We start from the raw sequence: 47,110 nt of genomic DNA, 5'->3' as shown, positions 1-47,110 counted from the left end.
TACTCATACCCATAAACTTTTCCTTACCTTGATGACTTAGCTTTTGAGGCATTATAGAACCGTTAATGACGAGCGGGTTCCCCTGTGTATTTTGTTTGTTTTGTCAAGTACAATTTATACCAAATTAGATGAGCTTACCCTGAGGTTGAATTAAGTTGATTTACTTAATAGCCGATCGCCCCATCAAAAATTAATCTAAAAAATAAAAAGGTGAAAAATTAATTTTTCACCTTTTAACTCTCGACTTTCTAATTGCCCGTTACTGAACAAACTTCTTGAATGCCAGAGTCACGTTGTGGCCGCCAAATCCAAAAGAATTCGACAGCGCCACATCAACTTTTAGATCGCGGCTTGTATGAGGAACATAGTCCAAATCGCACTCAGGATCGGGATTTTCCAGATTGATTGTCGGCGGGATTTTGTCATTGGCGATCGACATTACCGTCGCCACCGCCTCAATGCCCCCAGAACCGCCCAAAAGATGACCGGTCATCGACTTGGTAGAACTAATTGCTACTTTGTAAGCGTGGTCTCCCAAAGTATTTTTAATCGCTTTTGTTTCCGTAGAATCGTTGGGAAGCGTGCTCGTGCCGTGAGCGTTGATATAGCTCACTTGATCCGGCGTCAAACCCCCATCCTTGAGCGCTAAAGCCATCGCGCGCGACGCACCGTTCCCCCCCGGTACCGGAGAAGTCATGTGATACGCATCGCAAGTTAAACCGTAGCCGACGATTTCTGCGTAAATCTTCGCGCCACGCGCCAGAGCGTGTTCCATTTCTTCTAGAATCAGAATGCCAGCACCTTCGCCGACGACAAAACCATCCCGATCGCGATCGAACGGACGAGAAGCATGAGTCGGGTCATCGTTGCGAGTCGAAAGCGCCCTCGCCGCAGCAAAACCTGCCACGCACAAAGGTGTCACCGCAGCTTCTGTACCGCCGCAAATCATTGCTTGGGCGTAACCCGCCTGAACTAAGCGAAACGCATCGCCCACGGCATTTGACCCGGCAGCGCAAGCCGTCACCGTGCAAGAGTTTGGCCCTTTAGCGCCCGTGTGAATCGCCGTCAGGCCCGCGGCCATATTCGCAATCATCATGGGAATCATAAACGGGCTGCATCGATCGGGGCCGCGAGTCAGATATATCTCTTGCTGGTCTTCTAAAACCTTCAGCCCGCCAATGCCAGTGCCAAGAATGACACCCACCTGTTCTGCGTTCAGGTCGTTAATCTCAAACTTCGCATCAGCAAGAGCTTGCTTGCTGGCTGACACCCCAAATTGAGCAAAGCGATCCATCCGCTTTGCTTCCTTGCGCTCTAAATAGTCGTGTGGGTCGTAACCCTTCACCTCTGCGGCAAAGCGGCAGTCGTGCCGCGACGGGTCGAATAAGGTGATCGGGCCTATACCATTCTTCCCGGCAAGCAACCCGTCCCAATATTCAGACAAGGTATTGCCGATCGGTGTAATCGCGCCGAGACCCGTGATAACAACGCGCTTACGCTCTAAATTTGTCATGATTTCAGTTTCAAAAAATTAAACACCCAGAACGCAGAACAAAAGAGGAGTTTCCAGTTTTCTAACTTCTCTCCTCTTAGGGGAAAAGACAGGTATTTTATGCTTTTGGAGCTGCAAGTTGGCTGCTGATGAAATCTACAGAAGCTTGAACCGTAGTAATTCCTTCGGCTGCTTCGTCGGGAATTTCAATATCAAACTCTTCTTCCAAGGCCATGACCAGCTCTACTGTATCTAAGGAATCTGCTCCTAAATCGTTAGCAAAGTTGGCTTCGGGCTTGACTTCGCTTGGATCGACTTCCAATTGATCAGCCACAATTTTCTTGACTCTAGCAAAAATGTCGTCTTGACTCATAACCTCGTGTCCTCATTGGTTGCTGCGTATCTAATCTTATCCGAAAGGGGGATCGGCAAGAGAAAGGCTGGCCGCTTTTCTAAGTGACACGGGCCAGCGACAATTGGGACACGGACGATCGCAGCAACCCTACGACTAAGGAAAAAACCCATAGCCCACAATCAATCATCTCGTTTAGCAACCTGATAACGTTGAGGAACCGGAATTTTGGGTCGATGGTGCGTCAATCCATTTTAGATTTTAGATTTTAGATTTTAGATTGAAGCATTGACTCCACGGATAAATACGTTCGGCAAGTTTCTCGGATACAGGTTTTTTATTTCTGGGTCCTGAGTCTGCTTTCGGAATGAATCACGTGGCGGGTATCCTGGATGCTTGATTGTCAGTCATCAACTCAAAATGCTTGAGAAAAGCTGACAATTGGCTCCTAGCTAGGCGGTGATACGTTAATTATAAAGAGGGAAAACTAAGCAGGAAGCCTCCCGACTTCGATCGCTCAAGTTTCTTGTCCCGAACCTTGTGTCCCCTGCAGAAACAATTATGCCATCCCCAAATCTCAAATATGCTTACTTTCCCGGTTGCGTTCCCCAAGGGGCGGCCCGTGAACTTTACCTGTCTACCCAAGCGCTGACTCAAGCGTTGGGGATTGAACTGGTGGAACTCAAAAAAGCTTCCTGCTGCGGTTCTGGCACTTTCAAGGAAGATTCGCAGTTACTCGAAGATACTGTCAACGCTCGCAATATTGCTTTGGCTGAGGAACTGAATCTGCCTTTGTTGACACATTGCAGCACTTGTCAAGGGGTGATCGGTCATGTGGACGATCGCCTCAAGGAATCTCAGAAAACCGATCCTCACTACATAGAAAAAGTCAACGGTTTACTTGAAAAACAAGGCTGTTCGCCTTATCAAGGCAGTACGGAGGTGAAGCATCTGTTGTGGGCGATCGTTGCAGATTACGGGCTCGACGAGGTGCAGAAGCGAGTCACCCGCAAGCTTTCAGGTTTGAAGTGCGCGTCTTTTTACGGGTGCTACCTGCTGCGAGCTCAGGATAAGCTGCTTTACGATGACCCGCACCAACCGGAATCAATGGAAAATGTGTTTCGGGCGATCGGGGCAACTCCGGTTTACTATCGAGGGCGGACGCAGTGCTGTGGCTGGCCGTTGGCGAGTTATGCCACTAACCAATCTTTTCAGATGGCAGGCAAACATATTCAAGATGCTCTTGACAATGGCGCTGATTGTATGGTAACTCCTTGCCCGCTTTGTCATTTAAATTTGGATGCGCGGCAGCCGGAGGTGGAAAAAGTAATCGGGCGCAAGTTGGGTTTGCCCGTGTTGCATTTGTCGCAATTGGTGGCTTTGGCTTTGGGTGTGGAGCCAAAAAAACTAGGACTTGATCGACATATTGTTTCAACTAAGCCCGTGTTAGAAAAATTAGGCTTTTAGTCGATCGATTTGCGCGGGTTTGGAGTAAGAGCTTTAGTCCTTTCTCATCTTCAATCCAGGTTGGTAGTAAAGACTTTAGTCTTTTCTCAAATCAAATCCGGTTAGAGCGGAATTATAGGCGAGTGCTAGCGGGACGATCGATCGCGCTTATACACTCTTGAGTTGATAGAAGATACCGTCCACAATTTCAGTCCTGGACGCACACATACCAAAGAAACCGGGTTTTTTACCGAATCTGCGGGTCACAACCTTTGTTTTTTCGTAAAAAAACCCGGTTTCTGAGCCCCGGTGGGTAAGTCCTAAATTTGTCCTTTTGTCCCCAGAGGTGGTCTAGTCTTCTTCTTGTGGGGCAGCAATGGCGTTGCGGAGTTATCACTCGTTGTCGGTGAAGTTGCTCGACAATGCCATTTATTTCTGATCTTAGCTCGTCATCAGAGAGCCCAAATGGGTTCTTTAAGCTATTGACACCACCAAAATATGAAGCGGTCTAACGACGGGGGCTTCAGCGAACGGCGTTGCACGGTGGCTACACCACTGATAACCGATGCCTCAGTTCCGTTGCCAGCCCTTGTTAGACTGCGATCGCTAGACCGCATACCGTAGCCCGGATCTAGACTCAAAAGCAAGTGTGGGGCTGGTAGGTTAATATGCAAATCACAGAAATTGTATACAATTACACAAAATAGTTTTTTAAGACTTCCTAACTGCCTAGCTATTGACAAGGAGTAAACAATGAAACGAAACCCAGTAAATCTCACACGTTCGGTATTCCTATGGGCAATGCTAGGAATCATTTGTGGTTTGTTTGGTGCAAGTTATTGGATATTTTTGTCTTACATGATGGTGGGATTTGAATATTTTAGTGGACATTCTCTACTAATCATCATGCCGCTTGCGGGTTTACTCATCGGTTTGCTCATTCATTGGCTGGGAAATCCTGGCGAAATAGGGTTGATTATTGACAATATTCATCTCAATGGTGGGCGGTTACCAATGAACGAGAATCCTTCGATGATTCTGTCGTCGCTAATCAGTATTGCAAGTGGAGGCAGTGCGGGTCCAGAAGCACCAATGGTGCAAGTCACAGGTTCAATTGGTACGTGGTTAGCCGATCGCTTTCAATTGCGCGGAGAGGCACTACGAACTTTGAGTATTGCTGGCATGGCATCTGGTTTTACAGTTTTGTTCGGTGCTCCTTTGGGTGGTACTTTTTTTGCTTTAGAAATTCTGCATCATCAGAATGTTGTGGAGTATTTTGAAGCAATATTGCCTGCGGTAGTGGCAAGTTGTGCAAGTTACACCATTTTTGTAGCAATTACCCAGCTTGGAATAGGCCCTACCTGGCATTTTCCTCAATACAATGTGGACAGCCTTTATGACTTTGGCGCAGCGATTGCTTATGGAATCGTAGGTGCGCTCATGGGGTGGCTTTTTATCGCTATATTTCGCGGTGTAGGTCGCTTGTTTGATGCCATACCCAGTCCAATCTATGTGCGGACTACTTTAGCTGGGCTAGGACTTGGTGTTTTATCAGCTTTATTTCCGCTCACTCGTTTCTTTGGTGAACATCAAATTGAAAAAATTGTTGAGGGAAACTTTCCTTTGGAATTTCTCTTGATTTTAGTTATTGCTAAAGTGTTTGCCATTAGTACGACCGTAAATGGAGGCTGGCGGGGAGGGATTATCATCCCACTGTTTTTTATAGGATCCTGTTTAGGAAAGGCAATCGCTATCATTAATCCCGCATCCAACGAGACTTTGGCAATGATTTGTGTAATGGCTGCTCTGAATTCAACAGTTACTCGAACTCCAATTAGTACAACTCTGCTACTGGCCAAATTGACAGGATTTAGCACTTTTACACCGATTCTCTTCGCTAGTCTCGTGGGCTTCTTCTTGGCTCCCCGATCTCCCTTCATTAGCTCACAGCGTAAAGTGGATTAACCAAACGGCTAGAATTCCTCTAATAGCTCGGTGTAGCGGTGAAAAATACGTGCAATTTGCGAGTGTCGAGTCTAAAGGCTTCTGCCATTACAAATGCACCAATGGCATCAAACAACATCTAGCCGTTGATACCAGTCAGCTTGCCGTTTTTGAGCCATTGCACAACAGCCAGTGTGTCCGATGAATATGGCTTGATTGAAATGTTGAGTCACAACCTCGATTATTTTCACACTCTGACCCGTCAATATTCCGAAGATTACCATTCTGCAAGGGCAAGGGGTATCACCCGGATAAGATCATCAGAAAAATGGGTGAGAAACCCCGTCCTTCTAGGAGGGTTTTACTTGAATTTTGCTAAGACCTTCTACTATTTCAGATGGGAGGTGCTAGACTGTGAAAGTAACGCCAAAGGTGAGCATGACACTAAAAGCCTTCAGTTACCGATTCTACCCCACGCCGGAACAAGAAAGTTTGTTGCGACGCACACTGGGTTGTACTCGTTTGGTTTACAACCGTGCATTAGCTGCAAGAACTGAAGCCTGGTACAAAGACCAGAAACGGGTAGGGTACGCTGAAACCTCTTCAATGCTAACCGAATGGAAGAAAACGGAAGAACTTGATTTTCTTAATGAAGTTAGCTGTGTACCATTGCAGCAATGCTTGCGCCACCTGCAAACTGCCCTGAGCAACTTCTTTGACGGGCGGGCAAAATACCCCAACTTCAAAAAGAAACGCAATGGCGGCAGTGCTGAGTTCACCAAATCTGCTTTTAAGTTAAAAAACGGACAGGTCTACCTAGCAAAATGCACTCAAGCGTTGCCTATTCGCTGGAGTCGGATGCTGCCTGTCGGTGCGACACCATCAACGATTACGGTGAAGCTTTCACCATCTGGTAGATGGTCAGTCTCTCTGTTGGTAGATGTTGAAATTGAAGCACTACCTGTGTCAGACAGTCAAGTCGGCATCGACTTGGGAATTGCGAGTTTACTCACTCTGGGCACGGGTGAAAAGATTGCTAATCCCAAAGGATTTAAGGCAAAGTATCGAAAGCTCAGGAGAGCGCAGAAATCTTTAAGTCGAAAGCAGAAAGGGTCTAACAACCGTCACAAAGCACGGCTTAAAGTAGCGAGAGTGCATCAAGAAATTACTGATGCAAGAAAAGATAACCTTCACAAGTTAACGACTCGATTGGTGCGCGAAAACCAAAGGATTGCCATTGAGGATTTAGCTGTGAAGAACATGGTTAAAAATCGGAAACTAGCTCTTGCCATAAGTGACGCAAGTTGGGGTGAATTGGTCAGGCAACTTGAATACAAGTGCAACTGATACGGTCGCACTTTAATCAAAATTGACCGATGGTTTCCGAGTTCAAAACGGTGTGGCAATTGCGGTCACATCGTTGAAAAGATGGCGTTAAATATCCGGGAATGGGATTGTCCTAAGTGCCGGACTCACCATGACCGAGACATCAATGCGGCAAGGAATATTTTGGCGGCAGGGCTTGCCGTGTCAGTCTGTGGAGCGACCGTAAGACCCGAACAGAGTAAATCTGTTAAGGCTGGTGCGAAACCCCGTCAGGGACAGAAGCAGAAACCCAAGCAGTGATGTTTGGGAATCCCCGCACTTTTAGGGCGGGGAGGATGTCAACAGGCTGATGCTCAAACGGTTGGCGAATGATATAGAGCCCAAATGGGTTCTATCAGAGTCCCACCGTGAATAACTGTGAAGTTTTGTCGCTTTTTCGCGAAGTGCTTCCAGGCACTGCGGTAGACTAACCTTTAATTCTCTGTGCAGGCTATAGCGGTGGCACCTCGCCGTCAAATCTGTTCACTCGCAGAGGCAGCAAATTTTTAGTGACTCGTTGGGAGCCTTTATTCAATGTCTCATTCAGTCAAAATTTACGATACTTGCATCGGCTGCACTCAATGCGTCCGCGCTTGTCCGACTGACGTTTTGGAGATGGTGCCCTGGGATGGCTGCAAAGCAGCTCAGATTGCCTCATCTCCCCGCACCGAAGACTGTGTAGGCTGCAAGCGGTGCGAAACTGCTTGTCCCACCGATTTTCTGAGCATCCGGGTTTACCTGGGAGCAGAAACCACTCGCAGTATGGGTCTAGCCTACTAAATATCGATCGACACATCGATCGAATTACGGGCACAAAAGAGGGGGCGATTAAATTGCCCCCTCTTTTTTTGTCGCGGAATCTGCATTCTGGGGCCGGAAGAAGGTAAAAATGATAAAACTTAAGTTTTATTGCGATCGCTAAGCAGGAGTAGTACGTTAAATGTGCGGAATCGTTGGCTATATCGGCACGCAAGCAGCAAGCGAGATTTTGCTAGCAGGATTGGAGAAACTAGAATACCGGGGCTACGATTCAGCGGGCCTCGCTACCATCTCCGAAGGAGAAATTACCTGCATCCGAGCAAAGGGCAAATTGCACAGCCTCCGGGAAAAGCTAGCAGAGATAGACTCTCTGGCTCCCATCGGCATCGGACACACCCGCTGGGCCACTCACGGCAAGCCTGAAGAATATAACGCTCACCCTCACCTAGATAATAGCGGGCGAATTGCGGTAGTTCAAAATGGAATTGTCGAAAATTATCGCGAGTTGCGGAAAGAATTGAAAGCGAAGGGACATAAATTTGTCTCGGATACCGATACAGAAGTTATCCCTCATTTAATAGCTGAATTTTTGAAAGAAGCAAGAAGGGAGAAGGAAGAAGAAAAAGATAAAAAAACCGAGAAAATTGCGGATTTATCGTTTTTGGAAACTGTTTTAAAGGCGGTAAATAAATTAGAAGGAGCTTTTGCGATCGCCGTTATCTGTGCAGATTTTCCAGAGGAAATAATTGTCGCCAGACAGCAAGCTCCTTTGGTAATTGGCTTGGGTGCTGGCGAATTTTTCTGCGCTTCCGACACGCCGGCCTTAGTATCTCACACCCGCACTGTTTTGTCCTTGGAAAATGGCGAATTGGCAAGGCTAACTCCGATGGGAGTCGAAGTTTACAGCTTTGCAGGAGAAAGGCTGAAAAAAAGCCCGCGCATCCTTGGTTGGAGTCCGGTTTTAGTCGAAAAACAAGGCTTCAAACACTTCATGCACAAGGAGATTTATGAACAGCCAGCCGTAGTCCGAGCTTGTTTGGAGGCTTATTTAGACAGCGATTGGCAGCCAGGCAATCCGCGCTCTCCCATCAATCTCAACTTGCCCAAAGAACTTTGCGCTGATGTCGAACAAATTTCCATTCTCGCCTGCGGAACGAGCTGGCACGCCTCGCTAATCGGCAAATATTTGTTGGAACAATTAGCTAATATTCCGACAGCGGTGCAGTACGCTTCTGAGTACCGCTACGCACCGGCACCGCTGACAGCAAATACTTTAACTATTGGGGTAACTCAGTCGGGAGAAACGGCGGACACGCTGGCTGCTTTGGGGATGGAACAGCAGCGCCGCGCGGGTTTTACTGATAAATTCCGGGCGAGAATGTTAGGCATTACTAATAGGACGGAAAGTTCGATCGCCCACATGATGCCGCAGGTAATCAACACCCACGCTGGTATAGAAATCGGCGTTGCTGCGACTAAAACTTTTGTCACTCAGTTGATGGCATTCTATTTCTTAGCTTTGGATTTGGCGCACCAGCGGCAAACAATCAGCACTGAGAGATTGGCAGAAATTATTACTGGTTTGCGCCAGTTGCCAGCGGAAATTGAGAAGTTTTTGGAGATTCAAGAACAGTATGTGGAGGAATTGTCTCACCAGTTTACAGACACCCAAGATTTTATCTTTTTGGGGCGGGGAATTAATTTTCCGATTGCTTTGGAAGGGGCGCTGAAACTGAAGGAAATTAGCTACATTCACGCCGAAGGATATCCGGCGGGAGAGATGAAACACGGCCCGATCGCCCTTTTGGATGCGAAAGTGCCTGTAGTGGCGATCGCCATGCCCGGAAGCGTCTACGAAAAAGTGCTTTCCAACGCTCAAGAAGCCAAGGCCCGCGACGCCCGTTTAATTGGCGTTACGCCGAAGCAAGGTGTGGCGGAAGCCGAGATTTTTGACCACATTTTGCCCGTGCCTTTGGTGGATGAATTGTTGTCACCGATTGTGACAGTGATTCCGTTGCAATTGTTGGCTTATCACATTGCGGCGCGTCGAGGTTTGGATGTGGATCAGCCACGAAATTTGGCAAAATCGGTGACGGTAGAATAAAGGAATTCAGTTGGCAGTTGGCAGTTGGCTGTTGACTGTTGACTGTTGACTGTTGACTGTTGACTGTTGACTGTTAGCAGTTGTTATTGGTTATTGGTTATTTGTTATCAATAACCTTCCAGGCTCTGCCTCCGGGAGCCCGATGCCCGATGCCCGATGCCCGATGCCCGATGCCCGATGCCCGATGCCCGATGCCCGATGCCCGATGCCCGATGCCCCATGCCCGATGCCCCATGCCCCATGCCCGATGCCCGATGCCCGATGCCCGATGCCCGATGCCCGATGCCCGATGCCCGATGCCCCATGCCCGATGCCCCATGCCCGATGCCCGATGCCCCATGCCCGATGCCCGATGCCCTATTCCCGATGCCCTATTCCCGATGCCCTATTCCCGATGCCCTATTCCCTCTGGCTGACTCCGCAAATTGCGGCTAACAGCAACCAGCTTGTAGTATTGAGTCGGAAATCAAACAGCGTCACATCTACAGTGTTAAAAAGCGTACAGGCGGCGAAGGCTAATAAATAACTGAAAAAAATTAGGCGATCGGTCGCTCTTACATCTTGACAAACTACCTGATTTTTGCTATTAATTATTGATTTTTGATTGAGCACTAAAGCATTTTCCGCTACCTCCTGTGTTGCTATTTGCTCGTGTTTAATATCCCCAGGGAAAAGCGGCCAATTCGCCAGCAGCAAAACACCCCTAGCCAAAACCCAGCCAACTAAACCAAACAAAAAAAGCGTTGCGGGTATCCCCGTTTCCGCAGTCAACATCAGCATCAAACTGTGAGGATGACCAAGCCATTCTTGCATCTGAGCTTGATATAGAGGCGTAAAATTTCGCAATCCCCAACCAGTCCAAGGACGCTGCTGAGTCATTGACCAAGCAAATTCCCACTGAGTTTTTCTCAAAGTAGCTGTCGGCCGATTTGGGAACATCTCGTCGGTGAGTCTAGCCCAGAAAAAAGCCGGAACAATTCTTCGTAAATATTGCCGCAGTGGTTCCGGCCCAAAGGCCGACAAAAAAACTGTGCTAGCTACACTAAAAACCGCAGCTAATAATTTTTTATAACCCGCATAAAATGCAAAAGCCAAAACTGCCAAAACTGCTAGCCCCCAAGCATTGCGAGAATTAGTAAAAATCAAAGCAACAGCATTTCCGATCACTGCCAAACTTAAAAATAGGAATCGGGCATTGGGCATCGGGCATTGGGCATTGGGCATTGGTAAGTGGTGACAACTGACAACTGACAACTGACAACTGACAACTGACAACTGACAACTGCCAACTGACAACTGACAACTGACTTCTTCCATCCACAGTCCCAGTGCTAAAGTAAAAGCAATTGTCAGATAGCAAGCTAAAATATTAGCGTACATAAATACAGAAGCCATGCGGCCGGGGGGATTGCCTTTGGGTTCGAGTACCCAGCCAAAAACAGGCTGCAATTGATCGATGCCGCTCCAGCCTAAAAATTGCTGTCCCAGACCTAAAATTATCACTGGAATTGAACTAATTACAATCACCCAAGACAATTGCCGCAATTGAGGCAGAGTTTGAATTAAACTGCTAAAAGCGGCAAACAATATAAAGAACGGCAAGAAATTGTACAACCCTATAAAAGCCTCGATGCGGTTGTGGGCAAAAACCGCTGTGATGACTAGCAACGCGCTCAGAATTGCAAATCCTCGATTCAACGGGCGGCGACTAATTTGACGGAACTTTTGCTTCCAAGTGCCGGCCAATCCCAGGAATAAACCTAAAGCTCCCAAAATGGGAATTAAGGGAAAAATTAGCATCCCCACTTGGGCGAAATTCCAAGGAATTTGCAGGCGGGGATCGGGATGTTTTTGGAGGCGAGACTTGAGATTTTCGGCTGTCTGTTTGGCAGCTAATTTCAACCGATTTTTGATATTCACCCACACTCCCAATCTCAAATCTAAAATCTACAATCTACCATCGTTAAGCTAGTTCCCAAACGCATTCCGATCGCGTCAGGCGTATTTGAGCTAAGGCAAAAATGGTCGGGATAATGCGGCCGTAGTTCGTGGAAATCGATCGCCAACCCAAATCCGCTAAAAACCAAGTCCACATCACCGGGCCGACTAACGAAAATACGCTCCGCGTTGCACCGTAACGAGCCGCACTCACCGCCATACCGCGCCGCGCCGTCTGAATTGCGACATAATTTTGAAACTGGGTTGCTGCAGTTGCAGTGCCTGCAAGCACTCCTTGTTTTGCCATTTGATAGGTGGCAAAATGCAGCGCAAATTGATTGGCCATTAGTTTGAGCAGCATTGGTTTTAAGATGGAACTAACAGCTAAAGCGCTGCCGCCTTTGAACAGTAAACCCAGCGGGTCTTTTTCAGCAGAAATTGGCAGGGGTTCTGAGAGTTTAGAATCAACGATCGCTCGCTGTACGCGCAGTGTCAGCGCTTGCTGTTCATCTGCAGGTAAACGCTTCCACGCGCGGCCCATTAAGTGCAGAAATACTTCTGCCTCTAAGTCGGTGGTTGACAACTGTCTGGGATAAGGGATTTTGAGATAGCGACAAACTTGAATTAGTGCTTGTCTGTAAGTTACTTGTTGGGTTCGCCCTCTGAGTACCGTCAAGCCGTCGGCTGCAAGATAGCGAAACCGCTGTTCTACGGCGTCGAGCCATGCTTGGCGATCGCGACTTTGTACATCTATCGGTGCGGGGGTTTGCACGTAATCTAAAGGGTTAAACTTGCGGCTGAACAGAAGTTCTGTTAGTTGCTGCAATTCTTCTTCTGTTGTCAATTCGAGTGCTGCTCTGAGTTCGTCCAAAATTTTGCCCTCCCCTATGCGATTTTAGATTTTAGATTTTAGATTTTAGATGACGGCTGGTTGACAACCATTAGGATTTAGGATTTACCTACAGTGGCATTTTTTGATCTGGTCTTAATCATGGAGTCGTGCTGTCCTTTATTCTACTACTTGGTGCAGGGCGATGGCGTCGGGTCATCGCCCGTGCTACGGCTCTTTTGAGTCATCGGTAAGGTACAAATTCAGCTCGCAGCCTTTAAGCTGATGTTTAGATTCACAAGGCTGACCGAAAGCATCCAGGATACAAGCCCCCGGATTCATCCGTCCAGAAATAAAAAACCTGTATCCGATGAAACTTGCCCCCCAATTTATCCGTGGGGTCAATGCTTCAATCTAAAATCTAAAATCTAAAATCTAAAATCGATTGACTGATTGATTATGTTCGATGTTGCGGTGATTGGTGCGGGTATGGCGGGGCTGAGTTGCGCTCAACGGTTGCGTCAAGCTGGTTATTCTGTGGCGGTTGTTGAGAAATCTCGCGGCGCGGGGGGACGAGTCGCTACCCGCCGCGTACAGGGTACTAGGGCCGATCACGGGGTGCGGTATCTGGAACCGCAGGGGGATGCGGTGCAGGGGTTAATTGAGGTTTTGGTCGATCGCCACATCCTCAAACTCTGGACTGATACTGTCTGGGAATTCAGACAGGGGAAACTTTCTGCTATTGCTAGTTCTTGCTATGTCGCACCTGCGGGTATGAATGCGATCGGTAAGTATCTGGCGGAGGGGGTAGAAATTTGGTTTGGCCGCCGCGTACAAGCTATTTCGACTACAGATAACCAAATGTGGCATCTTTCCCTAGAACTCACTGACAGCAATTTAGAGATACCTCAAGAATTGATTGCTAAGGCTGTGGTTGTGGCAATTCCTGCACCTCAAGCTTTAATGTTTTTGAATTCGGAAATTGGTTTGAAATCGGATTTTCTTGACAAATTGCTTTCTGTGGAGTACGAGCCTTGCATTACGGTTATGGCTGGCTATTCTGCGGCAAAACAGCAAGATTTAAGCAATCTAAATCCGCCGTGGAAAGCTGTTTCTTTTCCCGATAATTCTGATTTAGCTTGGGTTGGTTTGGACAGCAGCAAACGGCTCGATCCGCAGCAGCCGGTGTTTGTGGTTCACAGCAGCGCAAATTTTGCAGAACGCCATCTAGAATCGGTTGATTTGCCAACAGTCGGTCAAGAATTGCTTGATCGAGCTTCTGAATATTTAATTTCTTGGCTGAAGGAGCCGGAATGGTTGCAGGTTCACCGCTGGCGCTATGCTTTTTGTCGAAATCCTTTGCCTGTTTCTTGTTTGCCTGCTGGGGGGAATTTGCCGCTGGTTTGTGCGGGGGATTTGTGCGGGGAAGGTCAAATAGAGGGTGCTTTGCGATCGGGTTTAGCGGCGGCTAATTGGGTGAATTCTCAATTGCAAAATTTGCCGTTAGATTCAAGCCTAAATTGGTAATATGGCTACAATTAAGGTATCGAAAAAGACCAAAGTCCTTGCTAGGAAATGGTCAGCTCGACCGCCCTTTATCCCAATCGCTGCACCTCTTCCACCGACAGAGAAAGCGCCTGGGCAACTTGTTCGATAGTCAAACCCATTGCCAGTAGTTGGGGGATAGCATCTCGTTGTGTTTGCTCCACGCGATCGGCCCGTTGACGCTCAGCTTCGGCCCGTTGACGCTCAGCTTCAGCTCGTTGACGCTCAGCTTCAGCCCGCTGGCGTTCCTGTTCGGTGTGGAGGCGTTCGAGTCGAGCTTGCTCGCTCCCCGTCAGCAACAAATTCCCCTGATTATCCCACCAGCGCAACCAACGTTGTGTCTGATTTTGATAGCTGCCTTCCCATACGCCTAACTCTACTCCCATGCGGTCGATCGGGTAATGTCCGCGATCGTTGGGTTCCAATCGACAATAACGGGCGTTTACACAGTTGTAGACTTCCAGTTGGCTGGTTTTGATTGTATAGATGGCGTAGTAGGGAATGCGGATAATCTGTTCGTATACCCAAAACTTCCCTGGTTTTTGATTAGTACCTTCTGGCCAACGAGATAAAGACGTGTTGTCTCGTTCTTCGGAACCATCCCCACTCGCCAATTCGATCGCAATTATTGGCACCATATACTCGCGCCAAATCACGTAAGACCGACGAATTTCGCCGTCTAACAAAGGCGGAACGTTCGGCACGTAGAACCAGTCAGGGGCTTCGGCTCCGCGTTCTGGTGGGTCGGTTTCGCGCCAGTAGATGCCACAATCTTGCCCGATCGCATATTGTCCGTCGGGGTGAAGCGTTTGCAGTGTGCTTTCTAGGGAGTCGGTGAGCAGGATACTCTGGGGATGTTCTTGAAAGTTCTTCACGAACGTGCCGTCTGATTCGGGGAGTTGCGTGTGATCCGGGAAGGCGGGGGGCAACCCTGTCGCATTAAGACTTTGGGTCATGGCTGGTACGCGACTCGCGATCGAACTGATGCTCTGTTATAGCCTAGCGATTTTCGATCGATTTGTGTAGTTGAAGAAGGAAGTTCGGCAACGGATTCTGTAACGGATGTAACGGATGTCAGGAAGAAGGAAGTTCGGCAACGGATTTTATAACGGATGTAACGGATGTCAGTCCGATGTCCGTCGGAAGAAGGAAGAGGGGAAATGCCATTAAAGCAATGGTTTCAGGAGTTAGTTAAGAACGTCGCCGGGCATCGGGCGCGGTTGCTACTTCTTCCTTCTTCGTTCGGCTATAGTTATGAAAAATTTATCTAACGACATACAAAAAAATGGAAAAATGGTGTAAAATCCCACTTTTGCAAATAGTTATTTTTGTGCTGTTTCCTTTTGCTGTAAGTCTTGTTTTTGCATCTGCAATAACTCTGGAACTGTTACGAAACTGTACCCTTCCTTTCTCAATCGAGCAATAATATCAGGTAAAGCTTTTACAGTTCTCGCTCGATTGCCGCCACCGTCGTGCATCAGCACAATGCCACCGGAATTGGCCTGCCTCATCACGTTGTCTATCAAAGATTCCGTAAGAGTGCGCCAATCAAAAGAATCAGCAGACCACATCACAACTGCATAATTTTTCTTTTGAGCATAAGCTGTCAATCCATTGTTTAAAATGCCTCCTGGCGGGCGGAACATCGATGTTTGGATGCCGGTCAATTCCTCAATTAAGGATGAAGTGCGATCGATCTCGCGAGCGGCACCGTCTTCGTTATACTTAATGTATTGGTGGTTCCAAGTGTGGTTGCCGATCGCGTGACCGGCTGCTGCGACCTGTTTGCCAATTTCGGGATAAGTTTGCAGGTATCTTCCTACCCAGAAAAATGTAGCCTTAATATTGTTTTCCTTGAGAATATCTAGGATTTGTTTAGTTGTTGTCGGCCAGGGGCCGTCGTCAAATGTCAGGGCGATCGCCTTGTGCTGGGAGTCGAGTTTCGCGTGACTAATGGTTGTCCCTTGAAACTGATCCGGTACGGCTGATTGAAAGCGCATTCCCTGCAATTGGGTTAGAGCATTTTGGGAAAATTCAACTCGACGGGCGATCGCCTGTTGGAGCTGATTAATATTGGATATCGGCTGTTCTTCTTGCGAGTGCGATACGGCCAAGACTTGCGCCTGAATCGGTGCCAATGGCTGATTTGCCCGCAAGTTAATCGGCAACGTCACACCCAGCAAAAAACTTCCTATGGCGGCCATAAAAGCAACAATTAAAGTTTTTCGCCGCCTCAAGATCCGTTTCATTTGTGTCACGTCATTCTCTCCTTCACACCTTGCACAGTTAATTTTATATTTTATGTTGATATCAACTTAATCCTCTTAAGAGGATAATCTTAAATCCGATTGCCCCTAAAAATACTACTGGAAATAACTGATCGCGGGGAAGTCCGTCAGGATAAAAAACATTAAGACTTGTAGGCAAGAAATCCCCTAACCCATAAAAAATGGGATGGTTCAAATTTTCCCCCACCAAGCGGACGGCGCTCAAATCTGGTTAAGGGCACTTTATATTCTTAGGGACTCAGGCTGGGGCCCGCGTCCCTACCTAACGCTGCAAGATGTGAGTTTAACCTGACATTTTGCACCATTTTCCTGAACAGGCTTTCCGGTTTGTTCCACTCATAGTTCAATTTTCTTGTCGAACACGCATCTTGTCCGCCCCTAAAATGCTTATTGGCAATGGTGCAAGATGTGAGTTTAACCGGATTTGATATGAGTGGCGATCGATGCCCGCCAGTCCTAAAATTAACTTTTAGGGCCGATTCTCTCTTTGTACAAGCAGACAATCCGATCGATAACTTCGGCAACAGTCAGATTGTCTGTTTGAATTTCCACAGCATCGGCCGCTTTACGCAAAGGTGCAACCTCGCGGGTGCTGTCCTTTTCGTCCCGCAGGGCGATGTCTTGTTCCAATTGGGCCAAGCTAATATTAGCCCGATCGGTGTCTTTTAGTTCTAACAGCCGCCTGCGCGAGCGCTCTTGTACCGAAGCCGTCAAAAAAATCTTCACTTCCGCATCGGGAAACACGTTAGTGCCGATATCGCGGCCTTCTGCTATAATTCCGCCTTTTGTGCCGCAGCGCCGCTGTTCCTCCAGCAGAAACTGCCGCACGGCGGGAAGTGCCGCCATTTCCGAGACGCGGGATGTCACTTCCAAACTGCGAATTGCCTCGGTTACGTCTTCGCCGTTAATCTTCAACATCTTTGATGCGGGATCGAGGTTGTATTCTAAATAACTGGAACTGATTAATTCGGCGATCGCGCATTCGTCGGAAATCGGCGTGTCTGTTTTCAATGCCAGCCAAGTCAGCGCCCGATACATCGCACCGGTATCCAGATAAAACAAGTTCAAAGCTGTTGCGGCAAGGCGAGTTACGGTAGATTTGCCTGCTCCCGCCGGGCCGTCGATCGCCACAATTGGCCGGCGATTCCTGAGAATTATATTGTCAATCAAGCGAGTAGAGCCAACTCTGGCGGCCACGGCTAAAAGTCCGGCTGTTTCCACAACCTGCAACGGCGTCAAAGTGTCGGGCTCGACGATTTCGGCGTATTCGAGCTTGACTGCGGGCTCTCCTGCGACTGCTGCGTGGGCGACAGCGAGTGCGGCGGCTGCGGTGCGATCCCCTGAAGCAAAAGTTTTCGAGGCTTGTTGCAGCGCGCGGTAGAGTACGGAGGCTTGCTGTTTTTGCTCTGCTGTTAAATACTGATTGCGAGAACTCATTGCCAGTCCCGACTCTTCCCGGACGATCGGACAAGCGACAATCTCTACAGGCAAGTTAAAATCAAAGACCAGCTTCCGAATAATTGCTAGCTGCTGGGCGTCTTTTTGACCGAAATAAGCTTTTGTCGGCTGCACCAAACTCAAAAGTTTAGTAACAATTGCCGCGACGCCCTGAAAATGACCGGGCCTTGCTTTGCCACACAAAACCGATGTCATCGTCGGTGGCGGCACTACTTGAGTTAAGGATGAAAGGTGAATCTCTATCTGTTTTTGGGCGGTTTGCTCTGTTTCTGTACGCGCGGCGAAGCTATCCCGTAGGGAATCGACCGCTTGGTTGCCGAACATTTCGGTTGCTGAGGGAGCAAATATGGCATCAACCCCAACTTGTTCGCACAACAGCCGGTCTTGCTCGAAATTCCGAGGATAATCTTGAAAATCTTCTGTCGGCCCAAATTGCAGCGGGTTGACAAAAATGCTGACCAGGGCGATCGCATTTTCTTGCCTTGCCCGCTGGATCAAGCTCAGATGCCCTGCGTGCAAAGCTCCCATCGTCGGCACCAAACCGACTGTCAAATGAGGTGCAGCAGACTTTTGTAAATTTAAGTAGCAGCGAAGTGCTGCAATGGTAGTAAACAGGCGCACCGGTAGAATCTCCTGAAGGCATTCGGCAGAATGCAGAGTTTATTTGTTGTCAGAATTTGTTCGACTTGACATCTTGCACCATCCTCAAGAACAGGCTTTTCGGCCTGTTCCACAAAGAATAGTGCAAGATGTCAGTTTTATCTCACATCTTGCACCATTCTCAATTAGTTGTTTAGGAACAGGCTTTTCGGCCTGTTCCACAAGAAAACTCATTCTTTGTGGAACGGGCCGGAGAGCCCGTTCTTGAAAATGGTGCAAGATGTCAGTTTTATTCTACTTTCTGCTTTCTACACTTCGGATAACTTTTGTATTCTGCCTTAGACTACCGTTCAGCGTCCACCAGTTGTTTGCTGCGGCGGTTCGATCACTTCGATTTCCACTCTCGCAACGCCACTGCTCATCATTCCCAGCACGCTGGCGGCGCCGGCGGACAAGTCAATGAGCCGATCGCCCACATAGGGGCCGCGGTCATTAATGCGGACGACCACAGTGCGGCCGTTGTCGAGATTTCTTACCATGACTCTCGTTCCAAAAGGCAAGTTTGGGTGGGCTGCGGTCAAATCATTTTGGTTGAAACGCTCGCCGCTGGCGCTGAGGTTGCCGTTAAATCCTGGGCCGTACCAGGAAGCCCAGCCGCTGAGGCGCACTTGAACTGGGCCCATAGACAGCACGGGGGGTTCTGGTTGGGGTTTGCCTGCGACTTCTTCCAGGGGTGGGGCGTTGCCCAGAAGTCGCCGGAGGCGATTGGTTGCTTGCAGGGCGTCTCTGCTAAAGTTGCTGGTGGTGTCGGGGAGGATGGTTTCGGCGTTGATGTTTACCAACTCCTCGCCGTTTGCCTGGATAATGTAGCGATCGCCTTTTTCCCACTTAACGGTAATGCTGTTGGGATCGATGTTGTTGCGGGCTAGCTGATTGAGTCTTGCTGCTAAGCTTGATGCCCGCCAAATTGGATCGGGTTCTTGGTTGCTAGAGTTGCTGGCAATGTTTCCGACTTTGGGATTTTCTCTGGCGCCCGCTACTTTTGACGGACTGCTAGCACCGGCTTGGCTGTTGCCAGTTTCTCCCAAAGGCGTGTTTGTTTCCGGACTGGCGTTGAGAAAGGTGATGACTGGAATGTTTCGCACGTAGACTGTCGCTGCTTGTCGCCCGCCTAAGTTGTGGGGCTGAATTTTGGCGATCGAGTCTCGGGCAATTTCAGCTCTTGCTTGATACTGATACTGTCCGACTTTTTGCGCTTCGACCCGAGTAGCGTTTAACTGCCGGGACGGTTGGGTGGCAATTACTTGCTCGGAAACCTGAGAGTTTTGGTTGTCGGCACCTGTTGCTTGTGCGTGACAAGAGGATGCCGTTCCTACCACAGGAACTAACAGGACAGCGAGTAGACCACCAACAAATTTTTCCTTCATACGTCCATTTTTGTGAATAGCCATTGCCAACCGAGATTGGAGGATTGGCCATTTGGCGGCGGGCGTCAAGGATTTCTCTCTTGCCCTTCGCCATTCCCCCGTGAGTCAAAGCAAAGTATCCGGGTGCGTTTTTGCTTTAATGCTTCCGCCCCAAAAAAATTTGGCGGAAACTTCCCTGACACTTGACAACTCGTACTCGATCCGCAATTTGTGTTTTGTTCACGAACTGCAACAGACTACCACAAACTTTTGCGGTTGGGGATCGCTGCGATCGCGCTTTTCACCAAATCCTCATCAAATTTTCTCAAAACCCTCTATCATAAAACCCTTTAGTTCCAGTGCTTACAGCCGTTTCAGTCTTTACGGAAAAATTTACAAAAATTTACAAAAGTTTAGTGTCTTTTGTGGGCTGCCGAATGGCTAGTCTTAAAAAAGCTGTTTGTCAACTGCTGCGACAAAGTAAATTATTCTTTGTAAATTCCCGGAACAACCTGGCCAAACAGGATAACATAGAAGATGCAAGCCAAAAACAACCCGCATGACTCGTTATGTCACCCCCAGAGAAGCCTGCAAACTCCTCTGAGTTTCCGAAAAAACCCTTAGAAACTGGGACGAAGCGGGAAAAATCAAGACAATTAGAACTCCTACCAACCAGCGGCGTTACGACATTGACTCAGTGTTCAGTGACCGACTCGATCCAAGAATCACCTCCCTCTACTGCCTTTGTTAGCAGCGCCAAGCAAAAAGAAGACCTCAGCCGACAAATCAACTACCTCCAAGGAATCTACCCGCAAGGTCAAGTCTTCAAAGATATCGGCCCAGGACTCAATTTTAAAAGAAAAAGCCTTCTTGCCCTTTTGGGACAAGTTCTGTCAGGAGACATCAGCCCAATTGTGGTCTGTCACCTTGACCGACTCGCAAGGTTTGGTTGTGACCTCATCCGATGGATTTGCGAACAAAACGATTGCGAACTCGTGGTTCTCGGTCGAACAGAGTTATCTCCAGAAAGAGAAATGGTTGAAGATATCCTTGCCATCATCCACCTATTCAGTTGTCGGCTCTACGGCCTGGGAAAATACAAATCTACTATCAAAGAAGATCCGAGTTTACCCGGAAACAAAATTAGCAGCAACTTGGAGAACTTGGATAGCTGCTAGTCGGTGGTGTTACAACCAAGCGATTGCTATCCTCAAAACCCAGAAAATAGGTAAATACGATCTGCGAAAGCAGATTATGGATAGCGCACCGGAGTGGATAAAACAGCAGCCTTACAATCCCCGACAGCTAGCAGTATTTCAAGCATTTGAAGCCCACAAAGCTGCTAAAAAATCGGGAGGCTCAGCTAAGTTTAGAACCTGTAGAGATACCTCTCAAACCATTAGATTTCAAACCGACAACTGGAAATCCCGCACGTTTTACCCTCAAGGAACCAAAGGCTTAAGTTTTAAGTCAGCAGAACCAATTCTGGATGTCATGCAGCACGAGCCAAGTCTTAGCTTAATTAACGGTCAGTGGTTTGTAAGTTATGCAGTCAATGAAAACAAGCCTGCTGCTACTGACTCAAGATTGGCTGTGGCACTCGACCCCGGTGTAAGAACTTTTATGACGGGTTTCGACGGACAAGAGATACTAGAGATAGGCAAGTATGACATTGGCAGAATCTACCGTCTTGCTAGACATCTAGATCAAATAATGAGCCGAATCGGTTCCAGCAAAGGGAGAAGTTTTAAACGACTTCGCTATAGCTTGAGAAAAGCTGCATCTAAAATCAGAATCAAAATTAAAAATTTGGTGGCTGAGTTGCACAAAAAAACAGCGAAATATCTGTGTGACAAATACCAGGTAATCTTTCTGCCGACTTTCGAGACTCAGCAGATGGTGAAAAAAGGTAAACGCCGCCTGGCTGCGAAAAAAGCTAGAGCTATGGTGACTTTGAGTCACTATAAATTCAAACAAACGTTGAAGCATCAAGCAGCCAAACACGGTTGTGTTGTAGTAGACGTAACAGAAGAGTACACCTCTAAAACTTGTTCAAAGTGCGGTAACATTCATACAAAGTTAGGAGGCAGCAAGCATTTTGCTTGTCCCGACTGCGGCCACAAACTAGAACGGGATACCAATGGCGCTTTCAATATTTTGTTGAAAGCTTTGAGAGATACCTCTTTGACTGGAATTCTTGCTGATTTCCAAGTCTTACCATACTCAGCAATCTCGGACTTCGGGGAATTGCCGGGTTAAATGTATCTGTTATGGGAATAAACTAAAAATTAGAAGAAATCGATTTGGCGGACTTATGGATTATCGAGAAGCAGGTGTGGATGTTGAGGCGGGCAGAGCTTTTGTCTCGCGCATCGGGAGTATGGTTAAAAGCACGCACCGATCGGGAGTTTTGGGCGGATTCGGCGGGTTTAGCGGTTTTTTCAGCGTCCCGGAGGGTTTAAAAGAGCCGGTGATGGTTTCGGGTACTGACGGCGTTGGGACTAAGTTGAAATTGGCCCACAATCTCGATCGGCACGACACGGTAGGTATCGACTTGGTGGCGATGTGCGTCAACGACGTGCTGACATCCGGGGCCGAACCCCTCTTTTTTCTCGATTATTTAGCCACGGGAAAGTTAAATCCCGAACAATTAGCTGCGGTGGTGGCCGGCATTGCTGACGGTTGTAAGCAAGCGGGCTGTGCTTTACTCGGAGGGGAAACGGCAGAAATGCCCGGTTTTTACCAAGCGGGTGAGTACGATTTGGCGGGGTTTTGTGTGGGAATTGTCGAAAAGAGCAAATTGTTGGACGGTTCGCGGGTGCAGGTGGGAGATGTGGCTGTGGGGCTGGCAAGTTCGGGCGTGCACAGCAACGGTTTTAGTTTGGTGAGAAAAATTGCGGGCGATTGCGGTTTTGACTGGCATTCCCAACCCGAACAGTTAGGCGGCAAAAGTTTAGGAGAAGTGCTGCTAACTCCGACTACAATTTATGTTAAACCCGTCCTACAAGCAATTAAGAGTGGTCTAGAAATTCACGGCATGGCTCACATTACGGGCGGCGGTTTGCCGGAAAATTTGCCCCGCTGTTTGGGAGTTAATCAATCTGTCAGAATTGACAGCAATAGCTGGCCAAATTTGCCAATTTTCCAGTGGATTGCTGAAGCGGGCCAAGTGGCATCAGCAGATATGTTCAATACTTTTAATATGGGGATTGGCTTTGTGCTGTTGCTCGATTCCAGGGAAGTAGAGCAGGCTGTTAAATGGTTTGAATCTCAGGGAATTGGTGCGTTCGAGATCGGGGAAGTAATTGAGGGGAAAGGAGAATTGATAATGGGTAACGGGTAATGGGTAATTAGTAAGAAGCAATCGCCGAGGTGAAGATTGCTTAGCTTTGTTCTATGCACTAACAGACAATCTCAACCTGCCTTCATCTGTGTATATCTGCGGTTAAATTTATAATTTTGAAAGTAACCGCAGAGGACGCAGAGGAGATAGAGAAAAAGGAATTCACAACAGATGACTCGTTGCTACAATTTTTAATGAAATTGAAAAAAGCTATTGTGCTTTTAAATACGGTATAATTCAAAATTACTTCCGTGAATTAATATAAAAGCTTTCGCCAAACGTTTAAATTAATTGAAGATCTATACTATTTATTACATCGACTATGAAATGAAGGATTGTTAATTGTTGAAGGGAGAAACGATCACAAACCAAGGTAATGTTTGTATCACAGTTTAAATAAAAAATAGCTTATTAGGCTTGTACCTGACTCAAATTTTCCAAAAAGTCCTGCACAACTAGATCCGGTTGTTCGCTGCATCGGGTAGGATCGTAATGTTTGATAAGACAGATGCCCGAATCTCTCAAAAGTTGATCGCACATTTCATCTTCTGTTGCGTTTGGATGGGATGATGCACGGTCAATTTTCAGTATCCCTAGCTTGTTTTGGTGGAAGATCAGAAAGTCAGCTTCTTGGTTTTGTCTGCCGGCGGGTGTTGTCAGTCGCAGTTGGGAGTTGGGGATGAAGAGGGTGGAAGTGCGATCGAGTATTTCGGCAATTTTCACTTGTGCGTCGGAGTGAAAGCAAAAACCGTTCCAGTTAATTTCGTTTTCTGATTCAGATAATTCAGTTTCACTTTCAGCGTTTATTGTTTTATCTAAATCGGTTTGTACATAATCAGCTTCATTTAAGTTGGCGAATAATCTAGCTCCACTTAAGTTGGCTCCGCTGAGATTTGCTCCGCTGAGGTTGACTTCTATTGTTAGATTTCGCTGTAGATTCACTTGACTTCGCCGTAAGTATCGCTTTAAGACTGATTTGAGATTATCTTTTTTGACTTTTTCTTCTAGTGCTTTTGAAAGTAATTTCCAGAGTTTAGCACCAGCATCTTTGATATAATCATATTCATATTCAGTGCTGGCTGCAATTTCTTTATAAGACCGTCCTTCCCAGGATTGACGAAACACTATCTCTTGAACTTTGTTGAGGCGATCGTAGTTGAGGGCTGTTTCTGCGATCGTTAGAGCTTCGTCAACAGTCATGTGTTAAAGTCCCTTACTAGCGGAGCGTTAAGGTAGGATTAGTACAGATTGTACCGCAACAGGGAGCTAATCTTACTTTTTGATTACTTTTTTATTACTTTTTCTCACTGTTGAAGCTGCTATTAAGTCGTTATAGTTTAAAAAACTAAGGAATTTTATATGGAACCTGTAACAATGACAGCCGGGGCGATCGCAACTTTAGTATTAGTCAAAGCCACGGAGACAGCCACAGAGAAGGCTACTGAAAAGCTGGGCCAGCTAGTCGTTGAGAAAGGTCGTAACTTGCTATCACTGCTTAAAATCAAGTCGTCAAGTACAGCAACAGCCATAGAACTATCTCAACAGCAGCCCTTAGATTATGACAAAGCTGTTTCTGAGTTACAAGTAGCAATGAAATACCCGGAAGTCGCTAAAGCAGTCGAGGAAGTATATACAGCAGTAAGTACAGATGCACAACTGGCTTCAGCCGTTAAAGCTTTAGCGAATAAACTTCAGTCTCAGCCACCAACTATTCAGAATTTTGGGAAGATAGCAGAGGAAATTAAAGCCTTTCTTCAGATAGGGACTAATTATGGTGACTTTCACTTCTGACTAAAGCAACCCGATGAACCCGAAAGGCCCAAGGCGACTTTTGATAGTTTTGTCAAAACGATTGCCAATGACTACATCTATTTAGAATATCTGCCTCTTCGCATAGCTGACCGGAAGTTGCAAGTTTTGGAATCAGTCTCATTAGAAGATTTTGGGACTATTGAACAAAAGATTTTACAGCTAGTTATTAGTTATTGCTGCTACTTTATTAAAGGTTTCCCAACACCTTCAGCAGAATACAGATATAGTAGCAAAGAAGCTTATTATTCCTTGGCAATCAAGATGGCTAATGAAGGAGGTATAAGCAAGAAAAATGCTACTCAAATAAGTTTGCTCATAAAAGACACACCAATGGCTAGTATTTTCAAACAAAGGGAGAAAGAATAATGTATACCAATTTATCAACAGACAGGAAGTTAATTAAACAATATTTTGAATGCTTGAAAAAGCGAAATACAACAACTGAATCATTTGCCAAACAAGTAATTTCAGATTTTTTAGCCCATTGGAAAGAGAAGAGAGCGCCAAAAGAAGGGGTTTTTGTATATATCGTAGTTGGAGGGTTATTATTTTCACTTGCAATCAATATTTCATTTACTATTGCCTTAGTGATAGCAACTTTCTTGATTGCCAAAATAAGAATGTCACCTAACATAACTCCGCGGGTTAGTGATGAACAAATTGATCGATGGTTATTAGACGATAAGAAAGCATTATTTAAAAAATCTCCTAGAGAATTAGATGTAATTGTAGTAAACAAAGATGAGAATCTACCAAAAACTCTTAATGTAGTGATGAATCAAAATCATCCCATAGAGCTTAGTAGTGGATTTATATTAGAAGATAATGATACTCTTTTACGAGCTTTAATAGGTTCTCAGGATTATTATGTTGAAAAAGGGCTAGATGGAAAGACCAGGTACAGTATTCATATATTTATGGTAATTTTTTTATGTAAAAATTTTCTTTCCTACTATAAGTGTCATTGGAATTTTATCCGGGGTGTAGCAACTTTAGTGGACACAGGTGAATATCTATATGACACAATTGTTTCTGTAAACACTCAGGAGTTGTCATCAGCAAATTTAGGAAATGAGGAGGGAAAAAAGTTAATACTTAAAAAAAATCTTCGGATTAGCACTGCCGACGGAAAAGAAATTGAGTTTCCCGCCATATCAGAGATAAGAATGAGTTATGAATCAACTTCAGAGAATGAAATTCCAGAAGTTAAGGATGCAGCACATATCATTCGTGCAATTTTAAGAGAAAGACGGATCGATATGCAAATAGTTAAGTCGTTTGATGCAGATGATTGAGAATCATTGGTTTTAAATATAATTAAAGATGCTTGCTAATATTTACTAACTTGTTCGCAACATTCTCTGACAGAGGGCGATCGAGCTTTTTGAAGTGCGATCTTACGTCACTTACCACATAAACAGTTCTTTGTCAACATAAACATATTTCCCCAAAACCGTCAGCGGCATCATCTCCCCGCTGCCAAGTAAATAAATTGAAACCCCATCTCGAATCAATATTTTAAACAATTCCTCGTCATCTTTTATCAAACTAGCATCTAATTCAATAACTTGACCTTCTTCCTTCATTACCTCCAACAAATCCGAAGTAGATACCTGAAATATTTCCAGATTATTACACCGCGCAGTGAAGCAATTGCCCTAACTGCCCGTAGCTTCAATATCAGATATTGCCCATTGCTTTAAGAGATAATTTTTGTCTAAATACTCAAGAATTTTTGCAACTCTCAATTCCATTTTTTCTTCTGCTTCGCAGCAAAGAGTCACAGCCCATTTTTGAGCGATATTATAGCTAATAGCCGACTTTTCAGATTTCATAATGCTTCTGGGATTCTACTTGAATCTACTCGCTTAATTCGATCCTTATATCCTGTCGATCTCTCGCGATATCTCCGCCGGGGCGGGTTTTTGAGATTGTTAATTATTGGCAGGTATTGTTGGTGAACCCGCCCCTACAAGAACTAGGGTAAATTGGTCGAACATAATATTACTTACTCAAATTGTTCGAGGGCAGTCACTCTTCAGACTCAGACTCAAAATCCACGCGATCGTAAATATCACCTAACCGCATCTCAAACTCCACACAACTCAATCTCAACACCGCATCAGCACCATCATACTCAGACAAAACCCACTTATTATCATCCGTCTTAACAAACTGTTCAACGTGCATCTCGTATTGATCGATCAAAACATACTCTCGAAAAGTAGGAATCGTGCGAAAAAGTTTAAACTTGCCACCTCTGTCATAATCCGCCGTCGATTCCGATAAAACCTCAGCCACCATCACCGCATTAGTAATCGTATCTTTCCTACCCTCAGCAAACTCCAACTTCCCCGCCACCAACATCACATCAGGATAAGTATAAACCCGCTTCGACGGTATCCACAAACGCAAATCGTTTATAAATACTCGGTACGGTTGTCCTTTGGTAGCAAAATTTAATGTCCCATAAAAATTGCCAGCTATTTGATTGTGATTCGGTGTTCCGCCTGTCATAGGAATTATCTTGCCATCCTGATATTCACTTCTAAATTTTGCCCCCTCTTCCAGCATTAAATACTCTTCGGGAGAGTAATAAATCTGTACTTTTTCCTCAACTTTGTCCTCAGCTAATTCTTCGCGGATTTCTGTTAATGCCGTCATAGTGAATCCTCATTTGCTCCTACTCACAATTATAGCCGCATCATCCACAAATCGAAACTACTGCTCACAATCCCAAATCTGTCGTCTCAATTAGATTCCCCTCAAACTCAAAACCCCGGTTCAAACCATCAAAATACTTCTCAATATTAGGCTTAATCCAAAGCGCTGCTTCCCCATGTCCCAACTCCACAGCTCGATCGACTACCTCATACCAAATTGTCAAGTCAACTCCCGCCGCTTGCACCGCCTTCAAACAATCCCAAACAAAATTTGGCACCGATACTGGCGACACCGCATACCTCAACAATTCCTCAGCACCTTCTGGCAAAATAATCAGATTGCTGGCAACTACGATCGTACCTATATCTTCTTCCCTTTCCCCCTGCCAATTCACTTCGCCATTTAAAACATAACCCCAAGGTTTCAGAAAATTGTCGATCAGATACTGCAACCATTCGACATAATCATAAAACTTTTCCGCGCCGCTCCACTGAATCCCCCCGCCGTCAGCAGTAGGAATCCACTTACACCACAATCCGGGCTGAGTCTTGGGCGGGCGGTTGTAATTAACAACAGAAACTTCGGAGTCTTCATCCCATTTTTCATTCACAAAATAGCAGCCCTCTTCGCCCACAGGTAAACCCACCGCTGTTCTCGCCGGATCGGGAATACTTTGCAAAATCGCCGGATTTCGCTTCATCCGTCGAGTGCGAGAAAACTCTAATAAGTAAATAGCTTCGCTGTCTAATAACCGTTTATTTAAATGAAATGTTCCGTCAAATATTGTAGTGTATCCCATGATTTCTATCTATTATAAATGTATGGTTTAGGTTTTTTTACAACCCAGTTTATTGTGTGTGGAACGGGCTTCTAGCCCGTTGCTAATCTGGACACAAAATGTAAGTTTAAGCTGGTATGTTCAACTATTATAAAGAACGGGCAAGATGCCCGTTCCACAAGAATATTGAGTTTTTTTGGTAACGGATTGCAACCCTACTTAGTCTTGTCCAAACTCCGCGACTCCAACCAAATAGGAATTGCAATCCAAGCAACTGCTAACAGCAAAGCAAATACCGCAAATTGAGCAGCCCAAGCTACCAATTTCTCTAAAGACACAACTTGTCCCAAGAAGTAGGATAAACTCACCATTACAGATGCCCAGCTTGCAGCACCCAGAACATTGAACAGCGAAAATTTCCAAAAAGGCATTTCTGCAATACCCGCTAGGGGGCTAGCAAAAATTCGCAGCAGTGCAATGAAACGGCCCAAAAATACCGCTTTAGCTGCATTTTTGCTAAACTGTTCTTTTAAGTCAAACAGTTGTTCTTCTCGAAAGCGGAAAAATTGTCCCAGCTTCAGCAGGAGTGGCCAGCCGCCGTACCTGCCGATCGCATAACCCAAATTTCCCCCCACAGTCGCACCCGCGATCGCACTGCCGAGCACAAACCAGTAATTCAGTTCACCGCTGCCAGCTAAAAACCCGCCAGCAATCGTAATTGTCTCGCCTGGAAGAGGAACTCCCAGATTTTCCAGCAAAATTCCCAGGAATACTGCCCAGTAGCCGTAATCGCGCGCAAACTGCTGAATAGTCTCTAACGATAAAAACTCAAAAGACATTCGATACTGCCTTCGTAAACTTTTGCAAAGCTCAATACATTTATATATTGGCTCGATTCAGCCAATAGTGCAATCTTTCGCTGTGATGAAAAACACACTGTTGTCGCGATCGCTGGGCTAACTAAAAATTAGCCTTTCAGGCATACTAGAGGAATAGAGAATTGTTGCGGTTGCGTTCCGCGCGATCGCTAGCCAGTTTCCTACTAAATTTATCACGACGGCTCTCCCCACGGATTCCCACAAGGGCGATCGCCCATCCTAAAACATACGCGGAAATCCCCTGAGTCTCTCAAGAGAGTCAGCAACTAAACTAACTTATTCATACTTTACGATCGTAGGATAACTGCTATGGAATTTCCCAACTTCAACCAACCCATCATCCTTCAACCTCACAACTGCCTCGACTCCCAAGCCGGCAGCCTCCTCCAGCAACAGCTAGCCGAGATTGTGCCCGATCGCCACAAACTCTGGGTAATAGACATGGCCGCCGTAGATTTCATCGACAGTTCCGGGCTGTGTGCCTTAGTCGGCGGACTCAACGCCGCCCGCCACCGGGGATGCCGCCTCGTCATCTGCAACCTCTCAGTTACAGTCAAGCTAATTTTTGAAATTACTCAACTCGACCAACTCTTTGAAATCTTCGACAGTTTCGAGCAAGTTATCTCCACTGAAACTCCGGCTTTAGTGGCTTGATTAAAATTAGCTGCCCAGTTCAAATCTCAAGTTTCCAAGAGGCTTCCAGCAACCGCAGAGCTAATTTCAATATCATAAATAGGTTGATTTGTCAAGCAATACCAATGACAAACAAATAAATCCGGCACTTGAACGCCGACAGAAGCGATCGCAGGTGCAGCCGGAAAAGGCCAAAGTCGATCGAAACAAATCCTTTCCCCTACAAACCCGAACTGCATCAAATAAGTCGCCGGCGGCGCATTTAAAAGATTCAGCAAGCGGTAAGCCAACTCATACAACTGCTGCCGCCAAACATCGGACAAATGCACCGGTTGAGAGTAACTCAACTCGCCAGACTGCTTAGAAGGTTCCCCACCGATCACCTCAGCATACAGTGGGCCCTTTGCCGTCAACACCACAGGCAGCCAAAAATTGCCACCCCCGACGGGAAAAAGCAACTCCTGGGACACTCGATCGCGCGCCGCCGAAACATTGCTACAAAATCGAAACACATCTTGAGCAGGAAAAACCAGATTTTCTGGCACATCCAGCGTCAAAGGACAAAAGATCGCCCCACCCGGAGCGATCGCGCCAGAATGGAGTTCAGAAACCCCACAGATATTGACTTCAGTTAAAGGATCAGATTGAGCGATCGCTGCCTTGAGACTTGGGGCCGGATCTTTCTCACCACCCGCGACAATCAAAACCTTAGACATTGCCAAAGCTCGGCATTTGAATTCCCCGATCGTCCTCAGCATCGACGCTCGGCAGATCCAGGCCCTTAGCCTTGCGGCTCCGCACAGCGAGACGGTAAGTTACGCTTTGCAACTCAGTGTGCAACTGGCGGTTTTCCTTTTGCAATTGCTCCAACTTTTCCTTAATCGGATCGAGCCGCTCGGCAAACTTCTGGCGGTAAACCCCCGGCAATTCCTGCACTACCTGTTCTAGCATCCGAGAGCGATCCGTCAATTCTTGCACCGACTGCCGCAGTTGGTAAACCTCAGCATCCCGCTCTGCGATTTGTTCCTGATAAAAACTCACCTGTTCTTCAACAGCTTGGAGTTGTTCCCGCATTGCCTGCATTTGAGCTTGGTGGCGATCGGAAACTTCCGGCGCGGGGACAAAACTCGAATTTCCCTTCACCAGCCTGAAAAGTTCTTGAGACAACTGCTGCACCAATTGGTCGCGCATTTGCAGCTCTTCGGTGAGACGAGATACCTCTGATTGCAGTTCTTTTGAGCTTACAAGTTTAGTTTGATTCATAAAAATGCTCCTCGGTAAGTGGGAAAATCAGAGGCTTGAGCCCTGAGAGGTAAATAACACGGGCGGTTTCAATATATTCGACGGAGTTTATCCTGAGCGAAGCCGAAGGGCGAGCGTGACCACCGCCTTGAATCCGCTTTCCCCTCCGGCGAGGGGTAGAGGGGTATAATTACCCCTCTGTGGAGATATGGTTATCTCCGGCTCCCTTTCGGGGTAATGTTCGCTTGTCGGTCAATGTTATAAGAGCTTGTTAAGCTTGCAGCACTGCCTCAGTGACCTTAAGGCTGTTTAACTACAAGCGACAGAGCGGAAAACTAGCGTCGCATTCAAGGAGTGTCATGACCCAAATAACGTAGACCTCTAAAGTCTTAGGCTGGTCAGTACAGCTTGCTCAATCAGTCGCGACCAAGCTCAGTCCCTTTAGGGCTGGGTTACTGACAATGACTCTCAGCTTTTACGATTAAATCTAGTATATATCTGCTATTTAGAATATCTTTCCATTACCACAGAGGCAAGAGGCACTTGGCAATTTTTGAGCTGGTTGCGAGAGTTTGATGCTCGATCTTTACCACAACCCAGGCGATGGATCAACCGTTCGAGAGATCAACGCTCAACTCCAATCTCATTAATCGCAGCCGAAAGCACTTTGCCAGCTTCGTCCACGGTGCTGCCAAAACAGATAATGCCGTCCTCGTGACCGGCCATCGCCAGAATTTTGCGATCGGCCAAATTCTCATCCTCAAAAAGTCTAAACATTTCTAAGGCCATCTGGGGAGTGCCGTAAGGTATTTCTTTTCTAGTAGTAGGAATCTTAAACAGCAGTTGCTGCCATAGCTTAGGATTGTGGACGTGAATTATCCCGCACACATCCTCTCTCTGAAGGTACAGGGCCGCGTGAGTCAGGGACTCCGACGAAGCTTGTACGGGGCCCCGGCAGCCGAGGAAATTTTGTTCTAAGTTAAATTCGGTAACAGTACAGTAGAATTCTGGGCCCAGAGTCTTCAAGTGTGCAGTCTGGGTTCCCGAAATCACGAATTGGCCTGAATTGCCGAGTCTGACGCTGACGTTGCCAAACCCTATGCCATTTTCGTAGACGCCAATTAATCCCCAAGCGTGGAGCCGATCGCGCCAGTCCATCAAATCTGCTATGTTCCGGGCAGCTACAGGGTCTGCTTCTTCCCAGTCACAGCGGTACTTAACGACTCCTTCATCCATTTTTTTGTTTTATCAGACACGACTCTGACACGACAGACATGGCCCAAGCTGAGACTTAATCGAAGTTATCAAGAAGTTGTCAAACAGCTTTTTTTGCCTGCTGCCTTATGTCTCGGTGCATAAGTGCCTTAACTAATCTACATTCCAGTGTCGCCGTAATTAGCGACCGACATTAGCAAAAAGTAAGCTAGGAAAGAAGAACCAATTATTCCCAAAATCATGATTTAGCCTCTAGGTGATTACAAAAGTTCAATATGAAAATGTACCCTTTCTGTCGGGGAGTTTGATTCTAGGCTTTTGCCCGATCGAGTTTCTGATGTGAAACTACATAACATCCCTGAATCAGTTATTGTTCTATACTACAGCATTTCTACTGAGGTGATCTCTACCTTAATAAATATTTAAGGATAAAGTACCCCTTAATTCGGTAACTCCGGTAAAAAGCAACCGTACATTTACTGATTTTTTATCATTATACATATATTTAAGCAAAAAGCAAGCGGAACACAAAAAATATTTTTGAGCCAGTGTGGGAGGAACTGGCACAATCTTCGGGTGTTCTAGGTTACTCAACACCTCTGTCGATCGAGAAATTTTTAGCTCCGGGGCATCCTACAACCTAAGAAACCGGGTTGAGCGTAATATCATGTCGGGTAAAATCACCGCAACGCCAGCTCGCGTCGGCGGGTTCACCCAAATCTGTAGTAGTAGTATAAGTTACAGATCCCGTAAACCCGCGCCTACCTAGAGGGGGATAGTCGATCGACCGAACCTGATATAAGTCCTATTAAGAAAAAAACAAGCCGATCGAGCAGTGAGGGCCCGATCGGCTAAATTTTTCTGTGAAGCGCGATCGCCCCAGCCCTTTAAATGTGGAAGTGATACAAGATGCTGCCGTCGTCTTTAATTTCGCAATTGGCATTAAAGACTTCAGCTTGTTGGTTCAAAAAACGCTGAGCCACATCCGGCGACAGCCGCGTCTCCATCGCAAACCGCACCAGAGTGATTTCGCCCCGGCCTTCTTTGATCAGTCGGTACAAAGCACTTTGGAGCCTTTCGCTCTCTTCTCGTTGAAAAGCTGCTTTGTACCTCCAATCCGCCACCGAAGGAATCAAACCGCGGCTGACCAAAATCGCCAACAGCAAGCCAATTCCCAAAATCAGAGGCACTGTCGGATCGCTCGTGGGCGTCGCCACAATTTGCGGCACTGTAGCGGCGGCCAAACTGCTAACCATTTCTTTTTCCGAAGCTTGCGTATCCGCCATTGCAAGCTGAGTTTTGTTGTAAAAGTCTTGCTGAAGCTTCATTTGCTGCAACAGACGAGCGCGCTCTCTTTCGTATTGGTCGAGTTTTTGCTGAGCTTGTTTCAGGTCTTGAGTGACTTGTGCCAAGCGTTGGTTGAGCGACTGATTGACTGATTGCCACCGATATCTGTTAATCAGGCGGCTTTTTTCAACCATGCCCTTCATCAACATATCCGCCGTTTGGATTGCTTGCTGCTGATCGAGCGAGCGATACCCAACCACAATTTCTAGGGGTTGTTCCGGCTTAGAAATTTTGACACTAGCATTTTGTCGAACTTGCTGGGGCGAGAGCTTAACTGCATCTGCCACTGCTTTGACCACATTATCTGCTAGGAGAACCTCTGGGGTGAGTTGCTCTCCCTGCTTGAGAATTGTCGTGCCCGTGGTCGAAAATTTGACTGGCGGATTATTAGAAGTGAGAGTGCCTTGAGCCATGAATCCGGGGGGCGGGGCGAGGCGGTAGGCCAGGGCGCCTGAAATACCCATAATTACAGCAAAACTGCCTAGGGCAATCCATCTGTATTGATGTGCTGAAGATCTAAAACGTAAATTTCCCATTTTGATAGTCAAGTCATAACATTCGCTTGCCGCAGCTACTGCCAAACCCAAGAGCGATCGTTTCTTTCTGGTTAGTCCAATTGACTGCTGAAAATTTTCTCAGTTTGTACCTAAAAGCTATTAGCTTTTGAGAGTTGTCAATATTCATGAGTCCAAAAAACCGATCGCGCTTTTATTTGATCCGAGCTATAACTTCAGTTTTTGTCCTTAATAATTAATCTGTAACAAGGCTTCTGGAAGTCTACTGGCCTCAGACTAGCACTCAGGCGTGCGATAGCCTCGCCTCCCCGTGTTTGTTGACATTCAAAACTGTCTCCTTTTCACCCTTGGCAATCCTCCAATTATCTTACGTCTTGGCGTCTTGCGGACGCGGTTGAAGAATAAAAAAAACCTTAAATACTGTGCCTAAAAACTTAACAAGCAAGAATTATACCATGCAGTTAAGAGTTTGCTGCATATTAAAAAAAATTGTGGATCGGGGCGCGAGACCCGATCCACATATTCACATAACAATTATGGTTCGATCGGTTGATGGTTCGATCGAGCTCACAAGGGCAAATGTTCAGAAGCCGATCGGCAAAATAAGACCCTCGCGGGCCATGACAGCCTTCGGAAAAGCGATTTGCACATCTTCGGCGATGCGATCGAGAAAATCGTCTGTATGAGCCGGATCGTGGTGAAAAATCACCACTCGTTTCACCCGCGCCTCCTTAGCCATTCTCACCGCTTCCTGCCAAGTCGAGTGTCCCCAACCCACCTTCGGAGACTTGGGGTTGTGATATTCCTCGTCTGTGTACATCGCATCGTAAATCAGCACATCAGCGTCGAGGGCTAAATTGTAGACATTCTCATCTAGCCGATCGGGAAAATGTTCAGTATCCGAACAGTAAACAACAGATCGTCCCTGCCAAGTCACCCGATATCCCATAGCAGTATTGGGGTGATTCAGAGATCCCGTCCTAATCTCAATATCGTCCAGCATCATCGTCTGGTTGTGATTGAGTTCGTAGAAATTCAAATCTGCCTGCAAACCCATCAGCGGTATCGGCGAATTCGAGTGGAGCACCCGTTCTACGAAGTGCCTTTTCATGCAATCTCCATCCGGCGGAGTCGCCCCGTAAATATCAAAGCTATTGCCGCGGATAAAAGCTGGGGCGAACAGCGGGAACCCTTGAATGTGATCCCAGTGATAGTGAGTAAAAAACATATAAGCTTGCACAGGCATTTCTTGCACCAACTGGTCTCCCAGCATCCGCAAGCCTGTTCCGCCGTCAAAAATCAAGCGTTTGCCAGCGACTCGCATTTCCAAACAAGAAGTATTGCCGCCGTAGCGAACAGTTTCCTGTCCGGGTGTCGGAACACTGCCCCGCACGCCCCAGAACTGTACTACAAAATCATCTATACCTTTTATTGATTCGGAGGGTTGAGGGCAATCAAGGGGAGTTGCCGCTACAGAGGACAAGCTGATTTCCATTTTAAAATTCAGGCTTTAAGGTTCCACATTGTCCGTGATGGCGCAGCAGATGATCGCACAACACTAAAGCTACCATCGCTTCCACCATTGGCACAGCTCTTGGCAAAACACAAGGGTCATGCCGTCCCTTGGCAGCCAGCAGCGTTTCTTCGCCTTCTCGGGTAACTGTGCGCTGCTGCTGGCGAATTGTCGCAGTCGGCTTGAATGCCGCCCGCAAAATGATATTTTCGCCGTTAGCAATGCCACCCTGAATTCCGCCAGAGCGATTCGTCACTGTACGAATTACACCCTTATCATCAGTATAGTATTCATCATTATGTTCGCTGCCCTTGAGCAGAGTCCCGGCAAACCCCGAACCAATTTCAAAGCCTTTGCTGGCGGGCAAGGACATGATGGCTTTGGCCAAGTCGGCTTCGAGTTTGTCGAATACGGGCATTCCCAGCCCTTTGGGTACATTGCGGGCGACGCATTCGACTACACCGCCGATCGAATCTCCACTGTCGCGAACTTTTTCGATCAGTTCAATCATTCTTTCGGCAGATTCAGCATCTGGACAGCGGACGATGTTGCTTTCTACTTGTTCTAAGGTAACAGTGTCCGGGTCGGCGACACATTCTAAGTCTTTGATGCGTTTGACGTAGCCGACTATTTCGACTCCTGCTGCTTGTTTGAGAATTTTTTTAGCGATCGCCCCTGCTGCTACTCTACCTATAGTTTCCCTCGCCGAACTTCTGCCTCCGCCTTCCCAGTTACGAATTCCGTATTTTGCGTCGTAGGTAGCATCAGCGTGAGAAGGGCGGTAGGTTGTCGCCATTTCTGCGTAGTCTTGGGGGCGAGTATTTTGATTGCGGACTAAAATTGCGATCGGCGTTCCCAAAGTTTTGCCTTCAAACACCCCCGACAGAATTTCGCAGGTATCTGCTTCTTTGCGGGGCGTAGTAATTTTGCTTTGGCCAGGGCGGCGGCGATCGAGTTCGGCTTGAATTTCCGATGCGTCGATCGACACCAGGGGCGGGCAACCATCAATTACTACTCCCACACCGCCGCCGTGAGATTCCCCAAATGTCGAGATCCGAAATAAATGCCCAAATGTGTTCCCCATGATGCTTTAGCCTGACACCTAATAATTTTTAGCTTAAATGGAATAGAGATTTACTGTATTTATGAAAAATATACCATTGACGAGTAGGCGACCGGCGATCGCCCCACAGCATCACTCCCTTCCCACCCCTAGAAGAATATCTACCAAGGAGAGAGGGAGAGGGGAATGGGGAATTGGGCATGGGGCATGGGGCATAGTTTCTTTCTATTCCTTCTTCCTTCTTCCTTCTTCCTGACATCCGTTACATCCGTTACAAAATCCGTTGCCGAACTTCCTTCTTTAGTCTTCGTGTTCTTCAAAAGGATCTCTCAATTCCTTAGCGGGAGGGCCGAAAGCCGTGTAGATCGAGAATCCGGTGATAGCCACCAGACACACACCGAGAGAAATGCCGAGAACTGCTGCGGGTTCCATATTTTTGATCGATTATGAGTGCTCCACTCTATAATATTACAAAAAATAACAATCCGTCTGAAAGTCTAGTCAGTAACTCAGGGTTAAAACCTCTGAGCTTGTAAGAGAAATTAAGCAAGCTATGCTGACCAGTCTAAGCCTTAACTGGCTACGTTATTTAGGTCACGACACCCTGGGATGCGAAGCCAGTCCCCTGCTCTGTCGCTGGTAGTTAAACAGTCTTAAAGTCACTGAGACAGTGCTGCCGGCCTAACAAGCCTTTATAACATTGACGAGGCTAACTTTACCCCAGAAATGGGAGATTGGGGCAACCATACCCCAATAAATCGGAGAGGTTGCATTAAATTCCCTCTCCGACCCCGAAAGGGGATTCAAGGCGATTGAAATCGCCGCGCCCTTTTCCTCTCAGGACTAAAGTCTCGCTCGCTTCCCACTTACCGAGAATTTTTTCTGATTTTAGGCGCTGTACGGTATGGCAGCCAACCCCCACTCCCCGTTTTCCGAGTCCCCCGGTGGCATTTCTGAGAAATTGCGATCGCAATTAGCGGTAGAAATATGTCAAACTTTTCTGTAGAGATTCATTGCAGGTGACTTATGGCACAACGGACTTGGTTAGGAGATATACTCAAACCCCTTAACTCGGAATACGGCAAGGTAGCCCCCGGCTGGGGAACCACGCTATTGATGAGCGTGTTCATTGGACTGTTTTTCGTGTTCTTGTTGATTATTTTGCAAATCTACAACTCTTCGCTGATTCTGGAGAGTGTGGATATGGATTGGTCGAGTCTCGGCCGCTAAAAATTGATCGCAAAACAGTAAGGCTAAAAGTAAAAGCTGAGGGTTGAGGAGAAAGGGTAAAAGCTAAGTTTTCCCGTTTTTCCTTACCCTTTCCGATTACTTTAGCCATAAATAAACAAGAAGTAACTAAACAAATTGCAGGAGAAAAACCATGAATATTTTTGGCATAGGTTTGCCGGAAATGGCAGTTATTTTTACGATCGCCCTATTGGTATTTGGCCCGAAAAAATTACCTGAAATCGGCCGGAGTATGGGGAAGGCAATTCGGGGCTTTCAAGACGCTTCGCGGGATTTTGAGTCGGAATTCACGCGGGAAGCCAAGCAGTTAGAAGAAGCAGTAGCAACTAGCAGCAAACCGGCAACAGAAAAACTCACGGCGGCTACTCCCAAGGAAGATAGCGCAGACATTTAAATGAACAACACTCATAAGTCGGAAACACCAGCGGAGTTAGTGATTCCCCAGCTAATAGTTGGGTTGGGAAATCCAGAACCTAAATACGATCGCACCCGACACAACATCGGCTTTAATGCTGTAGATGCCTTGGCTAAATCTTGGCAGATTTCGCTGTCGGAAAATCGCAAATTTCAAGGCATATTTGGCGAGGGAAACCGGCCGCGGGGACAGAAAATCCGCTTGCTGAAACCGCTTACTTACATGAATCTGTCGGGTCAAGCGATTCGGGCGGCGACGGATTGGTACAAAATACCTGCGGAGTCGGTATTAATAGTATACGATGATATGGATTTGCCGATCGGGAAATTGAGAATGCGGCTTGCCGGTTCTGCCGGCGGGCACAACGGCATGAAATCGACAATTTCTCATTTGGGCACAGACAAATTTCCCCGCTTGCGGATTGGCATCGGCAAACCTCAAAACGATGCTGCTAAAAATGAGAAAGATACCATTTCCTTCGTGTTAGGAAAATTTTCCTCAGAGGAAAGTCAGTTAGTAGAGAAAGTGCTTAAACTGGTTGTAGAAGCTGTGGAACTAAGTCTGCACCAAGGAGTAGAAAAAGCCATGAGCCTTTACAATAGTCGCACAATTGCAGAAACAAACGCGGAAACAAAAAGGTGAGTTCGAGACGTTTGCCTGAAACAACTGCATATGTCCGGGTTACTGGCCAATCTTGGCAAAAAGGCACGATTGAGGGTGAAGTGACTGCCGGCAATTTTGAGTGGCAGTTTCAGTGGCGTTTCACGTCAGAAAAAACACTGATTCTTGAGCCTTCTCAGGGTAGGGCATTGATTCAGGAACCGCTGCACCGCTTTCTGGAAAAATGGGATTATCAATTAGAACCAGGTGGCGATTATTCGTTTACGGTTCGGGCTGAGTTTTAAAATCTTGGTAATGGGAAATGGGGAAAAGGTAATCGGGAATAAAAACTTCCTTTAGTAGGATATCCCGCTTCCAGTAATTCTTTAATTAATCACGGGAAATGGCTGTAATGGGAAATTGGGAAAGGGCGATCGGGAAGGCAAACTTTCTCTAGTAGGAGGTCCCGATTCCAGTGATTCTTTAATTAAAGCAGGGTTCATCCCTTCTCGGTAAGGCCCGCAATAATACATTGTCAAAACAGCTTTGTAAGCCCAGTGATTGGAAGGTACATCGGTAAAAGGATTTGGCAGGGTTTCCCCCGGATTATGCACGCAAGCATTGAGGATTTGTTCTGGCGTTGTCTGCATTTGAACTAAAGAAGTATTTGGCTTGAGTGGTTGGGTATTTTGTGCATTGGCGGGATCAGAAAAGCTGGCACTAATTAGCAGTATAGCTGCGGCAAAAATCGTGACTTTCATAGGTAATTGGGAATTGGGAATTGGGCATTGGGAATGGGTAATTGGTCATTGATAAAATGACAACAGTCAACGGACAACAGTCAACGGACAACTGACTACTGACTACTGGCTGATTTTCGCATTCCCACAGCCAAAACACTCAAAAACAAGAGCCCGATCGCACCAGCTAGCGGATTGCCGTTAACTCCTGTCACCCAGTCGGGAACAGATGCCGAATATCGCACTAACTGCCCGATGTTAATCATGTAATATCCCCAGACTAAACCTGCATGGAGCCCGATCGACAAACCGAGGCGATTTTGGCGCGAGCTTTTTCCCCAAACCAGAATCAAACCCAGCAACAACAACCCCGGAAACTGCGGCCAACTCTGCAGCATGGCCGCGACAGGTTTGATAAAATGAGATAGGGCAAACACCAGGCTATTCGCCCACAGAGATATTCTATAATTGTAATCCCGCTGCAACTCGTCCAGCAACCAACCACGGAATACCAACTCCTCGGCAAAACCGACTCCAAGGGCGCTTAACAGCCCTTCTGCGATGATTCTCGGCAAATTATCAGAATTTTGCCACGCGACCAAACCGAACAGCCCTTGCACCACAAATAAGCTGAAAGTGAGCAAAAGCCCGATCGCCAATCCAATTAAAAGCTCAAAACCGTTTTTTCGCGTATTGATTAAACCGTAACTTTTGAGTAATTGGGTTTGTCCGTAAACCTTTTTTCCCCAGATCCGCACCAAAAAGAGAAACTCTGTAAACAACAGCGCCATAGTGAGAATAGTTGCAAGGTTGCTATCTTTAACTAACAAGTAAATTGGTGCTGCTAGGGGCAACCAGATTGATAATAAAGCTAACAGGAAAATTGGGATTCGGAAAAAAAATGGATAACTGGCTATTTTGATTAATTTAGTCATAGATCCTTTAAAAAAAATAAGATTGGTTCGGAATTCTTTAACCACAGAGTACACAGAGTTCACAGAGAGAGATTTGAGATATCTGTACAAAGCAGACAGAGAAAGCTAGAATAGCATTGTATTGGCTGAAACTTTAAACAAAACAGAACTATAAAATAAGGGAACAATGACTGAAGCCTCGGATTTTTCAAATGTCGATCGAGAATTAGATGACACAATTTTAAGCTTCGCAGACATTCAGGCAGAACTCAACCTGCGCCACGCTAAAGATGCTCTGCGAGATATAGTAGAAAATCTCGACTTGACAGTTCAAGAGCGAACTGGACTGGAACCGGAAATTGGCGGCTTGGAGAAAATGCTCGACAAGCTAGAGCGCGCTTGCGTGCAAATAGCTGTGTTTGGGATGGTGGGAAGGGGAAAATCTTCGGTTTTGAACGCGCTGCTAGGTCAAAATGTGTTTGAAACTGGCCCGACTCACGGGGTGACTCGCACGACGACTATTGGCCAGTGGGATGTCGGAGAGGGAATTGATGAGAATTTGCCCGATAGACTTTCGCCAGTTATTTACCGTTTGTCGCAAGTAGAATTAATCGACACTCCGGGAATAGATGAAGTTGACGGCGAAACTCGCGAACTTTTAGCCCGCCGCGTTGCTCAACAAGCAGATTTGATTTTGTTTGTGGTGGCTGGCGACATTACAAAGGTGGAATACGCAGCACTTTCGCAGTTGCGGGAAGCCGGAAAACCGATGTTATTAGTATTTAATAAAATTGACCAGTATCCTGATGCAGACAGGCTGGCAATTTATCATAAAATTCGAGACGAGCGCGTGAGAGAATTGTTGTCTCCCGATGAAATTGTGATGGCGGCGGCTTCCCCTTTGACGGCGAGGGCGGTGCGCCGTCCCGACGGAAGTATGGGCGTGCAAATGACTCGCAGTTTGCCACAAGTGCAAGATTTAAAATTAAAGATTTTGGAGATTTTAGACCGAGAAGGCAAATCTTTGGTCGCGCTGAATACGATGCTCTGTGCGGGGGATATTAACGAGCAGTTGGTGCAGCGAAAAATGGAAATTCGAGATAACGCGGCTAATCGAATTATCTGGAACGCGGTAATGACGAAATCGGTGGCGATCGCACTTAATCCAATTACTGTAGTTGATATTCTTAGCGGTGCGGTAATTGATGTGGTGATGATATTAACTTTATCTAAAGTTTACGGCATTGCGATGACGGAAGCGGGGGCGGTGGAATTGCTGCAAAAGATTGCGATTAGTATGGGGGGAATTACTGCGGGTGAATTGTTGGCTAATTTTGGTTTGAGTTCTTTGAAAGGATTGTTGGGTTTGGCGACGCCGGCGACGGGGGGTTTGGCTTTAGGGCCTTATTTGTCTGTGGCTGTGACGCAAGCTGCGATCGCGGGGGTTTCTTCCTATGGTATTGGTCAAGTTACTAAGGCTTATTTGGCTAATGGTGCTTCTTGGGGAGATGATGGGCCAAAGGCTGTTGTGAGCAAGATTTTGTCTTCTTTGGATGAGGATTCTATTTTAAATCGGATTAAGGAAGAGTTGCGGGCTAAGTTGGATTTGGGCAGTGTGGAAAAACAGAAATTTCAGTGAAAAGAAGGAAGGCACGACACGGATTTTGACACGGATACACGGATTAATTATCGACAGTGAGTAGTTATTTGTTATTTGTTATTTGTGAGGAACTACCAATGCCCAATGCCCAATGCCCGATGCCCGATGCCCAATGCCCAATGCCCGATGCCCAATGCCCGATGCCCAATGCCCGATGCCCAATGCCCGATGCCCAATGCCCGATGTCCAATGCCCGATGCCCAATGCCCAATGCCCAATGCCCGATTCCCGATGCCCAATTCCTAATATTATGTTATTAACCATTTCTACAACTCGCGTACCTGCTACAGATTTGGGTTATTTGCTGCACAAACATCCCGATCGCCATCAATCCTTTCCGATGACTTTCGGGCAAGCCAGCGTGTTTTATCCAGAGGCAAATGCAGAAAGGTGCACGGCGGCTTTACTGTTAGATGTCGATCCGGTTGCTTTGGTGCGGGGCAAGTCGAAATCGGGCGATCGCCCCCTCGAACAATACGTGAACGATCGCCCCTACGTTGCCTCTTCTTTTCTGTCTGTTGCCCTCGCTAAAGTCTTTAGTACAGCTCTATCCGGTCGCTGCAAAGACCGCCCAGAACTCGCAGAAACAGCTATTCCTTTGACAGTTAATCTGTCGGTTTTGCCCTGTCGCGGTGGCGAGAAGTTCCTGCGGCAAATGTTTGAGCCGCTTGGCTATCAAGTCGCAGCAAAACCCCTGATTCTTGACGAGCAATTTCCCGACTGGGGCGCGAGTCCTTACTTTTCTGTGGAACTGCAAAATACAGTTCGTTTGGCGGATTTGTTAAGCCATCTTTACGTGCTAATTCCTGTGTTGGATGACGACAAACATTATTGGGTGGGCGATGATGAAATCGAGAAGTTATTGCATCACGGCGAAGGTTGGTTGAACGCGCATCCCGCCCGCGAACAAATTGCCAACCGCTATCTGAAACGCCAGCGCCGTCTGACGCGAATTGCTGTGGCACAGTTAGCAGAAGAAGATAATATTGACCCTGAGTATCTCGAAGTTTCTCATCAGCAAGAAGAGGAAGTTTTAGAACAGCGAATTAGCTTGAATCAAGAGCGTTTGGAAGCTGTGACGGAGGTTTTAAAGCAAAGAGGTGCTAAGCGAGTTGTAGATTTGGGCTGCGGTGAGGGAAAACTGCTGAAACTGCTTTTGAAAGAAAGCTCGATCGAACAAATTACAGGCGTCGATGTGTCCTTTCGGGCTTTGGAAATTGCCAGGGAACGTTTGCAAATCGATCGATTGTCTCCCGCACAGCAATCTCGCATTCAACTAATTCAAAGTTCGCTGATTTATCGGGACAGCCGCTTGACTGGTTTTGATGCGGCGACGGTAATTGAAGTGATCGAACATCTGGATTTAGAACGGTTAGCTGCTTTTGAGCGGGTTTTGTTTGAATTTATCCGGCCGAAAAGTGCGATCGTCACAACTCCAAATATTGAATATAATGTTCGCTTTGAAAACTTGCCTGCGGGTAAATTTCGCCACCGGGATCACCGCTTTGAGTGGACAAGGGCAGAATTTCAAACTTGGGCGAAAGGGGTTGCCGAACGGTTTGGCTGTGGGGTAGAGTTTCGTTGTGTGGGAACCGAAGATTTAGAAGTAGGTTCGCCTACGCAAATGGCAATATTCGCCCAGTGAAAATAATACCGACATTCTGTTTGTGCTTACAATATAGTTAAACTTGGAAAACAGCAGGCTTCAGCTATGAGTAAATCTATTCAAACCCAGATCGTTGAAATTGACAATTCTCAGGGCATTCGCATTCCCAAATCTTTGTTAGATCAAATTGGTATTAGCGAAGCAGTAGAAATCGAAGTTCACGGCGATCGGATCGTCATTCGTGCAGCCCTAAAACCGCGTGTCGGCTGGGAGGAAGCGTTCGCAAAAATGGCAGAGCAACATGATGATGTCCTTCTTGATGATGTCATCACTACGGAGTGGGAGGAGCTTGAGTGGCAATAAAATCAGCGCTGACGAACAAAAAGCAGTTTTAGATAGTTTGGTACAAATGTTTGCTGAATAATATTATTAAATGAAAATTACAATTTTCACTGGTTCCCCGGCTGTACCTGGGAACCGATGCCCAGAGGCTCTGCCTCGCGAGGTTCGATGAGAATTAGAGGCAGAGCCTCTGGATCTGCGTTACCAGGCAGAGCCTGGTAACGAGTAAAAAATCTATATTATTAAACAATGAAAATCACGATTCCCGAACTATCTTTAGTCGTTCTCATCGGTGCATCCGGTTCCGGCAAATCCACCTTTGCGCGGCAGCATTTCCTACCTACAGAAATCATTTCCTCGGATTACTGCCGCGGTCTGGTTTCCGACGACGAAAACAATCAAGCGGCCACCGCTGATGCTTTTGAAGTATTGCATTTAATCGCTGCTAAACGTCTGGCCGCAGGTAAGCTAACTGTGATTGATGCCACCAACGTTCAGCCGGAAAGCCGCAAATCTTTGTTGGAATTAGCCCGAAAATACCATTGCTTTTTGGTTGCTATTGTGCTAGATTTACCAGAAAAATTGTGTGGCGATCGCAATCAACAACGCCCAAACCGCAATTTCGGAAATCATGTAATTCGCCGCCACGTTCAGAATTTAAAGCGATCGCTCAAATCTCTAGATAGGGAAGGATTTCGCTACGTTTACGTCCTCCGTTCTCCAGAGGAAATCGACGCGGTGGAAGTCGAGAGACAACCGCTATGGAACAATCGCAAAGGTGACTGCGGCCCTTTTGACATCATCGGTGATGTTCACGGATGCTGCGACGAATTGGAACAATTGCTGCAACATTTGGGCTATCAAATTATCGAAAAATCCAGCGAATCCGATTTGGGGAATTTTCCCACCTACGCGCACCCAGAAGGGCGTAAAGCCGTGTTTTTGGGCGATTTGGTCGATCGGGGCCCGCGCATTCTCGACACCCTCAAACTCGTGCGAAACATGGTACTGGCAGAAACAGCTTTGTGCGTACCTGGAAATCACGACATCAAACTGCTGCGAAAACTCAACGGCAAAAATGTCAAAATTAACCACGGACTCGAACAAACCTTAGCAGAAATTGCCACTTTACCGGATGAATTGCGCGAATCAGCAGTACGAGAAATTCGCCAATTTTTAGATAGTTTGATTGGCCATTACGTCCTCGATGGCGGAAAATTAGTCGTCGCCCACGCGGGGATGAAAGCTGAATTTCAGGGACGCGCATCGCGCCGCATTCGAGATTTCGCCTTGTACGGAGAAACAACTGGCGAAATCGATGAATTCGGCTTGCCAGTCCGCTACAATTGGGCCGCCGAATATCGAGGTCAGGCAGCGGTTGTTTACGGACACACCCCCGTTCCAGAAACAGAATGGTTGAACAATACTGTTGATATTGACACTGGCTGCGTTTTCGGGGGCAAACTAACAGCTTTGCGGTATCCCGAAAGAGAATTTGTCAGCGTTCCTGCTGCTAGAATTTACTGCGAACCTGCCAAACCCATCCTCTTTCAAGACAGCCCAACTCCACTTAACAATAGAGACATAAATTCACCCGTTATCAATAGCGGTTTGGCGGCAGTGAATATCACCGCCCAACAGCAGTTTGATGACGTACTCGACATTAGCGACGTACTCGGAAAACGCATTATTTCCACTCGCCTGCAAAGTAACATTACGATTAAAGAAGAAAATGCGATCGCAGCCCTAGAAATAATGAGTCGGTTTGCCGCCAATCCCAAATGGCTGATTTATTTGCCGCCCACAATGTCTCCCGCTGCTACCTCCAACGAACCAGGACTTTTAGAACATCCAGCCGAAGCATTTAGCTACTACCAACAGCAGGGCATATCGACAGTTGTGTGCGAAGAAAAGCACATGGGTTCCCGTGCAGTTGCGATTGTTTGCCGCGACGCACCGGCAGCTTTACGCCGCTTTGGCATTCTCAGCGAGAGTATGGGCATTTGCTACACCCGCACGGGACGGCATTTTTTCGATAATTCTACCTTAGAAAGAGAATTTTTAGCGCGGGTAAATGTCGCTCTGACTGCGAGCAATTTTTGGGAGAAATTTCAAACCGATTGGGTGTGTTTGGACTGCGAATTAATGCCTTGGTCAGCCAAAGCTCAAGGTTTATTGAAAGAGCAATACGCCGCCGTGGGAACAGCATCTCGTCACGGGTTTGCGGAGGCGATTAAGAACTTAGAACAGGCCAAGCAACGGGGAGTTGAAATTAATTCTTTGCTAACCAGCTACCAAGAACGAGCCGAACTAGCCGATCGCTATGTTCGTGCCTACCAGCGCTACTGCTGGCCAGTGAAATCGCTCTCAGACCTCAAATTAGCACCTTTCCACATCTTGGCAACCGAGGGAACTGTTCACACTGACAAAAATCACTGTTGGCACATGGAACAGATTTCACAAATTTGTCAAGCTGACCCGGAATTCCTGTTAGCTACTGAATACAAAGTAGTTGAAATTGCCGATTTTGATAGCAGATCCGCAGGGATTCAATGGTGGGAAAAACTGACGGCGGCGGGAGGCGAAGGAATGGTTGTTAAACCAATGGATTTTATTGTGAAAAATAGCAAAGGACTCGTACAGCCTGCGGTAAAATGTCGCGGAAAAGAGTATTTGCGGATTATTTATGGTCTGGAATATTCTTTGCCGGAACATTTAGAAAAATTGCGATCGCGCGGACTTTCCGGCAAGCGTTCTTTGGCGTTGCGAGAGTTTGCTCTCGGTGTAGAAGCATTGGAGAGATTTGTTGCGGGTGATCCTTTGAGACAAGTTCACGAGTGCGTTTTCGGAGTTTTAGCGATGGAGAGCGAACCTGTCGATCCGAGGCTGTAATCGGAAGGTGGAAAGCAGGCGAAAATCTCGATTTGACAGTAATTTGGCAGGGGTTTAAACCCCTGCCTCAAAGCTAAATTTGTCATTGGGTGCATCTCAGTTTGGCAAATACATCAAATTGAAAGTTGACCGTTGAGATAAGCACAGCGAAGAGCAAGGATAGA

General features: G+C 46.7%; 47 protein-coding genes and 2 pseudogenes. 22 read left to right on the top strand and 27 right to left on the bottom strand.

All coding sequences use genetic code 11. From position 1 onward, the window contains the following. Positions 1-259: 259 nt before the first annotated feature. Positions 260-1,513, bottom strand: a complete 1,254-nt coding sequence (fabF, locus tag QUA16_RS17000) for a beta-ketoacyl-ACP synthase II (RefSeq protein WP_333104467.1) — start codon at positions 1,511-1,513, stop codon at positions 260-262. Positions 1,514-1,610: 97 nt separating this feature from the next. After that, positions 1,611-1,865 (bottom strand): acyl carrier protein, encoded by a 255-nt coding sequence (gene acpP, locus QUA16_RS16995; protein WP_333104466.1) that lies wholly within the window; start codon positions 1,863-1,865, stop codon positions 1,611-1,613. Positions 1,866-2,405: 540 nt separating this feature from the next. Here acpP and QUA16_RS16990 point away from each other — a divergent pair. Next, entirely contained in the window at positions 2,406-3,311 is a 906-nt protein-coding gene (locus QUA16_RS16990; protein ID WP_333104464.1) for a CoB--CoM heterodisulfide reductase iron-sulfur subunit B family protein, read from the top strand. A gap of 732 nt (positions 3,312-4,043) precedes the next feature. Then, complete coding sequence (locus QUA16_RS16985; protein WP_333104463.1) at positions 4,044-5,255, top strand: chloride channel protein; 1,212 nt, start codon at positions 4,044-4,046, stop codon at positions 5,253-5,255. A 107-nt stretch (positions 5,256-5,362) separates the two neighbouring features. On the opposite strand, the gene QUA16_RS16980 is transcribed toward QUA16_RS16985, so the two are convergent. Then, a complete protein-coding gene (locus QUA16_RS16980) occupies positions 5,363-5,485 on the bottom strand; it encodes a hypothetical protein (RefSeq protein WP_333181262.1) in 123 nt (40 codons plus the stop codon). A 187-nt stretch (positions 5,486-5,672) separates the two neighbouring features. Here QUA16_RS16980 and QUA16_RS16975 point away from each other — a divergent pair. From QUA16_RS16975 to glmS, 3 genes and pseudogenes are all read left to right on the top strand, one after another. Then, positions 5,673-6,860: pseudogene (locus tag QUA16_RS16975) on the top strand (RNA-guided endonuclease InsQ/TnpB family protein). Positions 6,861-7,133: 273 nt separating this feature from the next. Beyond that, entirely contained in the window at positions 7,134-7,379 is a 246-nt protein-coding gene (psaC, locus tag QUA16_RS16970) for a photosystem I iron-sulfur center protein PsaC (protein ID WP_015175986.1), read from the top strand. Positions 7,380-7,539: 160 nt separating this feature from the next. Further along, on the top strand, positions 7,540-9,462 hold the full coding sequence (gene glmS / locus QUA16_RS16965; protein WP_333104462.1) for a glutamine--fructose-6-phosphate transaminase (isomerizing): 1,923 nt from the start codon (positions 7,540-7,542) through the stop codon (positions 9,460-9,462). Positions 9,463-9,559: 97 nt separating this feature from the next. On the opposite strand, the gene QUA16_RS16960 is transcribed toward glmS, so the two are convergent. The 3 genes from QUA16_RS16960 to QUA16_RS16950 are packed head-to-tail and all read right to left on the bottom strand — an operon-like array spanning position 9,560 to position 12,271. Beyond that, positions 9,560-9,802 (bottom strand): hypothetical protein, encoded by a 243-nt coding sequence (locus tag QUA16_RS16960; RefSeq protein ID WP_333181261.1) that lies wholly within the window; start codon positions 9,800-9,802, stop codon positions 9,560-9,562. Positions 9,803-9,861: 59 nt separating this feature from the next. Then, positions 9,862-11,382 carry an O-antigen ligase family protein gene (locus QUA16_RS16955; RefSeq protein ID WP_333104460.1) on the bottom strand — a complete coding sequence of 507 codons (1,521 nt, stop codon included), beginning with the start codon at positions 11,380-11,382 and terminating at the stop codon, positions 9,862-9,864. A 43-nt stretch (positions 11,383-11,425) separates the two neighbouring features. Then, entirely contained in the window at positions 11,426-12,271 is an 846-nt protein-coding gene (locus QUA16_RS16950; protein ID WP_190733343.1) for a YaaW family protein, read from the bottom strand. Positions 12,272-12,688: 417 nt separating this feature from the next. Between QUA16_RS16950 and QUA16_RS16945 the strand changes: the two genes are divergently transcribed. Then, positions 12,689-13,756: an FAD-dependent oxidoreductase gene (locus tag QUA16_RS16945; RefSeq protein ID WP_333104459.1), complete on the top strand. Its 1,068-nt coding sequence runs from the start codon at positions 12,689-12,691 to the stop codon at positions 13,754-13,756. A gap of 68 nt (positions 13,757-13,824) precedes the next feature. On the opposite strand, the gene QUA16_RS16940 is transcribed toward QUA16_RS16945, so the two are convergent. Continuing rightward, on the bottom strand, positions 13,825-14,730 hold the full coding sequence (locus QUA16_RS16940; RefSeq protein ID WP_333104458.1) for a Uma2 family endonuclease: 906 nt from the start codon (positions 14,728-14,730) through the stop codon (positions 13,825-13,827). Positions 14,731-14,895: 165 nt separating this feature from the next. Here QUA16_RS16940 and QUA16_RS16935 point away from each other — a divergent pair, with 165 nt between their 5' ends. Further along, positions 14,896-15,045 carry a hypothetical protein gene (locus QUA16_RS16935; protein ID WP_333181260.1) on the top strand — a complete coding sequence of 50 codons (150 nt, stop codon included), beginning with the start codon at positions 14,896-14,898 and terminating at the stop codon, positions 15,043-15,045. Between the two features lie 51 nt (positions 15,046-15,096). On the opposite strand, the gene QUA16_RS16930 is transcribed toward QUA16_RS16935, so the two are convergent. The 3 genes from QUA16_RS16930 to QUA16_RS16920 form a co-directional block, all read right to left on the bottom strand. Further along, complete coding sequence (locus tag QUA16_RS16930; RefSeq protein ID WP_333104457.1) at positions 15,097-16,023, bottom strand: polysaccharide deacetylase family protein; 927 nt, start codon at positions 16,021-16,023, stop codon at positions 15,097-15,099. A 501-nt stretch (positions 16,024-16,524) separates the two neighbouring features. After that, positions 16,525-18,141, bottom strand: coding sequence for a bifunctional pantoate--beta-alanine ligase/(d)CMP kinase (locus QUA16_RS16925; protein WP_333104456.1), 1,617 nt, complete (start codon positions 18,139-18,141; stop codon positions 16,525-16,527). A gap of 329 nt (positions 18,142-18,470) precedes the next feature. Further along, positions 18,471-19,616 carry a septal ring lytic transglycosylase RlpA family protein gene (locus tag QUA16_RS16920; RefSeq protein WP_333181259.1) on the bottom strand — a complete coding sequence of 382 codons (1,146 nt, stop codon included), beginning with the start codon at positions 19,614-19,616 and terminating at the stop codon, positions 18,471-18,473. 469 nt (positions 19,617-20,085) lie between these two features. Between QUA16_RS16920 and QUA16_RS16915 the strand changes: the two are divergent. The 3 genes and pseudogenes from QUA16_RS16915 (at position 20,086) to purM (ending at position 22,869) form a co-directional block, all read left to right on the top strand. After that, positions 20,086-20,704, top strand: a pseudogene (locus QUA16_RS16915) (IS607 family transposase). Beyond that, positions 20,646-21,785 carry a transposase gene (locus QUA16_RS16910; RefSeq protein ID WP_333104469.1) on the top strand — a complete coding sequence of 380 codons (1,140 nt, stop codon included), beginning with the start codon at positions 20,646-20,648 and terminating at the stop codon, positions 21,783-21,785. The pseudogene QUA16_RS16915 and the gene QUA16_RS16910 overlap by 59 nt, the downstream one beginning before the upstream one ends. A gap of 55 nt (positions 21,786-21,840) precedes the next feature. Then, the gene (purM, locus tag QUA16_RS16905; protein ID WP_333104454.1) at positions 21,841-22,869 is read left to right on the top strand and encodes a phosphoribosylformylglycinamidine cyclo-ligase; all 1,029 of its coding nucleotides are present in this window, start codon (positions 21,841-21,843) and stop codon (positions 22,867-22,869) included. Positions 22,870-23,280: 411 nt separating this feature from the next. On the opposite strand, the gene QUA16_RS16900 is transcribed toward purM, so the two are convergent. Then, the gene (locus tag QUA16_RS16900) at positions 23,281-24,069 is read right to left on the bottom strand and encodes a pentapeptide repeat-containing protein (RefSeq protein ID WP_333104453.1); all 789 of its coding nucleotides are present in this window, start codon (positions 24,067-24,069) and stop codon (positions 23,281-23,283) included. 159 nt (positions 24,070-24,228) lie between these two features. Between QUA16_RS16900 and QUA16_RS16895 the strand changes: the two genes are divergently transcribed. The 3 genes from QUA16_RS16895 to QUA16_RS16885 all read left to right on the top strand — a co-directional run bounded on the left by QUA16_RS16895 (position 24,229) and on the right by QUA16_RS16885 (position 25,976). Beyond that, positions 24,229-24,660 carry a hypothetical protein gene (locus QUA16_RS16895; RefSeq protein ID WP_333104451.1) on the top strand — a complete coding sequence of 144 codons (432 nt, stop codon included), beginning with the start codon at positions 24,229-24,231 and terminating at the stop codon, positions 24,658-24,660. A 126-nt stretch (positions 24,661-24,786) separates the two neighbouring features. After that, positions 24,787-25,047, top strand: a complete 261-nt coding sequence (locus QUA16_RS16890) for a hypothetical protein (protein WP_333104450.1) — start codon at positions 24,787-24,789, stop codon at positions 25,045-25,047. Further along, on the top strand, positions 25,047-25,976 hold the full coding sequence (locus QUA16_RS16885) for a hypothetical protein (protein WP_333104449.1): 930 nt from the start codon (positions 25,047-25,049) through the stop codon (positions 25,974-25,976). The genes QUA16_RS16890 and QUA16_RS16885 overlap by 1 nt, the downstream gene beginning before the upstream one ends. Positions 25,977-26,087: 111 nt before the next feature. Here QUA16_RS16885 and QUA16_RS16880 read toward each other — a convergent pair whose 3' ends face one another. The 5 genes from QUA16_RS16880 to QUA16_RS16860 all read right to left on the bottom strand — a co-directional run bounded on the left by QUA16_RS16880 (position 26,088) and on the right by QUA16_RS16860 (position 28,962). Next, the gene (locus QUA16_RS16880; RefSeq protein WP_333104448.1) at positions 26,088-26,267 is read right to left on the bottom strand and encodes a hypothetical protein; all 180 of its coding nucleotides are present in this window, start codon (positions 26,265-26,267) and stop codon (positions 26,088-26,090) included. 72 nt (positions 26,268-26,339) lie between these two features. Continuing rightward, positions 26,340-26,516, bottom strand: coding sequence for a hypothetical protein (locus QUA16_RS16875; RefSeq protein ID WP_333104447.1), 177 nt, complete (start codon positions 26,514-26,516; stop codon positions 26,340-26,342). Between the two features lie 196 nt (positions 26,517-26,712). After that, positions 26,713-27,345, bottom strand: coding sequence for a Uma2 family endonuclease (locus QUA16_RS16870; protein ID WP_333104446.1), 633 nt, complete (start codon positions 27,343-27,345; stop codon positions 26,713-26,715). A gap of 64 nt (positions 27,346-27,409) precedes the next feature. Continuing rightward, positions 27,410-28,144: a hypothetical protein gene (locus QUA16_RS16865; RefSeq protein ID WP_333104445.1), complete on the bottom strand. Its 735-nt coding sequence runs from the start codon at positions 28,142-28,144 to the stop codon at positions 27,410-27,412. Positions 28,145-28,338: 194 nt separating this feature from the next. After that, a complete protein-coding gene (locus QUA16_RS16860; RefSeq protein ID WP_333104443.1) occupies positions 28,339-28,962 on the bottom strand; it encodes a DedA family protein in 624 nt (207 codons plus the stop codon). 348 nt (positions 28,963-29,310) lie between these two features. On the opposite strand from QUA16_RS16860, the gene QUA16_RS16855 reads away from it, so the two are divergent. Next, the gene (locus QUA16_RS16855) at positions 29,311-29,655 is read left to right on the top strand and encodes an STAS domain-containing protein (RefSeq protein ID WP_333104442.1); all 345 of its coding nucleotides are present in this window, start codon (positions 29,311-29,313) and stop codon (positions 29,653-29,655) included. Between the two features lie 26 nt (positions 29,656-29,681). Here the strand turns inward: QUA16_RS16855 and QUA16_RS16850 are convergent, their stop codons facing one another. The 8 genes from QUA16_RS16850 to psbN all read right to left on the bottom strand — a co-directional run bounded on the left by QUA16_RS16850 (position 29,682) and on the right by psbN (position 36,961). Then, positions 29,682-30,350 (bottom strand): hypothetical protein, encoded by a 669-nt coding sequence (locus tag QUA16_RS16850; RefSeq protein WP_333104441.1) that lies wholly within the window; start codon positions 30,348-30,350, stop codon positions 29,682-29,684. Continuing rightward, entirely contained in the window at positions 30,343-30,897 is a 555-nt protein-coding gene (locus QUA16_RS16845) for an Npun_F5560 family protein (RefSeq protein ID WP_333104440.1), read from the bottom strand. The genes QUA16_RS16850 and QUA16_RS16845 overlap by 8 nt, the downstream gene beginning before the upstream one ends. A 603-nt stretch (positions 30,898-31,500) precedes the next feature. Continuing rightward, complete coding sequence (locus QUA16_RS16840; protein WP_333104439.1) at positions 31,501-32,112, bottom strand: class II aldolase/adducin family protein; 612 nt, start codon at positions 32,110-32,112, stop codon at positions 31,501-31,503. Between the two features lie 866 nt (positions 32,113-32,978). Further along, positions 32,979-33,902, bottom strand: coding sequence for a hypothetical protein (locus QUA16_RS16835; RefSeq protein ID WP_333104438.1), 924 nt, complete (start codon positions 33,900-33,902; stop codon positions 32,979-32,981). 634 nt (positions 33,903-34,536) lie between these two features. Beyond that, entirely contained in the window at positions 34,537-35,448 is a 912-nt protein-coding gene (locus QUA16_RS16830; RefSeq protein WP_333104437.1) for an MBL fold metallo-hydrolase, read from the bottom strand. 1 nt (position 35,449) lies between these two features. Beyond that, positions 35,450-36,550 (bottom strand): chorismate synthase, encoded by a 1,101-nt coding sequence (aroC, locus tag QUA16_RS16825; protein WP_333104436.1) that lies wholly within the window; start codon positions 36,548-36,550, stop codon positions 35,450-35,452. A gap of 140 nt (positions 36,551-36,690) precedes the next feature. Next, positions 36,691-36,849, bottom strand: a complete 159-nt coding sequence (locus tag QUA16_RS16820) for a hypothetical protein (protein WP_333104435.1) — start codon at positions 36,847-36,849, stop codon at positions 36,691-36,693. Further along, a complete protein-coding gene (psbN, locus tag QUA16_RS16815; protein ID WP_190742515.1) occupies positions 36,830-36,961 on the bottom strand; it encodes a photosystem II reaction center protein PsbN in 132 nt (43 codons plus the stop codon). The genes QUA16_RS16820 and psbN overlap by 20 nt, the downstream gene beginning before the upstream one ends. Positions 36,962-37,555: 594 nt before the next feature. Here psbN and psbH point away from each other — a divergent pair. From psbH to QUA16_RS16795, 4 genes are all read left to right on the top strand, one after another. Next, positions 37,556-37,759 (top strand): photosystem II reaction center phosphoprotein PsbH, encoded by a 204-nt coding sequence (psbH, locus tag QUA16_RS16810; protein ID WP_015176007.1) that lies wholly within the window; start codon positions 37,556-37,558, stop codon positions 37,757-37,759. Between the two features lie 151 nt (positions 37,760-37,910). After that, positions 37,911-38,171, top strand: coding sequence for a TatA/E family twin arginine-targeting protein translocase (locus tag QUA16_RS16805; RefSeq protein WP_333104434.1), 261 nt, complete (start codon positions 37,911-37,913; stop codon positions 38,169-38,171). Further along, complete coding sequence (gene pth, locus QUA16_RS16800) at positions 38,172-38,834, top strand: aminoacyl-tRNA hydrolase (RefSeq protein ID WP_333104432.1); 663 nt, start codon at positions 38,172-38,174, stop codon at positions 38,832-38,834. After that, positions 38,831-39,097, top strand: coding sequence for a DUF3146 family protein (locus tag QUA16_RS16795; RefSeq protein WP_332958583.1), 267 nt, complete (start codon positions 38,831-38,833; stop codon positions 39,095-39,097). Before pth ends, QUA16_RS16795 begins: the two co-directional genes overlap by 4 nt. Before the next feature lie 81 nt (positions 39,098-39,178). Here QUA16_RS16795 and QUA16_RS16790 read toward each other — a convergent pair whose 3' ends face one another. Together QUA16_RS16790 and QUA16_RS16785 are read right to left on the bottom strand one after the other, a co-directional pair. Then, on the bottom strand, positions 39,179-39,553 hold the full coding sequence (locus tag QUA16_RS16790; RefSeq protein ID WP_333104431.1) for an S-layer protein: 375 nt from the start codon (positions 39,551-39,553) through the stop codon (positions 39,179-39,181). 95 nt (positions 39,554-39,648) lie between these two features. Next, positions 39,649-40,467: a type II CAAX endopeptidase family protein gene (locus tag QUA16_RS16785; RefSeq protein WP_333104430.1), complete on the bottom strand. Its 819-nt coding sequence runs from the start codon at positions 40,465-40,467 to the stop codon at positions 39,649-39,651. Positions 40,468-40,633: 166 nt separating this feature from the next. On the opposite strand from QUA16_RS16785, the gene QUA16_RS16780 reads away from it, so the two are divergent. Beyond that, entirely contained in the window at positions 40,634-42,085 is a 1,452-nt protein-coding gene (locus QUA16_RS16780) for a GTP-binding protein (RefSeq protein ID WP_333104429.1), read from the top strand. Positions 42,086-42,163: 78 nt separating this feature from the next. Here the strand turns inward: QUA16_RS16780 and QUA16_RS16775 are convergent, their stop codons facing one another. Continuing rightward, positions 42,164-42,370 (bottom strand): hypothetical protein, encoded by a 207-nt coding sequence (locus QUA16_RS16775; RefSeq protein WP_333104428.1) that lies wholly within the window; start codon positions 42,368-42,370, stop codon positions 42,164-42,166. Between QUA16_RS16775 and QUA16_RS16770 the strand changes: the two genes are divergently transcribed. From QUA16_RS16770 to QUA16_RS16760, 3 genes are all read left to right on the top strand, one after another. Then, complete coding sequence (locus QUA16_RS16770) at positions 42,357-43,751, top strand: 3' terminal RNA ribose 2'-O-methyltransferase Hen1 (protein WP_333104426.1); 1,395 nt, start codon at positions 42,357-42,359, stop codon at positions 43,749-43,751. The two genes, QUA16_RS16775 and QUA16_RS16770, sit on opposite strands and share 14 nt — an antisense overlap. Before the next feature lie 66 nt (positions 43,752-43,817). Further along, positions 43,818-44,075, top strand: coding sequence for an AbrB/MazE/SpoVT family DNA-binding domain-containing protein (locus tag QUA16_RS16765; RefSeq protein ID WP_333104425.1), 258 nt, complete (start codon positions 43,818-43,820; stop codon positions 44,073-44,075). Positions 44,076-44,303: 228 nt separating this feature from the next. Beyond that, complete coding sequence (locus QUA16_RS16760) at positions 44,304-46,946, top strand: polynucleotide kinase-phosphatase (protein WP_333104424.1); 2,643 nt, start codon at positions 44,304-44,306, stop codon at positions 46,944-46,946. The last annotated feature ends 164 nt before the right edge of the window (positions 46,947-47,110 follow it).

This window comes from Microcoleus sp. S13_C3, assembly GCF_036700905.1.
Classification (GTDB): Bacteria; Cyanobacteriota; Cyanobacteriia; order Cyanobacteriales; family Microcoleaceae; genus Microcoleus.
The sequence above is the reverse complement of the archived record's forward strand: the minus strand, read 5'-3'. Positions and strand labels throughout refer to the sequence as shown.

Coding starts and splice junctions, on each gene's coding strand:
- fabF (WP_333104467.1), bottom strand. CDS start 1,513: ATGACAAATTTAGAGCGTAAGCGCGTTGTTATCACGGGTCTCGGCGCG.
- acpP (WP_333104466.1), bottom strand. CDS start 1,865: ATGAGTCAAGACGACATTTTTGCTAGAGTCAAGAAAATTGTGGCTGAT.
- QUA16_RS16990 (WP_333104464.1), top strand. CDS start 2,406: ATGCCATCCCCAAATCTCAAATATGCTTACTTTCCCGGTTGCGTTCCC.
- QUA16_RS16985 (WP_333104463.1), top strand. CDS start 4,044: ATGAAACGAAACCCAGTAAATCTCACACGTTCGGTATTCCTATGGGCA.
- psaC (WP_015175986.1), top strand. CDS start 7,134: ATGTCTCATTCAGTCAAAATTTACGATACTTGCATCGGCTGCACTCAA.
- glmS (WP_333104462.1), top strand. CDS start 7,540: ATGTGCGGAATCGTTGGCTATATCGGCACGCAAGCAGCAAGCGAGATT.
- QUA16_RS16960 (WP_333181261.1), bottom strand. CDS start 9,802: ATGGGGCATCGGGCATCGGGCATGGGGCATCGGGCATGGGGCATCGGG.
- QUA16_RS16945 (WP_333104459.1), top strand. CDS start 12,689: ATGTTCGATGTTGCGGTGATTGGTGCGGGTATGGCGGGGCTGAGTTGC.
- QUA16_RS16940 (WP_333104458.1), bottom strand. CDS start 14,730: ATGACCCAAAGTCTTAATGCGACAGGGTTGCCCCCCGCCTTCCCGGAT.
- QUA16_RS16935 (WP_333181260.1), top strand. CDS start 14,896: ATGTCAGTCCGATGTCCGTCGGAAGAAGGAAGAGGGGAAATGCCATTA.
- QUA16_RS16930 (WP_333104457.1), bottom strand. CDS start 16,023: ATGAAACGGATCTTGAGGCGGCGAAAAACTTTAATTGTTGCTTTTATG.
- purM (WP_333104454.1), top strand. CDS start 21,841: ATGGATTATCGAGAAGCAGGTGTGGATGTTGAGGCGGGCAGAGCTTTT.
- QUA16_RS16900 (WP_333104453.1), bottom strand. CDS start 24,069: ATGACTGTTGACGAAGCTCTAACGATCGCAGAAACAGCCCTCAACTAC.
- QUA16_RS16895 (WP_333104451.1), top strand. CDS start 24,229: ATGGAACCTGTAACAATGACAGCCGGGGCGATCGCAACTTTAGTATTA.
- QUA16_RS16885 (WP_333104449.1), top strand. CDS start 25,047: ATGTATACCAATTTATCAACAGACAGGAAGTTAATTAAACAATATTTT.
- QUA16_RS16880 (WP_333104448.1), bottom strand. CDS start 26,267: ATGAAGGAAGAAGGTCAAGTTATTGAATTAGATGCTAGTTTGATAAAA.
- QUA16_RS16875 (WP_333104447.1), bottom strand. CDS start 26,516: ATGAAATCTGAAAAGTCGGCTATTAGCTATAATATCGCTCAAAAATGG.
- QUA16_RS16870 (WP_333104446.1), bottom strand. CDS start 27,345: ATGACGGCATTAACAGAAATCCGCGAAGAATTAGCTGAGGACAAAGTT.
- QUA16_RS16865 (WP_333104445.1), bottom strand. CDS start 28,144: ATGGGATACACTACAATATTTGACGGAACATTTCATTTAAATAAACGG.
- QUA16_RS16860 (WP_333104443.1), bottom strand. CDS start 28,962: ATGTCTTTTGAGTTTTTATCGTTAGAGACTATTCAGCAGTTTGCGCGC.
- QUA16_RS16855 (WP_333104442.1), top strand. CDS start 29,311: ATGGAATTTCCCAACTTCAACCAACCCATCATCCTTCAACCTCACAAC.
- QUA16_RS16850 (WP_333104441.1), bottom strand. CDS start 30,350: ATGTCTAAGGTTTTGATTGTCGCGGGTGGTGAGAAAGATCCGGCCCCA.
- QUA16_RS16845 (WP_333104440.1), bottom strand. CDS start 30,897: ATGAATCAAACTAAACTTGTAAGCTCAAAAGAACTGCAATCAGAGGTA.
- QUA16_RS16840 (WP_333104439.1), bottom strand. CDS start 32,112: ATGGATGAAGGAGTCGTTAAGTACCGCTGTGACTGGGAAGAAGCAGAC.
- QUA16_RS16835 (WP_333104438.1), bottom strand. CDS start 33,902: ATGGGTATTTCAGGCGCCCTGGCCTACCGCCTCGCCCCGCCCCCCGGA.
- QUA16_RS16830 (WP_333104437.1), bottom strand. CDS start 35,448: ATGGAAATCAGCTTGTCCTCTGTAGCGGCAACTCCCCTTGATTGCCCT.
- aroC (WP_333104436.1), bottom strand. CDS start 36,550: ATGGGGAACACATTTGGGCATTTATTTCGGATCTCGACATTTGGGGAA.
- psbN (WP_190742515.1), bottom strand. CDS start 36,961: ATGGAACCCGCAGCAGTTCTCGGCATTTCTCTCGGTGTGTGTCTGGTG.
- psbH (WP_015176007.1), top strand. CDS start 37,556: ATGGCACAACGGACTTGGTTAGGAGATATACTCAAACCCCTTAACTCG.
- QUA16_RS16805 (WP_333104434.1), top strand. CDS start 37,911: ATGAATATTTTTGGCATAGGTTTGCCGGAAATGGCAGTTATTTTTACG.
- pth (WP_333104432.1), top strand. CDS start 38,172: ATGAACAACACTCATAAGTCGGAAACACCAGCGGAGTTAGTGATTCCC.
- QUA16_RS16790 (WP_333104431.1), bottom strand. CDS start 39,553: ATGAAAGTCACGATTTTTGCCGCAGCTATACTGCTAATTAGTGCCAGC.
- QUA16_RS16785 (WP_333104430.1), bottom strand. CDS start 40,467: ATGACTAAATTAATCAAAATAGCCAGTTATCCATTTTTTTTCCGAATC.
- QUA16_RS16780 (WP_333104429.1), top strand. CDS start 40,634: ATGACTGAAGCCTCGGATTTTTCAAATGTCGATCGAGAATTAGATGAC.
- QUA16_RS16770 (WP_333104426.1), top strand. CDS start 42,357: ATGTTATTAACCATTTCTACAACTCGCGTACCTGCTACAGATTTGGGT.
- QUA16_RS16775 (WP_333104428.1), bottom strand. CDS start 42,370: ATGGTTAATAACATAATATTAGGAATTGGGCATCGGGAATCGGGCATT.
- QUA16_RS16765 (WP_333104425.1), top strand. CDS start 43,818: ATGAGTAAATCTATTCAAACCCAGATCGTTGAAATTGACAATTCTCAG.
- QUA16_RS16760 (WP_333104424.1), top strand. CDS start 44,304: ATGAAAATCACGATTCCCGAACTATCTTTAGTCGTTCTCATCGGTGCA.